Source organism: Haloimpatiens massiliensis (assembly GCF_900184255.1).
Taxonomy (GTDB): Bacteria; Bacillota; Clostridia; order Clostridiales; family Clostridiaceae; genus Haloimpatiens; species Haloimpatiens massiliensis.
This window is the reverse complement of the sequence record NZ_LT854634.1, coordinates 1-57,671: the sequence shown is the minus strand read 5'-3', so window position 1 is coordinate 57,671 and position 57,671 is coordinate 1. Positions and strand designations below refer to the sequence as shown.

General features: G+C 29.6%; 49 protein-coding genes, 2 pseudogenes and 1 riboswitch (1 of these 52 running past the window's edge). Of the genes and pseudogenes, 39 read left to right on the top strand and 12 right to left on the bottom strand.

Annotation, left to right across the window (positions count from 1 at the left end):
• Both C1715_RS00365 and C1715_RS00360 read left to right on the top strand, forming a co-directional pair.
• Positions 1–123: the 3' end of a LytR/AlgR family response regulator transcription factor gene (locus tag C1715_RS00365; RefSeq protein ID WP_102398711.1), read on the top strand. Its footprint begins 588 nt before the window's first position; 123 of the gene's 711 nt are visible here — the last part of the coding sequence; the start codon falls outside the window, past its left edge; it ends in the stop codon at positions 121–123.
• Between the two features lie 136 nt (positions 124–259).
• Positions 260–1,684 (top strand): carbon starvation CstA family protein, encoded by a 1,425-nt coding sequence (locus C1715_RS00360; protein WP_102398710.1) that lies wholly within the window; start codon positions 260–262, stop codon positions 1,682–1,684.
• A gap of 224 nt (positions 1,685–1,908) precedes the next feature.
• Here C1715_RS00360 and deoD read toward each other — a convergent pair whose 3' ends face one another.
• Positions 1,909–2,610 carry a purine-nucleoside phosphorylase gene (gene deoD, locus C1715_RS00355; protein ID WP_102398709.1) on the bottom strand — a complete coding sequence of 234 codons (702 nt, stop codon included), beginning with the start codon at positions 2,608–2,610 and terminating at the stop codon, positions 1,909–1,911.
• A 275-nt stretch (positions 2,611–2,885) separates the two neighbouring features.
• Between deoD and C1715_RS00350 the strand changes: the two genes are divergently transcribed.
• The gene (locus tag C1715_RS00350; protein ID WP_102398708.1) at positions 2,886–3,533 is read left to right on the top strand and encodes a HutD family protein; all 648 of its coding nucleotides are present in this window, start codon (positions 2,886–2,888) and stop codon (positions 3,531–3,533) included.
• A gap of 73 nt (positions 3,534–3,606) precedes the next feature.
• On the opposite strand, the gene iadA is transcribed toward C1715_RS00350, so the two are convergent.
• From iadA to C1715_RS00335, 3 genes are all read right to left on the bottom strand, one after another.
• Positions 3,607–4,776, bottom strand: a complete 1,170-nt coding sequence (gene iadA, locus C1715_RS00345; RefSeq protein ID WP_102398707.1) for a beta-aspartyl-peptidase — start codon at positions 4,774–4,776, stop codon at positions 3,607–3,609.
• A 31-nt stretch (positions 4,777–4,807) separates the two neighbouring features.
• Positions 4,808–6,244, bottom strand: a complete 1,437-nt coding sequence (nhaC, locus tag C1715_RS00340) for a Na+/H+ antiporter NhaC (protein WP_102398706.1) — start codon at positions 6,242–6,244, stop codon at positions 4,808–4,810.
• Positions 6,245–6,475: 231 nt separating this feature from the next.
• Positions 6,476–8,509 carry a sigma-54 interaction domain-containing protein gene (locus C1715_RS00335; protein ID WP_180963942.1) on the bottom strand — a complete coding sequence of 678 codons (2,034 nt, stop codon included), beginning with the start codon at positions 8,507–8,509 and terminating at the stop codon, positions 6,476–6,478.
• A 322-nt stretch (positions 8,510–8,831) separates the two neighbouring features.
• Here C1715_RS00335 and rbr point away from each other — a divergent pair, with 322 nt between their 5' ends.
• The 6 genes from rbr (at position 8,832) to C1715_RS00305 (ending at position 19,582) form a co-directional block, all read left to right on the top strand.
• Complete coding sequence (rbr, locus tag C1715_RS00330; protein WP_102398704.1) at positions 8,832–9,419, top strand: rubrerythrin; 588 nt, start codon at positions 8,832–8,834, stop codon at positions 9,417–9,419.
• Positions 9,420–9,635: 216 nt separating this feature from the next.
• A riboswitch (cobalamin riboswitch) is annotated at positions 9,636–9,819 on the top strand.
• 210 nt (positions 9,820–10,029) lie between these two features.
• On the top strand, positions 10,030–11,088 hold the full coding sequence (locus C1715_RS00325) for an ABC transporter substrate-binding protein (protein WP_102398703.1): 1,059 nt from the start codon (positions 10,030–10,032) through the stop codon (positions 11,086–11,088).
• Positions 11,078–12,091, top strand: coding sequence for a FecCD family ABC transporter permease (locus C1715_RS00320; RefSeq protein WP_102398702.1), 1,014 nt, complete (start codon positions 11,078–11,080; stop codon positions 12,089–12,091). The genes C1715_RS00325 and C1715_RS00320 overlap by 11 nt, the downstream gene beginning before the upstream one ends.
• A 30-nt stretch (positions 12,092–12,121) precedes the next feature.
• A complete protein-coding gene (locus C1715_RS00315; protein WP_102398701.1) occupies positions 12,122–12,907 on the top strand; it encodes an ABC transporter ATP-binding protein in 786 nt (261 codons plus the stop codon).
• A 145-nt stretch (positions 12,908–13,052) separates the two neighbouring features.
• Positions 13,053–16,802, top strand: coding sequence for a magnesium chelatase subunit H (bchH, locus tag C1715_RS00310; RefSeq protein ID WP_102398700.1), 3,750 nt, complete (start codon positions 13,053–13,055; stop codon positions 16,800–16,802).
• 158 nt (positions 16,803–16,960) lie between these two features.
• Entirely contained in the window at positions 16,961–19,582 is a 2,622-nt protein-coding gene (locus C1715_RS00305) for a hemoblobin-interacting domain-containing protein (RefSeq protein ID WP_102398699.1), read from the top strand.
• 229 nt (positions 19,583–19,811) lie between these two features.
• Here the strand turns inward: C1715_RS00305 and C1715_RS00300 are convergent, their stop codons facing one another.
• Both C1715_RS00300 and C1715_RS00295 read right to left on the bottom strand, forming a co-directional pair.
• Positions 19,812–20,357 carry a hypothetical protein gene (locus tag C1715_RS00300; protein WP_102398698.1) on the bottom strand — a complete coding sequence of 182 codons (546 nt, stop codon included), beginning with the start codon at positions 20,355–20,357 and terminating at the stop codon, positions 19,812–19,814.
• A 79-nt stretch (positions 20,358–20,436) separates the two neighbouring features.
• On the bottom strand, positions 20,437–21,078 hold the full coding sequence (locus C1715_RS00295; protein ID WP_102398697.1) for a hypothetical protein: 642 nt from the start codon (positions 21,076–21,078) through the stop codon (positions 20,437–20,439).
• A gap of 328 nt (positions 21,079–21,406) precedes the next feature.
• Between C1715_RS00295 and C1715_RS00290 the strand changes: the two genes are divergently transcribed.
• The 7 genes from C1715_RS00290 to C1715_RS00260 all read left to right on the top strand — a co-directional run bounded on the left by C1715_RS00290 (position 21,407) and on the right by C1715_RS00260 (position 29,245).
• Positions 21,407–22,405 (top strand): LacI family DNA-binding transcriptional regulator, encoded by a 999-nt coding sequence (locus C1715_RS00290; RefSeq protein ID WP_102398696.1) that lies wholly within the window; start codon positions 21,407–21,409, stop codon positions 22,403–22,405.
• A 32-nt stretch (positions 22,406–22,437) separates the two neighbouring features.
• Positions 22,438–24,003 (top strand): FAD-dependent oxidoreductase, encoded by a 1,566-nt coding sequence (locus C1715_RS00285; protein ID WP_102398695.1) that lies wholly within the window; start codon positions 22,438–22,440, stop codon positions 24,001–24,003.
• 369 nt (positions 24,004–24,372) lie between these two features.
• Complete coding sequence (locus C1715_RS00280) at positions 24,373–25,239, top strand: N-acetylneuraminate lyase (RefSeq protein ID WP_102398694.1); 867 nt, start codon at positions 24,373–24,375, stop codon at positions 25,237–25,239.
• Positions 25,240–25,408: 169 nt separating this feature from the next.
• The gene (locus C1715_RS00275) at positions 25,409–26,896 is read left to right on the top strand and encodes a sodium:solute symporter family protein (protein WP_102398693.1); all 1,488 of its coding nucleotides are present in this window, start codon (positions 25,409–25,411) and stop codon (positions 26,894–26,896) included.
• 218 nt (positions 26,897–27,114) lie between these two features.
• Positions 27,115–27,567, top strand: coding sequence for a NanQ anomerase/TabA/YiaL family protein (locus tag C1715_RS00270; protein ID WP_102398692.1), 453 nt, complete (start codon positions 27,115–27,117; stop codon positions 27,565–27,567).
• A gap of 49 nt (positions 27,568–27,616) precedes the next feature.
• A complete protein-coding gene (locus tag C1715_RS00265; protein ID WP_207654950.1) occupies positions 27,617–28,312 on the top strand; it encodes an N-acetylmannosamine-6-phosphate 2-epimerase in 696 nt (231 codons plus the stop codon).
• 12 nt (positions 28,313–28,324) lie between these two features.
• Entirely contained in the window at positions 28,325–29,245 is a 921-nt protein-coding gene (locus C1715_RS00260; protein WP_102398690.1) for an ROK family protein, read from the top strand.
• 188 nt (positions 29,246–29,433) lie between these two features.
• On the opposite strand, the gene C1715_RS19600 is transcribed toward C1715_RS00260, so the two are convergent.
• A complete protein-coding gene (locus C1715_RS19600) occupies positions 29,434–30,018 on the bottom strand; it encodes a hypothetical protein (protein WP_207654949.1) in 585 nt (194 codons plus the stop codon).
• Between the two features lie 181 nt (positions 30,019–30,199).
• Here C1715_RS19600 and C1715_RS19935 point away from each other — a divergent pair, with 181 nt between their 5' ends.
• From C1715_RS19935 to C1715_RS00220, 9 genes are all read left to right on the top strand, one after another.
• A complete protein-coding gene (locus tag C1715_RS19935) occupies positions 30,200–30,325 on the top strand; it encodes a hypothetical protein (RefSeq protein WP_278320071.1) in 126 nt (41 codons plus the stop codon).
• An 847-nt stretch (positions 30,326–31,172) separates the two neighbouring features.
• The gene (locus tag C1715_RS00255) at positions 31,173–32,981 is read left to right on the top strand and encodes an ABC transporter ATP-binding protein (protein ID WP_102398689.1); all 1,809 of its coding nucleotides are present in this window, start codon (positions 31,173–31,175) and stop codon (positions 32,979–32,981) included.
• A gap of 13 nt (positions 32,982–32,994) precedes the next feature.
• The gene (locus C1715_RS00250; protein ID WP_102398688.1) at positions 32,995–34,830 is read left to right on the top strand and encodes an ABC transporter ATP-binding protein; all 1,836 of its coding nucleotides are present in this window, start codon (positions 32,995–32,997) and stop codon (positions 34,828–34,830) included.
• Positions 34,831–35,246: 416 nt separating this feature from the next.
• Positions 35,247–35,753: a GNAT family N-acetyltransferase gene (locus tag C1715_RS00245; RefSeq protein ID WP_102398687.1), complete on the top strand. Its 507-nt coding sequence runs from the start codon at positions 35,247–35,249 to the stop codon at positions 35,751–35,753.
• Positions 35,754–35,787: 34 nt separating this feature from the next.
• The gene (locus tag C1715_RS00240; RefSeq protein WP_102398686.1) at positions 35,788–36,261 is read left to right on the top strand and encodes a hypothetical protein; all 474 of its coding nucleotides are present in this window, start codon (positions 35,788–35,790) and stop codon (positions 36,259–36,261) included.
• Positions 36,262–36,618: 357 nt separating this feature from the next.
• Complete coding sequence (locus tag C1715_RS00235) at positions 36,619–37,137, top strand: ECF transporter S component (protein WP_102398685.1); 519 nt, start codon at positions 36,619–36,621, stop codon at positions 37,135–37,137.
• Entirely contained in the window at positions 37,134–37,709 is a 576-nt protein-coding gene (locus C1715_RS00230; protein ID WP_051931474.1) for a class I SAM-dependent methyltransferase, read from the top strand. The genes C1715_RS00235 and C1715_RS00230 overlap by 4 nt, the downstream gene beginning before the upstream one ends.
• 272 nt (positions 37,710–37,981) lie before the next feature.
• Positions 37,982–39,949, top strand: a complete 1,968-nt coding sequence (locus C1715_RS00225) for an ABC-F family ATP-binding cassette domain-containing protein (protein WP_102398684.1) — start codon at positions 37,982–37,984, stop codon at positions 39,947–39,949.
• 30 nt (positions 39,950–39,979) lie between these two features.
• Complete coding sequence (locus C1715_RS00220) at positions 39,980–41,536, top strand: ABC-F family ATP-binding cassette domain-containing protein (RefSeq protein WP_102398683.1); 1,557 nt, start codon at positions 39,980–39,982, stop codon at positions 41,534–41,536.
• A 67-nt stretch (positions 41,537–41,603) separates the two neighbouring features.
• Here C1715_RS00220 and C1715_RS00215 read toward each other — a convergent pair whose 3' ends face one another.
• Positions 41,604–42,224 (bottom strand): hypothetical protein, encoded by a 621-nt coding sequence (locus C1715_RS00215; protein ID WP_102398682.1) that lies wholly within the window; start codon positions 42,222–42,224, stop codon positions 41,604–41,606.
• A 764-nt stretch (positions 42,225–42,988) separates the two neighbouring features.
• On the opposite strand from C1715_RS00215, the gene C1715_RS00210 reads away from it, so the two are divergent.
• Complete coding sequence (locus tag C1715_RS00210; RefSeq protein ID WP_102398681.1) at positions 42,989–43,411, top strand: YjdF family protein; 423 nt, start codon at positions 42,989–42,991, stop codon at positions 43,409–43,411.
• A gap of 167 nt (positions 43,412–43,578) precedes the next feature.
• Here C1715_RS00210 and C1715_RS19210 read toward each other — a convergent pair whose 3' ends face one another.
• Complete coding sequence (locus tag C1715_RS19210; RefSeq protein ID WP_180963941.1) at positions 43,579–43,755, bottom strand: hypothetical protein; 177 nt, start codon at positions 43,753–43,755, stop codon at positions 43,579–43,581.
• A 301-nt stretch (positions 43,756–44,056) separates the two neighbouring features.
• Between C1715_RS19210 and C1715_RS00205 the strand changes: the two genes are divergently transcribed.
• Positions 44,057–44,497, top strand: a complete 441-nt coding sequence (locus C1715_RS00205) for a GNAT family N-acetyltransferase (RefSeq protein ID WP_102398680.1) — start codon at positions 44,057–44,059, stop codon at positions 44,495–44,497.
• On the opposite strand, the gene C1715_RS20245 is transcribed toward C1715_RS00205, so the two are convergent.
• Complete coding sequence (locus C1715_RS20245; protein WP_423240815.1) at positions 44,445–44,627, bottom strand: DUF5694 domain-containing protein; 183 nt, start codon at positions 44,625–44,627, stop codon at positions 44,445–44,447. The two genes, C1715_RS00205 and C1715_RS20245, sit on opposite strands and share 53 nt — an antisense overlap.
• 770 nt (positions 44,628–45,397) lie before the next feature.
• On the opposite strand from C1715_RS20245, the gene C1715_RS00200 reads away from it, so the two are divergent.
• From C1715_RS00200 to C1715_RS00190, 3 genes are all read left to right on the top strand, one after another.
• Positions 45,398–45,949, top strand: coding sequence for a sugar O-acetyltransferase (locus C1715_RS00200; RefSeq protein ID WP_102398679.1), 552 nt, complete (start codon positions 45,398–45,400; stop codon positions 45,947–45,949).
• A 149-nt stretch (positions 45,950–46,098) separates the two neighbouring features.
• Positions 46,099–46,482, top strand: coding sequence for a hypothetical protein (locus tag C1715_RS00195; protein WP_102398678.1), 384 nt, complete (start codon positions 46,099–46,101; stop codon positions 46,480–46,482).
• Between the two features lie 18 nt (positions 46,483–46,500).
• Positions 46,501–47,100 (top strand): GNAT family N-acetyltransferase, encoded by a 600-nt coding sequence (locus C1715_RS00190; protein ID WP_102398677.1) that lies wholly within the window; start codon positions 46,501–46,503, stop codon positions 47,098–47,100.
• Between the two features lie 155 nt (positions 47,101–47,255).
• Here C1715_RS00190 and C1715_RS00185 read toward each other — a convergent pair whose 3' ends face one another.
• Together C1715_RS00185 and C1715_RS00180 are read right to left on the bottom strand one after the other, a co-directional pair.
• Entirely contained in the window at positions 47,256–48,548 is a 1,293-nt protein-coding gene (locus C1715_RS00185; RefSeq protein ID WP_102398676.1) for a dicarboxylate/amino acid:cation symporter, read from the bottom strand.
• A 377-nt stretch (positions 48,549–48,925) separates the two neighbouring features.
• Entirely contained in the window at positions 48,926–49,807 is an 882-nt protein-coding gene (locus tag C1715_RS00180) for an FUSC family protein (protein WP_102398675.1), read from the bottom strand.
• 422 nt (positions 49,808–50,229) lie between these two features.
• Between C1715_RS00180 and C1715_RS00175 the strand changes: the two genes are divergently transcribed.
• The 9 genes and pseudogenes from C1715_RS00175 to C1715_RS00135 all read left to right on the top strand — a co-directional run.
• Positions 50,230–51,306, top strand: coding sequence for a uroporphyrinogen decarboxylase family protein (locus tag C1715_RS00175; protein WP_102398674.1), 1,077 nt, complete (start codon positions 50,230–50,232; stop codon positions 51,304–51,306).
• A gap of 296 nt (positions 51,307–51,602) precedes the next feature.
• Positions 51,603–51,926 (top strand): hypothetical protein, encoded by a 324-nt coding sequence (locus C1715_RS00170; protein ID WP_102398673.1) that lies wholly within the window; start codon positions 51,603–51,605, stop codon positions 51,924–51,926.
• A gap of 1 nt (position 51,927) precedes the next feature.
• On the top strand, positions 51,928–52,971 hold the full coding sequence (locus C1715_RS00165) for a V-type ATPase subunit (RefSeq protein ID WP_102398672.1): 1,044 nt from the start codon (positions 51,928–51,930) through the stop codon (positions 52,969–52,971).
• A gap of 24 nt (positions 52,972–52,995) precedes the next feature.
• A complete protein-coding gene (locus C1715_RS00160; protein ID WP_102398671.1) occupies positions 52,996–54,963 on the top strand; it encodes a V-type ATP synthase subunit I in 1,968 nt (655 codons plus the stop codon).
• 23 nt (positions 54,964–54,986) lie between these two features.
• Positions 54,987–55,412 carry an ATP synthase subunit C gene (locus C1715_RS00155; RefSeq protein WP_102398670.1) on the top strand — a complete coding sequence of 142 codons (426 nt, stop codon included), beginning with the start codon at positions 54,987–54,989 and terminating at the stop codon, positions 55,410–55,412.
• A 105-nt stretch (positions 55,413–55,517) separates the two neighbouring features.
• Positions 55,518–55,826, top strand: a complete 309-nt coding sequence (locus C1715_RS00150) for a V-type ATP synthase subunit F (RefSeq protein ID WP_102398669.1) — start codon at positions 55,518–55,520, stop codon at positions 55,824–55,826.
• 25 nt (positions 55,827–55,851) lie between these two features.
• On the top strand, positions 55,852–56,472 hold the full coding sequence (locus C1715_RS00145; RefSeq protein ID WP_102398668.1) for a V-type ATP synthase subunit E: 621 nt from the start codon (positions 55,852–55,854) through the stop codon (positions 56,470–56,472).
• A gap of 127 nt (positions 56,473–56,599) precedes the next feature.
• A pseudogene (locus C1715_RS20240) lies at positions 56,600–56,754 on the top strand (MerR family DNA-binding transcriptional regulator); the annotation flags it as partial.
• A pseudogene (locus tag C1715_RS00135) lies at positions 56,732–57,598 on the top strand (RNA-guided endonuclease InsQ/TnpB family protein); the annotation flags it as partial. The pseudogenes C1715_RS20240 and C1715_RS00135, both read left to right, overlap by 23 nt.
• Positions 57,599–57,671: the final 73 nt, after the last annotated feature.

Genomic DNA, 57,671 nt, shown 5'->3' with positions numbered 1-57,671 from the left:
AAAGTGGTGGAAATAAATCCTTGGTTTAATAATACATACATGCTTAAATTAGAAGGGTCAAATAAGGAAATACCAGTTAGTAGAAATAACATAAATAGTTTTAAGCACATCATGGGCATATAAATGCACTTTATGTGCTTTTTTTTACATTTCATGCGAAAAGTTTAAACAAATTCTGATAATTTTGTATACTAAAGTTGTAAACGATATTAAAAAATTATTTAAATAGTTTTTAAATATTAAAAAAGGAGGACTAATTATGGTTTCATTCTTCTTATCTATTATAGCTTTAGTAGTAGGATATTTTATTTACAGTAAAGTAGTTGAAAAGGCCTTTGGAGCTGATGAAAATATACAAACTCCAGCTGTAAGGCTAGAAGATGGTGTGGACTTTGTTCCAATGCCTTCATGGAAGATATTTCTTATACAATTTCTTAATATAGCAGGACTTGGTCCTATATTTGGTGCTATTGCCGGTGCATTATGGGGACCAGCAGCATTTTTATGGATTGTGCTTGGATCAATTTTTGCAGGTGGAGTTCACGATTATTTTTCTGGAATGTTATCAGTAAGACATGATGGTGCAAGTATACCAGAAGTAGTAGGACAATATTTAGGAAGTGGCTTTAAGAACTTTATGAGAGTATTTTCAGTAGTAGTACTTGTACTTGTAGGTGTAGTATTTATAATGGGACCTGCAGGACTACTTGCAGGATTAACACCAAAGACGCTTGATAAAACTTTCTGGGTATATGTTATTTTTGCATATTATATAATTGCTACACTAGTACCTGTAGATAAGGTTATAGGAAAAATATATCCTATATTTGGTATAGTACTTTTAATAATGGCTATTGGAGTTAGTGCAGGAATAATACTTAAGGGATATCATATCCCAGAAATTGCTCTTACTAATATGCATCCCAAGGGACTTCCTATTTGGCCGTTAATGTTTATAACTATAGCTTGTGGGGCTATTTCAGGATTCCACTCAACTCAATCACCACTTATGGCTAGATGTATAACTAGTGAAAAGCAAGGAAGACAGATATTTTATGGTGCTATGATAGCAGAAGGAATTGTAGCATTAATATGGGCTGCAGCAGCTATGGCTTTCTTCGGTGGTACAGCTCAATTAGGGAAAGTTATGGCGGAAAATGGTGGAGCACCTTATGTAGTTAATGTAATATCTAATACTTTACTTGGAAAAGTAGGTGGAGTTCTTGCAATACTAGGAGTTGTTGCTTGTCCAGTTACTTCTGGAGACACAGCTTTTAGAAGTGCTAGATTGACAATAGCGGATGTAATTGGATATAAACAAGGACCAATAAAAAATAGATTAGCTATAAGTTTACCATTATTTATTATAGGATTTGTATTGACAAAAATAAACTTTGATGTAGTATGGAGATATTTTGCATGGTCTAATCAAACATTAGCTATGATTGTACTTTGGACTGCAGCAATGTATCTTGCAATGAAAAATAAATTCCACTGGATAGCAACAGTACCTGCAACATTTATGACAGCAGTGTCTATAACTTATATATTAGTTGCACCAGAAGGATTTAAAATGGCTACAAGCATTGCTTATCCAATAGGAATTGCTGTAGCAGTGGCATCATTAGCCATATTCTTAGTAGTAGCAAATAAAAAATCCAAGGAAGCTAATGTACAAGCTTAGAAATTTAAAAAAATAATTATTTAGGGGCGTATTCTAAACGTTCTTCGGGGCTGTTGCATTAAAAAATTTACATACAATATACTGTACTAAAAATTTAAATCTAGTACAATATATCGTAGTATTTATTCTTAGTGCGACAGCCCCTTACAGTAGGCAAACATAAGATACAACATATATGAAGGCCCTGAAAAGCAATAAATACTTTTCAGAGCCTTATTTTATGATTACTCAGCTAAATCTAAAGCTATTTCCATCATTTTTGTGAAGGTCTTTTCACGTTCTTCTGAATTAGTCTCTTCACCAGTAACTATGTTATCGCTTACAGTTAATATAGAAAGAGTGTCTACTCCGTATTTAGCTCCAAGAGTGTAAAGTGCTGCACTTTCCATTTCTATAGCTAATACTCCGTAGTCAGCCCACATTTTAAAAGAGTTTGGAATATCATCGTAGAATAAATCGCTAGTTAATATGTTTCCTACTGTAACAGGTATAGCTTTTTCTTCAGCTATATCATAAGCTTTTTTAAGAAGTTTAAAACTAGCAGCAGGTGCGAAATCCATCCCGTTAAAGCGTCTTCTATTTATGCCTGAAGTTGTACAGGAAGTCATAGCAAGTATAACATCTCTAACTTTAATATTTTCTTGTATTGCACCGCAAGTACCCACTCTTATTAATCTTTTAACTCCGTATCTCTGTATAAGTTCATTTGCATATATGGATATGGAAGGAACCCCCATACCTGTTCCTTGTACAGATATTTTTTTGCCTTTGTATGTACCAGTATATCCATACATTCCACGAACTTCATTGTAGCAAATAACATCTTCCAAATAATTATCTGCAATATATTTAGCTCTTAGTGGGTCACCTGGTAGTAGTATGGTTTCAGCTATTTGTCCTTCTTTTGCACCAATGTGTGTACTCATATATTATCTCCTCCAATTCTTGTATATATTTTTTATAATATCATATTTTATAATAATGTAGTTATATTTTGTGCATTTTTATAAAATAATTATTACATATATAGCTATGAAATGGTAAAATTAAATATATAGTTGCAGTAGCAATATAAAAGTATATAGTAAAAATTGCGAACTGCATATATAAATTCATATTTAATATAATAAAAATCGAAGGGGGGAAAGGCCGTTACAGTATATTTATTAAAATGCTACCTTAAATAAGTAACGGTGGATTTATGGATTATAAGCTGCAATTGATAAAGAAGAAGAATCAAAAGACTTCTACTTGGTCAGGAGGTACTACTACAGAACTTTTTATATATCCAAAAGATGCTTCCTATGCTGATAGAAATTTTAAATGGAGATTAAGTTCTGCTACAGTAGAGCAGGAAGAATCAAACTTTACATATTTATCAGGGGTAAATAGATGGATAATGACCTTAGAGGGTGATATTAAACTTCAGCATAAAGGTCATGGAGAAATGGAACTAAAGCCTTTTGAACCTTATAATTTTAGTGGTCAATGGGAAACTAAAAGTTTTGGTAAGGTAAGGGATTTCAATCTTATGTTAAAAGAAGACTGCAGTGGGGAAATTAGTAGCATTAATATTGAAAAGGATATGTCTAGAGAGATTTATATGCATAGACAGGAGATTAAAAATAATAGTTTTTCTAAAGTAAGTTATGCATTATATTGTGTAAAAGGACAAATTTTAATTAGAACTTTTCATGATGAAGTTAAACTGAATGAAGGAGATATAATCATTATAAATTGTAACTTAGATGTGGAGGAACGTGAGCAAAGTCCACAACTTTATATAGATGTCCATAATAATGGTGAAGAAGAGGCGGTTGTAGCTGCTGCTATAGTTTACCAAATATAAGTAGTAAAAATACAGTAGTTTTAATTTTTATCAAGATCTAAATTAAAACTACTGTGTTTTTATTATTCATAGACTAAAATTCGTAGGTTCCCTTAACTAATAATTCTCTATTTTTCATCATTAAATTTCCTTTTGCAATGACTGTATTTATGTTTAAGTCATGGTCTAAAAGAAGTATGTCTGCATCACTTTTTTCCATAATAGAACCCTTTTTTGGATAAAGCTTTAATTTTTTAGCTACATTAGTTGTAAAGAATTTTAAAGCTATACTTACATCAAAATCTTCTTTTAAAATTAAATCTTTGAATTCTTTGTACATAGTGTCTAGAGAAGACATTCCAAATTTTAATATTTTACCTGTTGGATCATATTCGGAAGTACTGCCATTGCCGTCAGTACTTATGGTTACATTTTCTAAAGGTACGTCATTTAAAATGCATTTAAGAATTGCATTTGAAGCTTTTAAAGAACCCTTAAGCTCATTATCTTCTGTTCCAGCAGTTATATCTATAAGACCTCCTAATTTCGCAAATTCCATAGCATCATTAAATAGATATCCATTCCTGTTTACGTGGGTTGGACAGAAATGATTTATAGGTATATCTGTGTCTTTTAATATGTCCATTACCATCTTTAAGGTTTTCGTATCATCTCCCATATGCATAACTACTATTCCAGCTTTTTGTGCAAGCATACCTGAAACCCGCACTTCGGACACTAATCTTATTAATTCTTCTTTAGTTATATGCGAGGACCTATGATCTGAGAAAGCTATTTTAAGACCTATAACATTGTCTATAAACATAATATCTTTTTTTATGCTATTTGTTATGGTTGGTCCATTTATTTCATAGGAACCAGTGCATATATATGATGTTATTCCTTCGAACTCTAGAGCTTTTGATTTAGCATAAAGGGACTCTATGTGACGAGTAGTTCCGTCTGTACCTAATAATCCAACTACTGTAGTAGTTCCAGCTTCTATTATTTTTGAAAGAACTACTTCTGGAGTCCTACTATGAAAACCACCTTCACCACCGCCACCAATAATATGAACATGTTGATCTATAAATCCAGGTACTGCTATTTTATTTCTTCCATCTATAACTTGTAAATCCACAGAATTAGAAGTTATAGATATGTTAGGAGCAATCTTTTCTATTACGCCGTTACATATTAAAATATCATTTACTCCAATGTATTCAGGAGAATATACTTTTACATTTTTGATTATCGAAATCAATAGTCTCACCTTCCTAAGATGTTAATTTTGTTTAAGCATTTACAGAAGTGTTTTCACTATCCTTTATTTTAGCAATACCGAAACCAGTAAAACCATATAATAGAGCAAAAACAAATCCTAAATAGCACAGGAATGCCCAAGGTGCATATTTAATTACCTCTACTCCCAATGTGCTAGACATATAAACGCCTGCCATGGACCAAGGGACTAAAGGAACTATTACTGTTCCTGAATCTTCTAAGGTCCTTGAGAGATTTTTGGCTGCTAGTCCTCTTTGTTTATAAGCATCTCTGAATAATTCCCCAGGAATTAAAATTGATAAATAAGAACTACCAGTAACGATAGCCATTATTATACAAGATAATACTGTAGATGTAATCAATCCGCCAGTGGTTTTTACAGATTTCAGTATTTTGTTTAGTATAATATCTAGGCAGCCAGCTTTGCTTATAGTTCCTGCAAAGGCAAAGGAACAAAAAGCTATTAATACTGTGCCCATCATTGAATTCATACCACCGCGGTTTAAAAGTTTAATTATTTCTGGAATTACATTTTTTGAATCGAAGCCAGCCTTAGCTACCATTGATACATCAAAACCATTAACTATTGATACAAAAGAATCTTTAAGAGAAAATCCTTGATAAAATATACCAAGAAGGGATGCAATTAAAGAAGATGTTATCATTATAGGTATAGTTGGCTTTTGAGCTATAGAGCCATATAAAATTATTATGACTGGTACTAATAATAAAATATTCCAATTAAACATGCTGCCTAAAGTACTTAACATTAAGTTTACTTTTTCTGGACTTACGTAATTTCCAGTAGAAGAGTTTAGCCCCAATATGGTATAAATTATTAAGGAAATTACAAAAGCAGGTACAGTAGTGTAAAGCATATGCTTTATATGGTCATAAAGTTCACTGCCTGCAGCTATTGGTGCTAAGTTTGTGGTATCGGATAAAGGAGAAAGCTTATCACCAAAATAGGCGCCTGCAACTATAGCACCGGCAGTAACAGGTAATGGAACGCCCAAAGCAGTTGCGATACCTATTACAGCAACACCTATGGTTCCTACAGAGCCCCAAGAAGTTCCGGTAAATACGGATATTATAGCGGTTACTATGAATGCAGTAACTATTATATATTTAGGACTTATGATTTTTATACCATAATAGATCATCATAGGTATGGTACCAGAAAACATCCAAGTACCTATTAATATACCTACGGTAATTAGAATTAGGGTAGCAGGCATAGATTTAGCAATTTTATCTACCATGCCTTCTAGCATTTCATCCCAAGTAACTCCAGCTTTTTTAGCTATGAATGCACCATAGACGGTAGCTAGTATTAGGAGTGGTTCTGCCTTTAAGTGAAGATAACCGTAACCGAATCCTAGCAAAAGAAGCATCACAAGAATGGGTGATATAGCTTCGAAAAATGAAAGCTGCTTTTTTGTGTTCATAAAAATAACCCCCTTATAAATTTGTATTGTAGCTATTGAAAGCAATTAGCATGCCAAATATAAAAAAATATAGTGAGGTTATGACTGAGACGCGTATATATACAAGTACAGCCTATTATATTAAACAAAGTTGTTTGTACGAAAGTTTGAAAATTCACAAAATAATACGGGATAAAACAACCCATTAAAATAACCCATTACCCATTTGAAAGCAGTAGTATCTTAAAAAAATTAACACCCATTTTTAAGTTTATTCAAAAGTAAATTAGCTTTTTTAGTGAGCGTACATCCCCTTACACCCTTATGAATTTCAACTAAATCCATAGATTTTAGAACATTTAATTTAGTTCTTATTTTAGATTCTGTAAGATGGATATTTTCATATACTGCTATTTGAGATAGTCCCCTTCTACCTATGAAATTATTTTTTTCTATGGTTTCTAGTATCCAAATGGAATCATTATCTAGGAGTGAATTTTCAATATTGGTATTTAAAATATTATTGTTTCTTACTTCATCATAAATATAGTTAGGTAGGTCAGAAATTTCTATTTTCGCCTTTGGATCTTTTATGTTTACAAGGTATTCTACTATATTTACTAGTTCACGTATGTTGCCAGGCCAGGAATATTTAATTAAAAAATCTAAGGAATCTTTAGTGAAAAATTCTTTAAGCTCCAAACTATTTTTTTTAGTGAATTTCCTAAGATAGTGTTGAAGTAAACATGTAATATCCTCTTTTCTTTCTTTTAGACTAGGTAAAAATAATGGCAAGACGCTTAGCCTATAAAATAGATCCTGTCTGAAAGTACCTTTTTTAACTTCTTTTATTAAATTTTTATTAGTTGCAGCTATGACTCTTATGTCTATAGGAATGATTTCATTTCCACCTACTCTCCTTATTTGTCTTTCTTGAAGAATTCTTAATAATTTAACTTGAAATTGTAAGGATATTTCTCCTATTTCGTCTAAAAATATAGTTCCTCCATGAGCCTGTTCAAACAAACCTGGTTTTCCGCCACGTTTAGCACCAGTGAAAGCTCCATCTTCATAACCAAATAACTCACTTTCTAGTAGACTATCCGAAAGTGAAGAAAAGTTCACAGGAACAAACTGAGCATTTCTTCTTGGAGAAAAATTATGTATGGCTTGTGCAAAAAGTTCCTTGCCAGTACCACTTTCTCCTTGTATTAATACGGTTGAATTGCTTAAGGCTAATTTTTTTGCAAGGTTAATGGTATTTTTTAATGCCATACTATTGCCTATTATATTTTCAAAATTATAAAAGGCATTATGCTCAGAAAGTCTCATTTTCCGTCTTAATTCATGTTCTATTTTTTGTATTTTGCTAGCTTCTTCAGTTGTTAGCATATATCCCACTGTGTTATCTACAGTTTTTATAGGAGAGATAGTAATTACAATGTTTTTATTATTTAGTTCTATTATTTCATTTTGTATTTCAGAAACTTTCCAATTAGTAAAATTAGGAATGACATCAGATATTTTTTTATAAAGTATGTGACATATATCCTTACCTGCTAAAGAACAGAAAACTTTGTTGGTAATGGATACAGTACCATCTTCATTTATATAAAGTATTCCGTCACTAGAGTTATCCACTATAGTTTTGAACATATTTTTTAGCTCTATAGCTTTGTTTGCGGCCACATAATAGTTTTGGGTAAGTTTTATTATTTCTCTAGTAAACTGAGGAGATATAAAACTACCTTTTTTATCCATGAGATTGAAATATTGAAGTATTTCAATAAGTGTACTTATGTCAACATTTCTTGAGCCTAAGTCAATTATTTTTTTTACACATTTAGGAGCAAATCTACCTTCACCAAAAGTAACACAAGTATCTAATTTTTTATAATTTTTTTTCTCGGGATAGTAAGGATGAAAATTAATATGTTCAATGCCCATATCATGCAATTGTTCTATGGATTCTGTGCAGGTAGCTTTTGAATCATTTACCAGAAGTAAATGACTATTTTTTTTTATTCCCAAAAGTTTTTTTATGTGTTTGTAATTTATTATTCTTCTAGCTACTATGTACTGAACTTTAAGAGGAATATAAGGTAATATTTTATCCTTTATGGAAGGACTAGTAATTAACACTAGTGAATTTTTAAAATCTACATTTATACCTTCCTCCAAACTACATCTAGATATATCAACTGTATCACCAATTAATTCTCTTAATTGTTTCCATATACATGTGCTGGTTTCTATTCCTTCACTTATTACTATTAATCTTGGCATATTCATCCACCCTTTTGTAATTTTGTATTTCATAAGATATGTAATATATGTTAATGATATAATAAATGTATTAATTAATCTATAGTTAAAATATTGTGAATGTGATTAAAGAAAGAGTATTGATATAATGGAAAGCTTATGATAAATTTCTAATATTATTAAATATTTAGTAGTAAATAATAATTTTTATGTTATAATTAATATATTAGATAGTATGCTTATTAATAAAGTCATATAGATAATTATAAAATTTTCAAATTATGTTAATTAATACTTGAAGTATTTGTAAAGTGGTTAAAATAATTTATAGGAGGGTTTAAACATGAAATCATTAAAAGGGACTAAAACAGCTGAAAATTTGCTTAAGGCATTTGCAGGAGAATCACAGGCAAGAAACAGATATACTTATTATTCAAGTACAGCTAAAAAGCAGGGATATGTGCAAATAGCTAACATATTTTTAGAAACCGCAGAAAATGAAAAAGAACATGCAAAGAGATTTTATAAATTCTTACTTAATGATTTACAGAGAGAAGGAATCGAAATTAATGCAGCTTATCCTGTAGCTTTATATGGAGATACTAAAGCTAATTTAAAGGCAGCCGCTGCTGGAGAAAATGAAGAATGGTCAGAACTATATCCTGAATTTGCTAGAGTAGCAAGAGAAGAAGGATTTGAAGAGATATCAGTAGCTTTTGAAAGAATTGCTGAAGTAGAAAAACATCATGAAGCTAGATATAATAAATTAGTGGAAAATATAGAAAAAGACATGGTATTTAAGAAAGATAAGGTACAACTTTGGAAATGTAATAACTGTGGATACATATTTGAAGGAGAAGAGGCCCCAGAAGTGTGTCCTGCATGTGTTCATCCAAAAGCTTACTTTGAAGTGCTTTGCGAAAATTACTAGAATATTACATAAAATTTCCCAATCTATGTTTTGGATTGGGAAATTTTTATGTAATAATTAATTCACTAATTTCTAAAAACAAAACATTACTTGCAAAAATATCTTAATAATAGTATAATGACGTTGTAATGTTGAATAATAGATGGATATTAGTTTAATATTATGAATAGATGTATAAATTAGTAAACAATATTTTGAAAGAATTTTAAAGTAAAATTGAATAAATACTTTTAAGGTGTTTCTTTAAAAGAAATGAAAAGGGAAAGTGGTGAAAGTCCACTACAGCCCCCGCTACTGTAAAGAGGATGAAACCTTGTAACTCACTGAAGCAAATGCTTTGGGAAGAGAAGGGAGTAGGATGATTCTAAGTCAGGAGACCTGCCTTATAAAGTTATGTTTTAATCTTTCGGAGGGAGAGATTGCTTAAAGTTCACTGTGTGAATGATGTTGTTTTTTACGCCTTCCATGAAGGCGTTTTTTATGCTTATATAACACATCTATAAAACAAGCCTCCTAAAAGAGGCTTGTTTTTATTTATATCAATAGATAATTGGATTATAAGGGTAGAGAATTTATGAAAGGGAAAAAATAAAAAAAGGGGAGATTAAAAATGAAAAGGAGACAAGTGTTAGCACTAGCTATGGCCATATCTATGGCATTGAGTGGATGTGGTACAAAGACAAAAGGAAAAATGGATACTAAGAACAAATCCGCTATGTCTCAAGGCATGAAGGAAGAAATGAAAGAAAAAGGTTCAAAATCTATGGCAAAATTAACTATGTCTCAAGGGAAAGGCTATCCAGTTACTATAAAGGATATGATGGGAAATGAAGTTACATTAAAGGAAAAACCTAAGAAAATAGCAGCAATATCAGGTACATTCTTAGGACTTTTATATGCGGTAGGCGGAGAAACTATTTGTACTGCTGATTTATCTGGAGGAAGTATAATACCAAAGGGTGTAGAAAATCTTCCTAAAATAGGGAAGGTTTACAACCCAGATGTGGAAAAATTAATATCTCTTAAACCAGATTTAGTAATTGCTCAATTTGGACTTCAAAATAAGTTAGTACCAGCTTTAAAACAGAGTAATATACCAGTGTTAGCTTTAAATATGAAAACATATGATGATGTAATAGAAAATTTAAAAGTTGTAGGAAGAATAGTTGGAAATGAAAATAAAGCTGAAGAGATTATAGCTAAGATGGATAAAGATAAAAAGGCTATAGAGGATAAACTTCCAGAAAAACCTAAAAAAGCAGTTATTCTGTATGCTACTTCTAAAGATGTATCAGTAAAACTTGAAAATAGTATAGCTGGTAATGTGGCTAAAATACTAAAACTAGACAATATAGCTGCAGGCAAAAAAGGAGAAGGAATGGGTGGAGAATCTATTCCATTTAGTATAGAAGAAATTGTAAAACAAGATCCAGATGTTATATTGGTAACCAGTATGGTAAAATCTGATAAAACAGCAAAAGAGGTAATAGAAAAGCAACTTGGAAAAGATCCTGTATGGAAGAATTTAAAAGCTGTTAAGAATAATAAAATAGTATACTTACCACAAAGATACTTCCTTTATAATGCAGGAGATAAATTTGTAGATGCAATAGAATTTATGGCTAAAGGCGTATATCCAGAAATATACGGTGAATTGAATGACAAGTAATATAAAAAATCGTAAGAAAAACAATAGAAATTTTTATAAAATAGCTGTGATAATATTATTTATCATATTAGCTATAAGTGCATTTTTTATAAGTAATGTGTATGGTAGCATGGAAATATCTATAAAAGATATACTTAACATATTAAAACATCCCAGTAATTTAACTCCAGAGGGCCTTGTTATATGGAATGTTAGAATTCCTAGAACTATTGTAGGAGCATTGGTTGGAATTAACTTGGCCCTCTCTGGGGCAATGCTACAGGGGGTAATGAGAAACCCTCTAGCGGACCCTGGAATAATAGGCATATCTTCAGGAGCTGGTCTTGCGGGTATGCTTATATTAATAATTTTTCCTCAATATCAATATTTAGTACCTCCAGTTGCTTTTGTAGGTGCTATGGTGGCAGCTATAATGATATATATACTTGCTTGGAAAGGCGGAATACAACCTATGAGAGTTGTATTAGCTGGAGTAGCAGTTTCAGCTATATTAGGTGCAGGCATATCTGCACTTATGGTGTTTTTTAGTGACAGGGTTCATGGAGCTATCATGTTTATGAATGGAGGATTATCTGCAAGAAGTTGGCCACAAGTATATACTATCCTACCTTATACTATAGTAGGTTTAATACTTGCTATGATAATGGCTGAAAGACTTAATATATTAGTATTGGGTGATGATACTGCAAGAGGATTGGGCCTCAATGTAGAGTTAGTTAGATTAGAAATAACAGCTATAGCAGCTATGCTGGCAGCTAGTGCAGTATCTGTAGTTGGACTTTTAGGATTTGTAGGGCTTATAATACCTCATACAACTAGGCTTATAATTGGAAGTGACTATAAATATTTACTTCCAGGGGCAGCATTTTTGGGAGCGGCCATAGTTGTGTTTTGTGACACTTTTGGAAGGACTATTTTTGCACCTGTGGAAATACCTGTAGGTATAATAATGGCACTTTTAGGAGCACCATTCTTTTTATATTTACTGAGAAGACAGGCATAGAAAGATAAAATATTATTGCAGGGTGATAAAATGGATATTTTAACTGTAGAAAACATCAGTATTAATTATGGTGAAAAACAAGTATTAAAAGGAATAAATTTAAATATAGAAAAAGGCAAAATAATATCCATAATAGGGCCTAATGGATGTGGAAAAACTACATTGCTTAGGGTTATGAGTAGAAATTTAAAGCCAAAGACAGGAAGGGTTTTATTAAATGGAGAGGATATATATAAATTAAAGGCCAAAACTTTAGCAAAAAATATGGCTATTTTATCTCAGAATAACGGATGTCCTGAGGATATTTGCATAAGAGATTTGGTGTCATATGGAAGACATGCCCATAAAAAAATTTTCTCAGGCTTTACAGAAGAAGATGAAAGAATAATAGATTGGGCAATAAAAAGAACAGGACTTAATAATATGCAAGATAGAAAAGTAGCTACATTATCAGGAGGAGAAAGACAAAGAGCTTGGATAGCTATGTCTATAGCTCAAAAACCAAAGGTTCTTCTTTTAGATGAGCCTACTACTTATTTAGATATAAGTCATCAATTAGAACTTTTAGATCTTATTAAAAGTTTAAATGAAGAGGAGAAAATAACAATAGTTATGGTACTTCATGATATAAATGAGGCGGCTAAATATTCTCATGAACTTATTGTTATTAAAAATGGGGAATTGCATTGCAAGGGAACTCCTTATAGCATTATAAATGATGAAATGCTTAAACAGGTATTTAGAGTAGAAGCAGATATAAATAAAGATAAGAATACTAAAAAGCCAGTTATATATCCAAGAAGGGTATTTAGTTAGTAAAATAATATAAAATAACTATGTACTTTGTTCTAATTAGAAAAATAAGCAGCTACAGGAAATCATATATCTGTAGCTGATTTTTACTTTAATTAAGAAGTAATTAGTGTTATTTGATAAATTTATATAGGAGGAGGGGATAAATTTGAAAGTTACAGTGGTTTCTGTTTCCACTAGTGTTTTCACAGAACTTATAAAGGCTAGTAAATATATTAATGAAAATTATAATAATATACTAAACTTAAATTTATATTACGTATCAAGAGATGTGAAAGAAGATAGATTAAAAAACATGATGGCAGATATACAAGATGCGGACATGGCTATAATAGATTTAATGGGTGCACCAGATAAAAATGTTAAGGCTACTTATGATTCCTTAGAAAATTCAAAAGGGCAAGTGGTTATTATAGGTAGACAGGGAAAAGAATATTTAAAGTTGGGAAGTTTAACTTCAAAGGATATGAGTATGAAGAAAAAGAAAGGTGAAAATAAAAAGCCTGATGTAAAAGCTATGAATAAAATGATAGGCATGGCAGAGAAAATGGGAAAAATGATGCCAGTTGGAAAACTAAATCATATGAAGAATTATATCTATATAGGTAGATATTGGAATAATGCTGGATTTGAAGATATGAAGAACTTATTATATTTAATACTAAGGGATTATGGGAGCTGTAAAGAAATTCCTAAGCCTTTAGAACCAGTAAAAAGAGAAGATATAAGTATATGTCATCCAGAAACTATGGAATTCTTTAGTAGATATAAAGATTATGTAGAAAAATATGGTTTTAATGAGGAAAGGCCAACTATTGCTTTAATATTTTATGGTCACAGCTATCCTAGTAAAACGTCTAATTGCGTTGGAGAAATAGCTAGTAGAATAAAAAAGTTTGCCAATGTGGTGCCTATAGCTTTTTCTAGTGTTTTAAACGCAGATAGTAATAAGATTAGAAATATGTTGGAAAATGCTTGTGGTAAAAAAGTAGATTTAATATTAAATTTTATGTCCTTTAGATTAGGAGCAGGTCCTATGGGCGGAGATGCTAAGAAGGCTATAGATACTCTTGAAAAAATAGAGGCACCTATGTTTCATCCATTTTTTATGACTAAAAAAACAGCTGAAGAGTGGAGAGAAAGTGCTCAAGGAATAAATTCATCTGAATTCTTAATTTCTGTAATGCTACCTGAATTAGATGGGGCCATAGAAACGTATCCAGTGGGAGCCATGAAATGTAATGGAATAAATGATGAATTTAATATAGAATTAAATGAACTCAGTATTATAGAAGAAAGAGTGGAAAAACTTATAGGTAAAATAAAGGGATGGCTTAAGCTTAGAGAAAAGCCTAATAAATATAAAAAAGTAGCTATAGTCTGTTACAATTATCCACCAGGAGAAGATAATTTATTTGGGGGAGCTTTTTTGGATACCTTTAAATCTATAGAGAAAATATTAAAGGTCTTAAAAAATGAAGGATATGATACAAAAAACTTAAATAGTGAAGAGTTGATGAATAGATTTTGTGGAAAAATAGTTAATTCAGGAAGATGGACTTCGGAAGAAAACATTGACAACATGATAAAATACAACTGTGAAAAATATAAAAAACACATTAAAGAAAGAAATTTTTACTCAGATATGATTAAGCAGTGGGGAGAAGTACCTGGCAATGTTATGAGTGTAGACAATAATTTTTTGATACCAGGAATAGTGAATAATAATGTTTTTATAGGATTGCAGCCTTCTAGAGGAATTCATGAGAATACAGATAAGGTATATCACGATAAATCCATGCTTCCACATCATCAATATATAGGATTTTACAAATGGATTAAAGAAGAATTTAAAGCAGATGTAGTCATACATGTGGGAACTCATGGCACAATAGAGTTTTTAAAAGGAAAAGAATGTGGTATGTCTGGAGAGTGTTTCCCTGATATGCTACTTTATGATATTCCTCATTTATATTTATATTTCATAGGAAATCCAGCAGAATCTGTGATAGCTAAAAGAAGAAGTCATGCAGTAATGGTAAGTTATAGTCCACCAGCTTTTATGGAAGGGGAACTTTATGAAGAATATTTATGGCTTCAAAAATCCATTGAGGAATACCACGAATGTGAAAGATTAGATCCAAAAAGATGTAGCGAAGTGTTAGACAATATTGAAGAAAAGGCTAAAGAGATGAATATGAATTTTCAAGATTTACAAGATTTGGAGAGGGAACTTTATAGAATGAATCGTTCCTTAGTTCCTAAAGGATTACATGTATTTGGTGAAGGATATAGTGAAGAGGAAGCTTTTAAATACATTAAGTTTATTCTTAGATATGATAGGGGCGATATAAAGTGTATAAGAAGGATTGTATGTGAGAATAAGGGATTAAATTACGATAAAATAGTGGAAGATAATGCTACAGAAATTTTAGCTTCACTGGATAATGAAGTACAGTGGATTATGGACAATTTTAAGAGACACGGTGATTTAAGCTTTATAAATAGTAGTAAAAAGAATTATAAAAAGTCTTTTATAGAGGATATGGAAAGATCTATAGAGTATGGGAAAAAGTTTAGTTTAAATATAATGGAAAATCTTGAGATGAGGGGTTTAGTTAAGGCATTACAGGGAAAATATTTAAAAGCATCCTTATCAGGAGATATAATTAGAAATCCTAGCATACTACCTTCAGGGTACAATTTATATCAATTTGATCCAACACTAGTGCCTACGGAAACAGCTTATAAAAGAGGGGCTAACATAGCTAAAAACACTATAGAATTATATTACAAGGAAAATGGAAAATATCCATCTAGTACTGCGGTAATACTTTGGGGACTTGAAACTTCTAGGACGGGAGGAGAAACTATAGGTCAAATACTTTATTATTTAGGGGTTAAACTTGTTAAAACTGGAAGTTCTTTTGAAAGTGCCTATGAAATAATACCTACTCAACAATTGGGAAGACCAAGAATAGATGTGGTAATAAATATGTGTGGATTCTTTAGAGATATGTTTCCTAATTTACTTAAGGATTTAAACTGTATATTTGCAGATATATATAATTTAGATGAAACTTTTGAACAGAATTATTTTAAAAAGAATTCACAGGTCATATATGAGGAGCTTATAAAAAATGGAACCAGTGAGGAAACTGCAAGAGAACTTTCTATATGTAGAATATTCGGACCTAAAGAGGCAGAGTATGGTACAGGAGTCACTAAGTTATTAGAAACAAAGGCTTGGGAGGAAGAAGAGGATATAGGTAAAAACTTCATAGATAGTTTGAAATATGTATACAGTAATAATTTTAGAGGAAAGGAAATAGATGGACTATACATGAGCAACTTAAGAACTGTAGATGTGGTATCACAAGTAAGAAGTAATCATGAATATGAAGTAACTGATTTAGATCACTATTATGAATTTTTTGGTGGCCTTTCTAAATCTGTTGAAATGGCTAAGGGGAAAAAGCCCGCTATGTATATAAGTGATACTACAGGAGAAAGACTAGAAACTGAAACTGTGGATAAATCTATAAATAGAGGTATAAGAACTAGAGTTTTAAATCCCAAATGGATTGATGGAATGTTAGAACATAAATATCATGGAGTTCAAAAGATAGCTGAGCGGTTTGAAAATATATTGGGTCTAGCTGCTACTACTAACAGTGTGGAGCAGTGGATATTTGATGATTTGCATAAAAGGTATATTGAAGATGAGAAACTAAGAGAAAGATTGAAGGAAAATAACTCATATGCATATATGTCCATAGTAGAATGGATGCTGGAGTATAATAAAAGAGGATATTGGCAGGCAAGTAAAGAACAACTTGAAGAGCTTAAAAATGTGTATTTAAATATAGAGGGAGATATAGAAAGTTTTCAAGAGTAGTAAATAAGTTTTAACTTCTACAAAATAGAAATCTAATAAAAGGTTTCTACTTTGTAGAAGTTATTATTTTGTAAGATAATATTGAATAAAAACTATTTTATTTATATAAGTAATTACACTTTATATATATTTATCATAAAATATATAAGGTGATTAAAATGAATAAAATTCTTAAAGATAATTTATGTAACATTATAATAAAATTAAATTCAGAAAAACATTTTAAAATTTATGGATACGAGAATAAATCTATTACTATAGATAAAAGTATGACTATATTGGATGAAGTAAATATACAAAAAAAAATAATTTTAAAAGATATTGTAGTAAATGGAGTATTAAATATAAATTTAATACAGGCAAATTTATATTTAGTAAATGTTAAAGCAGATAGAATAAATATAATTTCTAAATGTGAAACTTCTATAGAAATGGATTATAAAAGTGATGTAAAAGAAATATATATTTGGAATAAACAAAACATGCATATTAAATTTAATTCTACTAATATAAATTTAGAAAATATTTATGTTATGCCTATAAATCAAAAAAGTAAAAATACTCGTATAAGTTTTGAAGGTGAGGCTCAAAATTGCAAAGTAACAATTCTATCTGGTACATCTATTTATTGCAGTAAATCTTTTAAAAATGAATTTATTAAAGTTGATATTAAAGAAGATAATAAAGAATTAAGATTATTGGGAGATTTTTTCAATACTAAATTAAATATACTAAATTGTAAGTGCATAATTGGAGATGAAAACATCATACCTGAGAATTTATTAATAAATTTAATATCAAACTCTAATGATATAATTTTAAAGGGAAATTTAGCAAATGTTGATATTATAGTAAAAAGCACAATGAGCCTAATTGTTAGATGTTTATATTTAAATAGATTATTTATAGAAGAAAAAATAAAAGTGGGATTATATTTTTTTCAAAATACAATAATAAAGTCCTTTGAGACAGAAGGATATGTTGTAATAGATGGAACATTAGAGACAGTAAGAAATGCTATTAAACAAATATTTATAATTAGAAATACTGGGATGTTAGAATTAAATTATAATAATAAAGAATTGAGAGAGTTAAAACCTCTTATGGAATGTATAAATAGAATATTATTGTATTTTATAAAAGAGATAGATCATGATATAACCATAAATGAATTGATGGAAATATGCGGCAATAGAGATATAAATATTTATATAAGCGGTTTGCAAAAAGAAGTTTCAGAGAGCAATGTTTTTAATTTAAATTTAAAAGAACAGAATATAAAATATACTGCGTTAGAACCTGATGCTAACAGAATATATATGCAGGAAGCTGTTATGACTATTGCATTGTGGTGTAAGGAAAAAAATTATATATATAAATGTGTGCCAATTAAAGGTAAGTATCTATATATGAATATAGATTATGAAGATAGCTCTTTATATATGCAAAATTATTATAGTGTATTGAAATATGCTTTTGCTCAAAACTATTTAAATAAAATAGTTCTTGTAGAAAATATAAGTGTAGATAATTTTAATTTGTATATAGAGAATAAAAATTTAAATATAGATTTAAATGGTAAAACATTTTTGTTAAATAATATAAATATATTGGATTCTTGTGTGAAAATAAAAAATGGGATTATAGTGCCTACTGATAAAATAAATAAATGGAACAGTTTAGATGGAAATATTTCTTCTAGATGTTTTGTTAGAATTGAAGGAAAAAGTATAGATACAAAATTTTATTGTGAAAATTTAACTATTCCAAATATTAATATGGATTTTTCGTATCTTCCAGAAGGTTCTACTAATACTATATTGTTTTATATAGGAGATAATTCAGGTCATTCAAAAGTGAAAAAGATTTATTTTAAAGGATGTTCCTTAGAAATAAAAAAACAGAGTATTGGTAATAGAGATAATGGAGAGCCATATATTTTAGATACCTTTGCAGATAATAATATTTTGTATTATAACCATTTTAATGAATCTTATAAATGTATTAAAGTAAATGGATGTAGTAAGCGACATTACGTAAATTTACAGATGTTATCAAACAACTTTTCTAATGTCACAGAAATTAACAATAGTGTATTAACACTAGTTCCTTATAGAAATAGTTTAGGTATAGTTGTGAATGATGTAGAGTTTAAGCCAAATTTAAAAGAAACAGATATAGAAGAAAATATGGAGAGGTTATTGGAGTTAAGTTCTATGACTTTAAATGCATTTGGACAAGGGTCTTGTGCAGATTTTTGGCAAAATGAAGAAGGAAAACTTATAAAGATTGCTATATATATTAATGGACAATGGCAGATAAAAGATATTCCTAAAGTTATTCCAGATAGTGAAAACAATGACATGGAACATGTGATTTGCATGAGTTTTAAAGCTAATATAGTGTGGAGTGCTAATATAACAGAAATTAGAATTATTAATACGGAAGATAGAATTTTACAAAGTTATCAATATAGTGTAGATGAAGATTTAGGTAAGATATATATATACAATGTTATATTAAATGATGAAAAATTGCCTATATATCAGGGGTTACTGGAGCCAGGAAGTAATAAGATTATAATAAAATCAAAATATTTTAATGATATAGAAATTAATCAAATAATAAAACCTATTCAAATAGTTGAAGTAGTTAATGGTATAGGTAAAGCTATTACAAGGATAGAAAATATAGGCTCTAATATTATAAGTGTTAAGTTAATTTTAAATACTGGTGGCTTAAATATAGGTAATCCAGTTGAAATAAATATTGAACCTTAAGAGAAAATTTGAATTATAAAAGGAGCTGTATTTGAAATTTTTTTATTTCAGCTCCTTAGTCACATTCAAATAAATAATAAGTCAGTATGCTAGTCTATTTTGCGTCATACTGTGTCAGCAAAACCCACCGATAGTCCTACTAGTGGCGGAACCTGCTTCCTTGTCTGACACAAAATATACCAGCATCTTTGACTTGTTATTTATTTTCATGTACCTTATTTTCAAAACATTATTCAATTTCTACTTCATAGAATCCGTTAGGAACAGGATTACCATCTTCATTTATTAATTTGAAGTATACATCGATTATTTCGCCATAAGAATAATTAGGATTTTCAGTCCATGCCTGACATTCTTCTAAGTCTAAAGGTTTTATAGCCATTAGAGGATAACTAGTAATATTAGTATCTATGGAATTATACTTATTTAGGGTAAAAGTATATTTACCTTCTTCAGCAAGATAAATTTTAAAAGGTATAAATTTCAAACCATTCTGAAGCTGCGTAAGGAAGATAATTTTTACGAAGTTTGATTTGATATCTGCTATATTAATTTTGAAATCTAAGATATCTTGTAGAAGAAAATTAGTATGAGGAATTATTTTGTATAATTTATTAGAAGGAGTATCTATATAAATTAAATCATATTCGTAGAATTCATTATCATTGAGATAAATTTTTAAATTATTAGCTGTAATATTATCTATTTCTGGATCTAATATAAAAGATATTGAATCTAGCTTAATTTCTTGTATTAATATTTTAGTTGAAATCATTTTATCATCCCCAAATATAATATTCTTATATAAAATATGGGAAAGGACTACCTATAAAAGGTAGCCCTTTTTAATTAACTTATTGCATATCACCGTATACAGAAACTTCGCAGGCACCCTGTAAAGCATTATTGTCAGCATCTTTTAAATTTAATAAAAGTGACACATTTAAGGTTCCACCAGAAATAACTTGTGCAAGATATGGTTTATCTAAAACGCTAGTATCCATTGAAATAGAACTGTTAGCAGCATTAGGTGGATTGTTAAAGGTGTAACTATCTGCAGAGGCTTTACTTAAGGTTGTCCCATCTGCACTGTCAAGTACAAATTTATAGGTTCCAGGTGAGTTGATAGAATAACTTAAAGTTGAATCTCCACTGCTGTCAAAAGTTTGAGCAAAATCTATAAATAATTTATCGGATAAATTTCCGGATTTGTTTATTATTGATACTACATAATTAGTGTAATCTAACTCTTGTCCTGTAGCAAATACAATACCGTAGTTTCCATTAGTATTGTCTGTAGTATCTAAGGTCCAATCAGTAGTTGGTGTAAGAGTTCCAGTGTTATCAGATATTGTGAAATCTGCTTGTACAAGGTCAGTAACAAGTGAGCTATCTGATTGTTGTATTACATGAACTATTAACTTTTCAATCTTTGTTTTGTCACTAGATAATGGAACTACTGAATTTAAAGTTTGTTCATAATACTTTTGAGCCATTATAATCCTTCCTTTTATTATAATATTTTATAGAAGAAGACTTTTAAATTGCTAAGGAAAATTTACTTTAAGCAATTTAAAGCTTCCTATATATAATATGATAATTTATTAAATAGTGTTAAAGATATTTGTATTTAAAACAGTGTATTAGATAATCTGCTTAGAAGTTTTTAGAAATGATAAGTAGTGTATAATTATATATAATATATGGAGTAATTATTGAGCATTAAGATATACATTACAGTTTGTTTGACACTTAAGTTTTTAACATGCTATAATTTGCTTAAAATTAACGAAAATTAAAAATAATACAATGGTGGTAGTTAATATGATAAAACAAGAAGATATAGCCAAAATTTTAAATGTTTCAAGAACTACTGTGGCTAGGGCTTTAAATGGCAGTGAAAATATAAAGCCTGAAACTAAAGAAAAGATTATAGAACTTGCTAAAGAATTGGGATATAAAAAGAATCCAATAAGTAGCTCTTTAGCTAGTAAGAAGAAAAAAAGTGTTTATGCATTTATAATAAAATCAAAAAATAAATATTATACAGAAGAAATAGAAAGAGGACTCAAAAGTGCTGAAAAGGAATTTAAATTTTATGGGTTTAATATAAAGATAATAAAAACAGATATTGAAACCCCAGAAAAGCAGTTAGAGCAGTTGAAAGATGCTGTAAAGGAAGAGGTACAGGGGATAATAATAACTCCTTTGTTAAAAGATAAGGTGAAAGAAGTAAGAAATCAAAATCCTAATATAGTTTTTACCACATTGGATATTAATATAGATCAATCTATATTTCACGTAGGTCCTAATTATTTTAAATCTGGTAGAATTGCAGCGGAAATACTTATAAATACCCTAGAAGAGAAGTCTAAGGTTTTGGTTTTAGATACGGTAGATGATAGAATTTCCTCCAAGCTATATATGAATGGTTTTTTAAGAAGAATGTCAGAAGAAAATAATAATACTATGATAGGACCGGTATATTCAGAGAATTTAATGAATGGTTTACATGATATATTGGAAAAACACATGACAAAAGAAGTAAAATCAATATATGCTACTAGATTTTTAACGGATATAGTGAAATATATAGGTTATAGATATAATATACCCATGAAAATTGTGGGCAATGGTATGTCAGATGATATGAAAAGTTTAATACTAGAAAAAAAGGTACTGGCTACAGTGGTGGAGCAGCCCTATGAAGAGGGATATTTAGCAGGAAAGTTTATGTTTGAAAAACTATATAAAGATGCTAATTTTAAAGAAGCTTCTCATATTATGGAAAGTAAAATAATAGTTAGAGAAAGCCTTTTTTAAAAATATAAAATAAACTAAAGAGGAGGAGAGTTATGAAAATAAAAGAACATATGAAAACCGATGTATTAGTAGTAGGAGCTGGAATTGCAGGCATAAGTTCAGCTATACAAGTGGCTAAAGCAGGAAAAAGTGTTACAGTAGTGAGCAGTGGTAAGTTTTGCTCTGGAGCAAGTTTTTATCCAGGAACTTGGGGACTTGGAATGGTAGTAGCAGAGGATGAAAAGGATAAAGAGGATTTTGTAAATGCCATAATGGAAGTAGGATGCCACATTCCCAATAAAAAAATGGTAAAAATTTTAATAGATAATGCTGAAAAAGACATAAAAGAATTTATGGATTTAGGAATTGAATTTAGAAGACCTATAAGTGGAGAAACTGTAATACCTTGTTTTGATAAAAAGCCAAGAAAATGGTATGGATTTGATTTTAAAACAGCTATTAGAGCCTTTGATAAATTAAAATCATTAGAAAATGTAAGTATTGTTGAGAATACTAGCTTAATTAAAATATTGAAGGATGAAGAAGAGAATTTTTCTTCAGCAATATTTATAAGGGATTCAGAAGAATATGTACAAATTTCTGCTAAAGCACTTATAATAGCCAGTGGAGGGTTTACGAATATATATAAATACAACCTTAGCACAGAAGATATGGCTTTAAATGCACATACCCAGGCATTAGAGGTAGGATGTAAACTCACTAATATGGAATTTATTCAATTCATTCCGGCACATATAGAACCAAATTATAAAACTATATTTAATGAAAGAGTGTTTAATTATATAAAATTAGAAAATTCAAAGGGAGAAGATATCTTTAAGGAGAATTTAGATAAAAATTTAAATGAACAGGCTATATTAAAAGAAAGATCCACTCATGGCCCATTTACATGTAGATTAAATTCCAAATATGTGGATATTACCATGTTTAGGCAATATTTAGAAAGTTGCCAAGGTGTAGGTTTCTATTATCCAAAGGATATGCTTAATATAAAAGATACTCTTATATATAATTATTTTATGTGGCTAAAAGATAAAAATGCTTTAAATGAAAACAAGATAATAATACTTCCTTTTGCCCATGCATCCAACGGTGGTATAGAAATAAATGAAAAAGCCCAAACAGCTATAAAAGGCATATATGCTGCTGGTGAGGTAACTGGAGGGGTACATGGTGCAGATAGAATTGGAGGATTGTCTACAGTTAATGCTATGGTATTTGGCAAAATAGCAGGAAAAGAGGCTATAAAATATATAGAGAAAAAAACTATTAATAAAAAAGTCTATAAAGATATTAATGAAGTATTCTATTTTAGTAATAAGAAAGAATCTACTATAGAGCCAGATTTGGTTATAAATGAAATAAGAGAGATTATGTATAAAAGTGCTAGCATAATAAGAAATAGGAAGTCACTAGAAGATGCAGTGAAAACTATTAATAATATAAAGGATAAATTTAATTTGTACACATACGTATCACAAAATAAGCATTGTAAAAAAGCATTTATAGCTCATAATTATATTAATACGGTAATAGTGGTGCTAAAAGCTATGATAGATAGAAATAAAAGTTTAGGATCTCATTATAGAGAAGATTAAAAATTTAATTTAATAAATTTATGATTTAGTCTATATATATAAGAATAAAGGGTGTTGTGGAAGTTATCTATAAAAGTATAGAATTTTTATAACATGAGAGATATAAAAAAAGTTAAAAAAATAATTTTTATACTTGAAAATGTTCACGAGAACATATATAATATTATTAGAAAATAAAAATATTAAGAATTTTCAAAGGCTTCATGAAAAGGATAACAAAACTTCTGTGCTTTAGAAAATTTAGTTTATAGGCAAAAAAATGTACTATTTGCAAAAAAACAATGATTTTTTTTGCAAATAAATGTTCACGAGAACAAAACACATAAAAGCGCATTATACAATAATTTAAAATTCAGAGGAGGACTTAAGATGAAAGGAATTTTTTCAGCATTATTAGTACCATATGATGAAAACGGAAACATTAAAGAGGAAGGACTTAGACAACTAGTTCGCCACAATATTGATGTATGCGGAATAGATGGTCTTTACGTTGGAGGAAGTACAGGAGAAAACTTCATGCTTTCTACTGAAGAAAAGAAAAGAATATTCCAAATTGTTAAGGATGAGGCTAAGGAGCAGGTTAAATTAATTGCACAAGTAGGATCTATAAACTTAAAGGAAGCAGTTGAACTTGGAAAATTTGCTACAGCTTTAGGATATGATTCACTATCAGCAGTAACTCCTTTTTACTATAAATTTGATTTTAGTGAAATAAAAAATTATTATGATACGATTATAAGCGAAACTGGTAACAATATGATAATATATTCAATACCATTTTTAACAGGAGTTAATATAACACTAAATCAATTTGCAGAGTTATTCGAAAATGAAAAAGTAATTGGAGTTAAATTTACAGCAGCAGATTTTTATTTATTAGAAAGATTGAGAAAAGCTTTCCCAAATAAGTTAATATTCTCTGGATTTGATGAAATGCTTTTACCAGCAGTGGTTTCAGGGGTAGATGGAGCTATAGGAAGTACATTTAATATAAATGGTAAAAGAGCAAAAGAAATTTTTGAATTGGCTAAAAACGGTAAAGTGGAAAAGGCTTATGAAGTACAGCATGTTACTAATGACTTGATTGAAGGAATATTAAGTAATGGTTTATATCAAACTATTAAGGAGATTTTAAAAGATAAGGGTGTAGATGCAGGATATTGTAGACAACCTATGAAAAAATTAAGTGAAGAAGGAATTAAGTTTGCAAAAGAATTATCTGCAAAGTATCTATAATTAGAATTTGTGATATATAGATGAAAAATAGAAGTTTAAGTTTTACATTAAATTTAAATTGATACATTATCAGCTATGTACAGAGTGAAGAAGATTATATAATATTTTATCAAGTTATATAATCTTCTCTAATAAAACAATTAAATTAAATAAAATGGAGGGGTTATTTATGAAGGCATCATTTGAAATGTTGGATTATATAGTTTTAGTTGCATACCTTTTGTTTGTACTGTATGTAGGTATAAGAGTAGCTAAGAAAGAAATGAAAGGCAAAGAATATTTTAAAGGTGATGGAACAATTCCATGGTGGGTTGCAGCCGTTAGTTTATTTGCAACAATGCTAAGTCCAATTTCTTATTTAGCTTTAGCTGGACGTTCATTTAAAGCAGATTGGTCAGCTTGGGTGGCTCAGCTTGGTATATTCATAGCGGTGCCATTAACTATAAAATATTTCTTACCAGTTTATAAGAAACTTGATTTAGATACAGCATATGAATACTTAGAAAGAAGATTTAATAAAAGTTTAAGATTAGTAGGAAGTATAATGTTTATAATTTACCAAGTAGGTAGAATGTCTATAATCATGTATTTACCAGCATTGGCATTATCAATAGTTACAAAAGTAGATATAAATATATTAATAGTTCTTATGGGAGTTATAGCAATAGTATATTCATACGTAGGCGGAATTAAGTCAGTATTATGGACAGATTTTATACAAGGTGTTGTTTTATCATTAGGTGCTGTATTTGTAGTAATTTATATGGCATTTACAATTAAAGGTGGTTTAGGTGAAGTAGTTAGAGTTGGTGTGGCAGATGCTAAGTTCTTACATTTATCACAAATGCTTAACTTAAATATATTTAAAGAAGGATTCTTTATAGTACTTATAGGAGCAGGTTTGTCAACACTTTCATCTTATGTATCAAGCCAAGATATGGTTCAAAGATATACAACAACTACTGATCTTGGAGAAATGAAAAAGATGACATATTTAAATGGTGCTTTATCTATAGGTATAGCAACTGTATTTTTCTTCATAGGAACAGGATTATATGTATTTTATAAGCAAAACCCAGCATTATTAATATCAAAAGCAGAAGACCAAGTTTTTGCAAATTACATAGTTAGTCAATTACCAGCAGGTATATCAGGATTATTATTAGCGGGAGTATTTGCAGCAGGACAATCAACTTTATCTACAGGTCTAAATAGTGTGGCTACAAGCTGGACTTTAGATATACATAAGTTGATAAAAGGTGACGTTGACAATGATGAGGCAACTAGGCTTGCTAAAATTCTTTCTTTAGTAGTTGGAATAGTATCAATAGTAGTTTCTATAGTTTTAGCTCACTCTGATTTAAAATCTGCATATAGCTGGTTCAATGGATTTATGGGACTAGTTCTTGGAGTTGTAGGAGGTCTTTTTGGACTTGGAATATTTACAAAGAAAGCTAACTCTAAGGGAGCTATGACGGGATTTATAGTAGCTGCAGTGTTAAGTGTGGCAGCAAAATACTTTACAACAGTTACATTCTGGATGTATTCAGTTATAAGTATAGTTTCATGTATGATATTTGGATACATATTTAGTTTAATATTTAAGGATGATAAAAAGAAAGATTTGGATAGCTTAACTATATATGGTGATAAATAATAAATATAAATCGAAGTAAGCAGTTTAAATTAATTTGCCAGTAAAGCATAGTACTTAAATGGACATGTTTTCTGGCTAATTTCAAATATAAGGTGATTTTGTATTTAATTTAATGTAAAAGTAGTTTATTAAAAAGACACTTTAGCATTTTAATTATAAAAATTTAAGAATAGTGAGTATGTTAAAAGAGTTCAATTTGTACAGGGGGATGATACAATATGATAATTGATAAAATTAAAAATATAGAACTTTATGGTGATGTTGAAAGCAATATAGGTAAGGCTTTGAAATTTATGAAAGAACATGATTTTTCAAAGGATGAAAAAGGTGTTCATAAAGTGGATGGGGATGAGCTTTATTATGTAGTTGCAGAATATCAAACTAAAGATTTAGAAAAAGGCTTTTGGGAGTCTCATAAGAAATATATTGATGTACACTATATGTTAAATGGAGAGGAAAAATTGCTATATTCTAATTTTGAAAATATGGAAATAGAGAAGGATTATAATGAAAATGATGATGCTTATATTTTAAAAGGTGACATTGAAGGAGAATTAACTATAAAAGAGGGGACTTTTGTATTATGTTATCCAGAAGATGTGCATATGACAGGTATAAAAGTAAAAGATTCTAAGGATATAAGAAAAATTATATTTAAGATAGCTATTTAGTGAGATAATTTCATGACTTTGTAAGTGTTATATTTAGGAGATGATTATAATGAAAGAAGATTTAATCAATAAAATAAAGGGTGGTTTGATAGTATCTTGTCAAGCTTTAGAGGATGAACCACTCCATAGTTCTTTTATAATGTCCAAAATGGCTCTTGCGGCTAAAATTGGAGGTGCAGTGGGCATAAGGGCAAACACAGTAGAGGACATAAAGGCTATAAAGTGTGAAGTGGATTTACCTATAATAGGAATAATTAAGAGAACCTATGGAGAATGTTCTGTTTATATAACTCCTACTATGAAAGAAGTAGATGAATTATGTAAAGAGGGAGTACACATAATTGCTATAGATGCTACTAAAAGAGAAAGACCAGATGGAAAGAAACTTTGTGAATTTGTAAAAGAAATAAAAAATAAATATCCAAATCAATTATTGATGGCAGATATATCTGATTTAGAAGAAGCAAGATTAGCAGAAGCATGTGGTTTTGATTTTGTAGGAACTACTATGCATGGATATACTGAGTATACTAAAGGAATGGATATACAAGATAATGATTTTGAATTTTTAATGCAGGTTTTAGACAATGTAAAAATACCTGTAATTTCAGAGGGGAAAGTAGATACACCAGAAAAAGCAAAAAAATGCTTAAAGAGGGGAGCTTTAGCAGTGGTTACAGGAGGAGCTATTACTCGTCCACAATTGATAACTAAAAAGTTTGTTGATGAGATTAATAATAAATAGGAGGATGAAACAGTGAAATACTTAGCTGTGGATATAGGTGGAACTGGAATAAAATACGGAGTAGTAGAAGAGAATGGTGATATACTGGATGTCTATAGTACAGATACAGAGGCTTGCAGGGGAGCAGATTGCCTAATAGAAAAAGTAAAGAATGTAATAAGATTTCTACTAAAAGAACACGGCGAAGACATAGGCGGTATAGGCATAAGTACTGCAGGACAAGTGGATAGGGTAGCTGGAAAAATTATATTTGCAACGGATGCAATACCTGGTTGGACAGGGGTAAAGCTAAGAGAAATTATAGAAAAGGAATTTTCATATCCTTGTTATGTGGATAATGATGTAAACTGCGCAGCCTTAGGAGAAATGTGGGCAGGAGCCGCTAGGAATAAGAAAAACTTCTTATGTCTTACATTAGGTACAGGCATAGGTGGAGCTATAGTGTTAAATGGAGATGTGTTTACAGGAAGTAGCTATTCAGCAGGGGAATTTGGACATATGAATTTATATCCTAATGGTGTGGAATGCAATTGTGGCCATAGGGGTTGTTATGAAAGATATGCATCTACATCTGGTTTAGTAAAATTTGCACAAGAAAAGGCAGGAACAAAAGAAAAATTAAATGGAAAAATAATATTTGAAAGAGCCAATAATGGGGAAAAAATATATAAAGACATAGTTAATCAATGGACCTATAATGTTGCATTGGGACTAAAAAATCTTGTACACATATTTAATCCTTCCCTTATTATAATAGGTGGAGGGGTATCGGCTCAGGGAAATTTAATTACAGATCTAATAAAAGATCATCTGGATAATATGATAATGCCTTCATTTAATAAAAACTTAATGTTAAAGGTTGCTAGCTGTGGTAACAAGGCTGGAATGCTGGGGGCAGTATACGGATTAAAAAATAACGGCTGTAAAAGATAATTATTATATTAAATAAAAATGATATAAGTTAGAAACTACATATAATAAAAAGGATGAATAGCAGTACATTTTTATATTCATCCTTTTTTATTTCATGGTTACATAATTAAATTTTCAACCCTATTATGAAAGAACAAATCAATAGTAGCTAAATGCATATAAAATCAATATTAATTTATATCATTTTATCAAATTAAAGGTAAAAGTTCAGTGTTAGAAATAGATGTAAAATTAGAGCTATAATCCGATAATCTTCCACTGTAAACTAGTTTTAAATGTTTGGAAGTTCTAAAGTCAGAAGGAGTAATTAATTCACATTTTTTATTAAATATTTTAACATTACTTTTTTCTAAGACAGTTGCTGCAAATTGAGAACAAAAATAAGCATTTTCTCTTTTAAATGGTATATTAAAAGCAACAGCAAATAAACCTATAAAATTATATTTGTATTTATTCTTATTATTATGAAATGTATTTATAATTTCCTTCATCTTTTCGTATTGTAACTTGTCCACCCGCAGAGTATATACTGCACAATTTACATTGGTAAATATAGAATAAAGTCCTTCATATCTATTTTCAACTATGAAGCCACCTATTAGTGGGTTTTGTGGAAATATCCTTCCAAAACTATATATTTGATTTAATTCAATGTCAAAGCCTATAGAAACATGGGTATAAGGTTCATTAGTGTATCTTTGTATAACTTTCGATAGCAATGTGCCCGTATTAGTTAAAAGTATTACTACTTCAGTTTTTTTAGTTTTGCACATAGTTTTTTCTCCCTTTTACATTATGGAATAGTAAAAATTTTGTCTAAATTAAGGTTTATTTTATAAAAAAGTCAATATTATTTTAACATATTAAATCTTCATTGTGTGTATTATTTTTGCGTATAAAATTCTTAATATTTGGAAATATATATATGAAATATATAAAATAGGAGTGAAAAATATGAGTAAAAGAAAAAATACTAACAAGCAACTTTCAGCAATGGGCATAAAAAGAATGGATAATGATAAAGAAACGCGAAAGAATAAGGGGAGAGATAAAGATGAATTTATGGAGGATGATATATAACCTAGTTACTGGAGAATATATATTTAAATAGTATGTTATGATTATCCCACAATAAGGTACAATGTAGTGGAATTATGAAATTTCTCCTCCATGACTTGCATAAGAGCTCGGAACAATAAATTTAATTTAAGAAATTCTAATTTTTTAGCCATATAAAATTATCTAACGCTCACATTCAGCGTCCTGCCTCAGGTTCGTAAGCCTGACGTCCTTTTAAGGATTACGATAATTTTATCTGTCTAAAAGAAGAATTTCTAAAATTAAATTTAAACAGTTCCTTTGCTTCTTATGCAAGTCATTCCAGAGAAATTTCATAATTCAGGTAATATAATGCTTTTGTGGGATAATCATGTTATTGGATATATGAATAGCTGTATAAAAAAGTACATTAGTATTTTTTAAAGTTTTTTGAAAATATTACTTGCAAATAATATATAAGTAGTTTATACTAAATATTGTGAAAATTAATAAAAAAGAATTTGAAAAAAGGAGGTCGTGAAATGTTAAGTAAAATGAATATATGTTATATTGGCAATTCAGATTTAAGTAAATTAGATACTGTACACGGCCTTTGGAATATAGTGTGATTTTATGCTTATTACCGTTAATATTTCTTTGTGATAAGTTTGTTTGAAATTGTACTGCCATGGGTTAATTGTGACCTATGGCTTTTGTATTCTATAGTAGTATTTTGTTTTAAGATATTAGAGCCGTAGAAAAATTTCTACGGTTTTTTATATATTATGGAGGTGTGCAGTTATGAAAAAATTATTTAGCAAATATTTTAGGAAACCATTAGTTTTTACGTGAGTTATTTTAAAAAATGCAATAGAGAGGGGGACTTTATGTGAAAAATTCTAAACTTTTGTGGAATTTTATGAAAGGAAATAGACTTAAGTATATTGGGGCAATACTCAGTATAGGACTTGCAACATTTTTTTCTACCTTATCACCTTTAGTTATAAGAACTACCATAGACTCTATATTAGGCGGAAAACCTATGGAGCTTTCAGAGGCGGGAGTAAGGTTCGTGAACTTCTTGGGAGGCAAATCTGTGTTAGTTCAAAACCTTTGGATTTGTACAATATTATTGGTAATTATAACTTTAGTAAGGGGAATATTTTTATTTTTAAAAGGAAGGTGGTCAGCTTCAGCTTCAGAAAATATAGCTAAAAATATTAGAGAAACTTTGTATAATCATATTCAACATTTACCTTATGATTATCATGTAAAATGTGAAACTGGAGACTTGATTCAAAGATGCACCTCTGATGTAGATACTATAAGAAGATTTTTAGCTATGCAACTAGTGGACATTGGAAGAGCAGTTTTTATACTAATCTTTTCTATAACCATGATGCTTTCATTAAATGTTAAAATGACCCTTATAGCTATGGCAGCAGTGCCTATAATATTTGCATATTCTTGGATATTCTTTAACGGCATAAAAAAGTTATTCCAAAAAGCAGATGAATCTGAGGCTAAAATGACCACAGCACTTCAAGAAAATTTATCTGGTGTTAGAGTGGTAAGAGCCTTTGGAAGACAAAAATATGAAGTAGATAAATTTAATGCTAGAAGTGAAGAGTTTAGAGATTTAAGTTACAAGATGTATGCTCTTAGAGGAAATTATTGGTCTATTTCAGATTTTTTATGTATGCTTCAAACAGGAGCAGTATTAATTGCCGGAGTTTATTTAACTGCAAGAGGCGAAATGACCTTAGGTACCTTATTTGTTTTTACAACTTATGAAGGAATGTTATTATGGCCAGTTAGGCAGCTTGGTAGGATATTATCTGATGCAGGTAAAATGGTAGTGTCTATAAACCGTATTAGTGAGGTTTTAGGGGAAAAAGAAGAGAAAATAAGTTTAGAGGATTTAAAACCTGAAGTAAAAGGAAATATAGAATTTCAACAGGTGTATTTTGAATATGAAAAGGATGTACCAGTACTAGATGGAGTATCCTTTAAAGTTAAAAAAGGAGAAACAGTAGGTATAATGGGAAGAACAGGCTCCGGAAAGTCATCCTTAGTACATTTATTAGCTAGATTGTACGATTATGATAGAGGTTCTATAAAGATAGATGGAGTGGAACTTAAGAATATTAACAGAAAATGGATAAGAAAGAATATAGGGATAGTTCTTCAGGAACCTTTTCTATTTTCCAAAAGTATAAAGGATAATATAAGTCTTGCTAAAAAGGAAGCAGTAGATAAGGATATATTTGAAGCTGCTGATATTGCAGCTGTACACGATGTAATAATGGGCTTTGACAGAGGATATGAAACTTTAGTAGGAGAAAAAGGAGTAACATTGTCTGGAGGACAAAGGCAGAGAGTTGCTATTGCCAGAACAGTTATAAATAAGAGTCCTATATTAATTTTTGATGATTCCTTAAGTGCAGTGGATACAGAAACAGACAGGGCAATAAGAAAAGCTTTGTCTAAAAGAAGTAAGGGAGTTACTACTTTGATAATTTCTCACCGTGTGTCTACTTTAAAGGAAGCAAATAAAATAATAGTATTGGATAAAGGCAAAATAGTAGATATGGGTAGTCATGAAGAACTTATTAAAAAAGACGGGCTATACAAGCGTATTTGGGAAATACAAAGTTCATCAGAGGGTGAGCATTCAAGTGGCAGCAAGGTAAGTTAAGGGGGTGAATTGTTTGAGTGCATATGTAGAAGAAAATTTCAGCAATAAAAATGAAAAAATTGATTTTGGGCTTTGGAGGAAACTCTTAAAGTATGCAGCTGATTTTAAAAAGCAGCTTATAATTTTAGGATTTGTAATGATAGGGGTAGCGGGTATTGATGTTTTAATACCCTACCTTACTAAATATGCCATAGATAATTTCGTAATAACTGGAAATGTACAAGGACTTTTAAAATTTTCAATAGTTTATATAGTAGTCATAGGAATTCAAGCTATAAATGTAAAGCTTCTAGTAACTTTTTCTGGAGGGGTAGAAACTAAGCTTGCCCACCATATAAGAAAACTTGGATTTAAAAGGTTACAGGAATTATCATTTTCTTACTATGACACTACTCCTGTAGGATGGATGATGTCTAGAATGACGTCAGATATATATAGGTTAAGTGAAATAGTTTCTTGGGGACTTACAGACATGGTATGGGCTTTAGTTATGATGATGGGTTTTGCAGGCGTTATGTTTTATCACAATTGGAAACTTACATTAATAACGTTGTGTGTGGTTCCACCATTGTTTCTAATAGGAATATATTTTGAGAAAAAGATATTGGATGCTTATAGAAAGGTTAGAAAAATAAACTCTCGTATAACAGGGGATTTTAATGAATGTATAACAGGAGCTCAAACTACTAAAACATTAGTTAGAGAAGAAGATAATTTAACAGAGTTTAAATTAGATACAAAAAATATGAGAGATTCAGCAGTCAGGGCTGCGGTGTTTTCTGCTCTTTTCCTTCCTATAGTTTTAACTCTAGGAAGCATTGGAACGGGTTTAGCTCTTTGGTTTGGAGGACAGGATGTACTTTTAAAAACCATAAGCTATGGAACTTTAATGATGTTTATTTCCTACAGCGTTCAGTTTTTTGAACCAGTAAGCCAATTGGCAGCTACTATAGCAGAGCTTCAACATGCTCAAGCTTCTGCAGAGAGAATTTTATCATTGATAGAGACAGAATCAGACATATACGATTCTAAAGAAGTTCAGGAGATTTATGGAGATGAGTACAATCCCAAAATGGAAAATTGGCCAGAGGTTCATGGGAGCATAACCTTTAAAGATGTGTCCTTTGCATATAAAGATGGTCAAAAGGTTTTAGATAACTTTAACTTAGATGTAAAAGCTGGAGAAACTATAGCTTTAGTTGGAGAAACAGGTTCAGGAAAGAGTACTATAGTAAATCTTGCTTGTAGATTTTATGAGCCTACAGCTGGAGAAATTTTAATAGATGGAGTTAATTATAAAGAAAGATCTATTAGTTGGCTTCAAGCTAATTTAGGCTACGTTTTACAAAGTCCACATCTTTTCAGTGGTACCATAAAAGAAAATATAAGATATGGGAGATTAGATGCTACAGATGAGGAAATAATAGAAGCAGCTAAACTAGTAGACGCTCATGATTTTATAATGAAAATGGATAAGGGATATGATACAGAAGTTGGTGAAGGTGGGGGAATGCTATCTACTGGAGAAAAACAACTTATATCCTTTGCTAGAGCTATAGTCGCGAATCCATCTATATTCGTTTTAGATGAAGCTACTTCTTCTATAGATACTGAAACAGAAAGGGTAATACAAAATGCTATAGATAAGGTGTTAGAAGGAAGAACTAGCTTTGTAATAGCTCATAGACTTTCTACTATAGTATCTGCAGATAGAATATTAGTTATAAAAAATGGAAAAATACTAGAACAGGGTAATCATGAAAGTCTTATGAGAAGAAAAGGTTATTATTATAACTTGTACACTAATCAATTTGTACAGGAACAGGAAAATGAAATTTTGAATGCATAGTATTTTATAATATAGTTAAGGTTATGCCATAATTTCTTTCATAGAATTATGGCATAATTTAATTATGCATTTATAACATAAAAAATAATGTAGATTGAGGGATGGAAAAAGATTTATGAGTATTTGAAGATAAAAAGATAAAAATTTATTAATATGATTAACCCACAAAAAGGTACAATGTGATGGAATTATGAAATTTCTCCTCAGTGACTTGTATAAGATCTCGGAACAATAAATTTAAACAGTTCCTTTGCTTCTTATGCAAATCATTCCAGATAAATTTCATAATTCAAGTAATTTAATACTTTTTGTGGGTTAATCATTAATATAGGTTAAATAGGAGGTCACTTGTCAAAAATTCCTTAATAATTAATATTCTTGTTAATCATTAATATAGGTTAAATAGGAGGGAAAATATGAATATACAATTAAAAGAAATAGAAGAATCTTTATTTGATGAAACAGTAAAAATGATAACAGATTTTTTTAATTACCATAGAAAGCTTACAAATGCCCCTAAAGAATTTTGGACAAATGATGAAGAATCATTGGAAACCTTAAAGGAATGGATGGAAGCGGGAAAGGTATTTAATATATTAAATGAAGGTAAAAACATAGGATTTATAAGCGTAAGATTTGGAGGACAAGATGCTGCATGGCTTGAAGATATATTTATTGTAGAACAGTATAGAGGACATGGAATTGGAAAATACGTTATAAAGGAACTGGACAAGATGATGAAAGAAAAAGGGATAATATCTATTTTTGTAAGTGTTATACCCAGAAATACTTCAGCACTACAATTTTATATAGATTGTGGATTTGATCATCTTAATATGATTGAACTTAGGAAGAATTATGATGAAAAATTAAATAAGAATGATAATATTAATGTTTTGGGATTTGATTTAAAGAAATATTAAATAGATAATTAAAAGTTAAATTGGAGGACTTAATATGGCTAAAATAGATTTAAAGAAGGCACAAAATTATTTAGAAAAGTGGCAAGAAATACTTAGGTTAAAGGATTGGGATATAAAACTACATTTAGTAGAAAGTGAATGGAGAAAATCTGGAGATATAAAGATAGACTGTTCCAATAAACAGGCAATAGTAATGTTAAACAATCATAATGCCAAGATGAATAATTATGAAGCTGTATTACTTCATGAACTTTTGCATTTGAAGCTTTGGGGAATGGATCAAATGATTGAGGAATTTTTAATAGGAGTTTTTGGACAAGATGAAAATGATCCTAAATATAATTTTGCATACAATCAATTTATGCTGGTTTTAGAATCTACCACGGAAGATTTGACAAAGGGATTTTTATCTCTAGGGGGAGAAAATAAAGATATAAATTTTGGGTATGCTGAAAGAGAGGTAGCGAAGGAGATAGAAGTTAATAAGAGGCAGTCACGTGAAAAATAAGTAGACAAGTTATAAAATACATGTTATAATTTGTATTAATTAGAAGAATTATAGAGTGAAGTTAAAGTGAACGAATCACTATAACGTTATTTATATAAATCCAAAGCATTAAATAAAATTTAATAATTGAATAAAATTATACGAATATATTATGTTACCACGAAGGTAGAGATTTTTCTCTACCTTTTTATTTTTTTATCCGATGACTACCTGCCGTAACACTCCCACTTCTAACAAAGTGGGAGATAACGGCAGCTACGTCCATGGATAACGATCTCTAACCTTCAGATGGAGTAAAAACTCCATCTGAAGCTAAGAGCTCTGTTTATAGAAATTATATTATCGGGGGGTATAAAAATGAACAGTAAAACTAATAACATGATCAAGGTAGCTATTTTTATAGCAATAGGATTAATTTTACCTTACTTTTTTCATATGGTAGGCATGGCGGGACCTGTGTTTTTACCTATGCATATACCAGTTTTATTATGTGGAATGGTGCTTGGGTGGAAGTATGGAATTGTAGTAGGATTTATAACACCACTTTTAAATTCATTTTTAACAGGAATGCCACCATTATTTCCAACAGGAATTTCTATGGCGTGTGAACTTGCAGCTTATGGATTTTTATCAGGATATTTATATAAGAAAAAAAGATTAAATATAATGTTTGCATTGGTATTATCTATGTTTGGTGGACGACTAATATCTGGTATAATGAATTATATACTACTTACTGCTAAAGGAAATAACTTTGTATTTAAAGCATTCTTAACAGGAGCCTTTGTAAAAGGCTTTATAGGCATAATTATACAATTAATATTAATTCCTGTAGTGGTAAAGGCACTAGAGAAAGGGGAAAAAGTAACTGCATGATGAATGATAAAGAGTTCTTTAACCAAGTAGCATTTAAGTGGGATGATATGTGTCATCATGATGAAAATAAAATAAATCATATAATAGATATAAGTGATGTTAAGAAAGAGTCTAAAATCCTTGATGTGGGTACAGGGACAGGAGTTCTTATAAAATATTTAATGAAGACAAATCCTAAAGAAATTTATGGTGTAGATTTGTCAGAAAATATGATACAGGTTGCCAAAAGTAAATATAAGGATGATAGAGTAAAATTTTATGCAGAAGATGTAGTAGAATTTAATGAAGAAAAAGATTTTGATTATATATTCATTTATTCTGCATATCCACATTTTAAAGATAAGGAAAAACTTTTTAGTCATTTAAGAAAGCTTATGAAGGAAAATGGTAAAATAATAATTTGTCATTCTCAAAGCAAGGAGGATATAAACAGGGTTCATGCTTCCAAGGAGGCTGTAAAAGAACATATACTCCCAAAGGCAGAGATTACCTGTGAAATTATGAAAAATTATTTTAAAATAAACAAGTGCATTGACAATGATGAAATGTATTATATATCTGCCGTAAAATAATTGTATATTGAAGTAATTTAGAGCTAAATATAGATTTATTTTATCTATATTTATTATTGACTGCTATACTGAGTGACTAGTATAGCAGTCCTATTTTTATAATATGGTATTATTTTTTACTGAATTTACAATTAAAATAAGATATAATATATTATGTATGTAAAAAAATATAGTGCACTAATAATAAAAGTTTCTCCTATAATTTTGAAAATTGTAATTTGAGAAGTAAGTACTGGAGATTGTGGATTCACATAGATAGAAAGGAAGATAAAATGAATTTAATAACATTAGAAAATATAAATAAGAGCTATGGTGAGAAGGTACTTTTAAAGCAGGTGTCTCTTGGCATAAATGAGGGAGAAAAAATAGGACTAATAGGGATAAATGGTACAGGAAAGTCTACTCTCCTTAAGATTATAGCAGGGGTAGAAAATTTTGATGAGGGAAACGTAATAAAGAAAAATAAACTTATTATAGAATATTTAAATCAAAGCATGGAATTTCAGGAGGAGCTAACGGTTATACAGCAAATATTTAAGGGTGATTCTCCGGTGATGAAAGTTTTAAGGGAATATGAAGAAATAATGGACAGTATAGAGAAAAATCCTGAGAATTTAAATCTTCAAAGTAAACTTATGGAGATTACAAGTAAGATAGATGCACTTGATGCATGGAGCCTTGAAAGTAATGCTAAGATAATTCTTACAAAGCTTGGAATAAATGATTTTAATGCGAAGGTAGGAAAGCTTTCCGGTGGGCAGAGAAAAAGAATAGTTCTGGCAGGAGCACTTATCAGACCTTGTGACATTTTGATATTAGATGAGCCTACCAACCATTTGGATAATGAAACTATAAAATGGCTTGAAGAATACTTAAATAGCAGGAAGGGTTCTCTTATTATGATAACCCACGATAGATATTTCCTAGACAGGGTAACTAATAGAATATTGGAGCTAAATAGAGGAAATTTGTACAGCTATGAAGGAAATTATAGCTTATATTTAAATGCTAAGGTAGAAAGACAAGAATTAGAAAAGTCTCTAGAGCAAAAGAGACAAAACTTATATAGAAGAGAATTGGCATGGATAAGAAGGGGAGTTAAAGCTAGAGGAACTAAACAAAAGGCTAGAGTGGATAGATTTAAAGAACTAGTAGCAGAAGAAGGATATGTAGATGATGAAAACATGGATATATGTGTTGGCAGCACTAGACTCGGAAAGAAAGTAATAATTGCAGAGGAAATAAATAAGAGTTTTGGAGACAAAAAAATTATAAAAGACTTTAATTTTATATTGAGTGGAGAAGATAGAGTAGGTATAATAGGAAACAATGGACTTGGTAAGTCTACTCTTTTAAATATTTTATCAGGAAATATAAAAGCTGATAAAGGCATAATAGATGTGGGGGAAACAGTGCAAATAGGATATTTTTCTCAAGAATACACTCACATGGATGAAAATATGAGGGCCATAGAATATATAAGAGAAGCAGGAGAATTTATAAAAACGGCAGATGGACATTCTATAAGTGCCTCTCAAATGATGGAAAGATTTTTGTTTTCAGGAGATATACAATATGCTCCTATAGGTAAGTTATCTGGGGGAGAAAAGAGAAGACTTCAACTTTTAAGGGTTTTAATGTATGCACCTAATGTATTGTTTTTAGATGAGCCTACCAATGATTTAGATATAGATACATTGAATATTTTAGAAAATTATATTGAAAACTTTGAAGGAGCAGTGGTTACAGTTTCCCACGATAGATACTTCTTAGATAAAATTGCAAATAAAATACTTGCTTTTAGAGGAAATGGTGAGGTTTTAGAGCATACAGGAAATTATTCAGACTACGTGGATTTTTTAGAAAAAACGCAGCAAAATTCATGTGTAGAAGATGGTACACAGCAGAAACTACCTAAAGATAAACAAAATGGAGAAAAATATAAGAAAAATGAAAAAGAAAAGAGTGAAAATAATGATTTAAAAAATAGCACTAAGCCTTCTAAAATAAAATTCTCCTATAAAGAGCAAAGAGAATATGAAAAAATAGATGAAGTTATAGAAGGAGTAGAAAAAAATCTTTCAGAGATTGAAGAAAAAATAAATTCAACTGCTAGTGATTATACACTACTTCAGGAGTTATTAGCTAAGAATGAAGAGCTTGAAAGTGAACTTTTAGAGCTAATGGAAAGATGGGAGTATTTAAATGAAATAGCGGAGAAGATTAAAAATCAGAGCTAGAAAAACAAAATACGGAAGAGGAGAAAAGAGATGAGTATTTTAACAGTAAAAAACGTAAATCATGGCTTTGGAGCTAGAGCCATATTTGAAGATGTGTCTTTTAGACTTTTAAAGGGAGAGCATGTAGGTTTAATAGGAGCTAATGGAGAAGGAAAATCTACCTTTATGAATATAATAACTGGAAAGATAGCACCAGATGAGGGGACTGTAGAGTGGTCAAATAGAATTAGAGTTGGATATATGGATCAGCATGCAGTGCTTCAAAAGGGCAATACCATAAGAGATATACTTAGACAAAGCTTTCAATATCTTTTTGATCTAGAGAAGGAAATGATGGATATAACAGAAAAGATGGCTGATGCCTCAGAGGATGAGCTTACAAAGCTTTTGGAGGATATGGGGACTATTCAAGATCTTTTGGATAACAATGGATTTTATGTTATAGATGCTAAAATAGAAGAAGTAGCAGGGGGGCTTGGACTTAGAGATGTGGGGCTGGATAAAGATGTAGCTGAGCTAAGTGGTGGACAGAGAACAAAGGTACTTTTGGCAAAACTTCTTTTAGAAAATCCAGACATACTTCTTTTGGACGAGCCTACTAACTATTTGGATGAGCAGCATATAGAGTGGCTTAAGAGATATCTTCAAAATTATGAAAATGCATTCATACTTATATCTCATGATATACCGTTTTTGAATAGCGTTATAAATTTAATTTATCATGTGGATAATAAAAAGTTAGAAAGATATGTGGGAGACTACAATACCTTTATGGCACAAAGAGAAGCAAAGATAAAGCAAATGGAAGCGGCTTATGAAAGACAGCAGCAGGAAATAAAAGGTCTTAAGAACTTTATAGCTAGAAATAAGGCTAGAGTTGCTACCACGAATATGGCAAAATCAAGACAGAAGAAACTTGATAAAATGGATATCATAGAACTTCCAAAGGAAAAGGTAAAGCCTGAATTTAATTTTAAACAAGGAAGAACTTCTGGAAAAATGATTTTTGAAACTAAGGATTTAGTAATAGGATATGGAGAACCTCTTTCAAAGCCTTTAAATATAAGCATGGAGAGAGGTCAGAAAATAGCCCTTGTGGGAGCTAATGGTATCGGTAAAACCACTCTTCTTAGAAGTTTAATGGGAAAAATTAAACCACTTTCAGGGGAAATAGAACTAGGAGATTATCAGTTAATAGGGTACTTTGAGCAAGAAGAAAAAGAAGGAAATTATAATACCTGCATAGAAGAGGTTTGGCATGAATTCCCAGGATTTACTCAGTATGAGGTAAGAGTAGCTTTAGCAAAATGCGGACTTACTACAGAGCATATAGAAAGTCAAATAGTAGTTTTATCTGGAGGCGAAAAAGCTAAGGTAAGACTATGTAAGCTTATAAATAAGGAAACAAATATATTGATACTGGACGAGCCTACCAATCATTTGGATGTAGAAGCTAAAGATGAACTTAAAAGAGCTTTAAAAGGATACAAAGGCTCTATACTTATGGTTTGCCATGAACCTGAATTTTATAGGGATGTGGTTACAGAGGTCTGGAATTGTGAAGAATGGACAACAAAGATTGTGTAAGACAAGTTGAATAATGGTTAATATAAAGAGAGATAGAAGAGATTCTATCTCTCTTTATTATGAAAATCTAATAACCGTAAGCGGTAATTACATGTGCCTGACAATCACCCCGTATACAAACAATTAAATATTGTTCTATTGTATTAAGGCGATTATGACAAGTATATTTACTTAAGGTTAATGGAGTTTTTAAATTAGTAGAATTTTCTAAGGAAGTATAAGGCTTTTTTAATATAAGTTTATTATAACTTTTAACTTGCATTTGCAATTTTAAATTTACACCAGGTATTGGGTCTGATGTAGTACCAAAATTTATTGGGTCACTAGCGGTAACATTACAAGTAAAGTGGTATCCAGGATTAGCGAAGATTGAATAAGGAGAAACAGTTGCGTCAGCTAAATAGTGACCAGAAGAATTAAATTTTCCATTACAACCATAAGAGATAAATAATACTATTTCAGCTATAGTATCATTTTTTGCATTTGTAAAATTAAATCTGAAAGGTCCATATCTTTTTAAAACAAACCCTTCCATATCTGACCAACTTGCATTTGGAGGTAAGATAGATACAGAAGTTGAATTAAAAGTTATATTTGAATTTTGTGTTTTAATATTATAGTCATATTTTATCATTCCTGATTCGGAAAAATTACAAGTGTTATATTTGTGATTTTCCTCTATATTCAATTTGAACTCACTCTCCATAATAATTAAAATTTAATAGTATTTTTGATTAAAATAATATATTATATAATATGTAATATGATAAAAATAAATTGTTTGTTACAAAAATCTTTTAAATATAATTTAGCTTGGTATGGTGAAGTTAATTAGATTTTATGAAATATTAATTGTGGAAAATGTAGTGAAAATTAGACAACAAAAATTGTATAATAATTTCATAATAAAAATAGTTAGTTTTAAATAAATTAAATCTTTTTATTATATGATTAACCCACAATAAGGTACAATGTAATGGAATTATGAAATTTCTTCTCCATAACTTGCATAAGAGCTCGGAACAATAAATTTAATTTAAGAAATTCTAATCTTTTAGCCATATAAAATTATCTAACGCTCACATTCAGCGTCCTGCCTCAGGTTTGCTAGCCTGGCGTCCTTGCCAGGCTTACGATAATTTTATCTGTCTAAAAGAAGAATTTCTAAAATTAAATTTAAACAGTTCTTTTGCTTCTTATGCAAGTCATTCCAGAGAAATTTCATAATTCAGGTAATGTAATGCTTTTGTGGGATAATCATTATATTAAATATAAAATTAAAAAATATATAGTTTATTGTATTTTGCCAACAATTTTGGTAAATTAGTATGTAGAGATAAAAACACAGTTTCTGTTGGTAGTCAGAACCTATATAAATTTAATATAGCAGTAACCTGCCCTCCTGGGGTTGTCCATTCTCTAGAGATTTTAATTTAACAGGAGGAGATGTTTATGATAACATCAATTAAATTAACAGTTCTTTTTAATGAACCTTTTTGGATAGGTGTATTTGAAGTATATGAGAATGATGGTTATAAAGTATGTAAGGTGACTTTTGGAGCGGAGCCTAAAGATGAAGAGATTCATCAATTTATATTAAAAGAATTTAAAAATTTAAAGTTCAGTAGTATAATAGCCAATTTAAATGAAAAATTAGGCATAAGACGGGAAAAACCCAAAAGGATGCAAAGAAAAATTAGAAAAGAAACTAAAAACGAGGGTATAGGAACTAAGGCTCAAATAGCTTTAAAAAAACAGTTTGAGGAAAATAAGTTAATTAACAAAAAAATTAACAAAGAGCGAAAAAATGAAATGGAAGAAAGAAAGTTTCAATTAAAGCAGACGAAAAAGAAAGAAAAGCATAAAGGACATTAGAATAATAATTGCATAGTATAAAATTAAAGGTTTATTTTTAAAGAATATTTGATATAATATAAATAAGAAGAGGCTTAGTGCTGGTAACACTAAGCCAACCCTAGAACGTTTTTAGTTTTAGGGCTATTGGATTTTATTTAATAATTAAATAAGTAAAGAAAAGAGTTCTACTTCTTGCTGGATGGGGAACTTTTTTCTTTTGTCTTAAATTTAATTTTAAGACTTTTAACACTAATATTCATTTCAAAATCACAAAGTTTCGAAGCTGGTTTTAAGGCTATAAATATCAGTAAAACAATTATTACTGAAAATAAAGTCATAAAAGCAATTAGTATCATATCCAATACCACCCCCTTAAGCTATGATGAGAATCATCAATAGCCCAAGGTGGCTAACGTACAACCACCGTAGCCATCCACTTCTACGGTTACGAAATTTACTTAGTTAGTATAGCATAATTCTAATATAAAGTATAGTGAGATATTGAAGATAAGGGGGTTAAGAGATTTTGGATATTTGGAGAATGTAATGTTGGTTGGACAACAAAAATTGTATAGTAAGTTCACAATGAAAGAGTTAGTTTACAAGCTAGCTCTTTATATTTTATAATAAAAATACAAAATGGTATATATTGGAGGGCAAAATATGAGAATATTAGAAATGACCATTGATAACTATGATGAAGTATTTATGCTATGGACTTCTATAAAAGGGGTAGGAATAAGGAGTATAGATGATTCTAAAGAGGGTATTAGCAAGTTCCTAAAGAAAAATTCAACAACTAATTTTATAGCTGTTGAGAATGATAAAATAATAGGAAGTATTTTATGTGGACATGATGGTAGAAGAGCGTATATTTATCATACTGCTGTGGATAAAAATTATAGAGGAAAAGGTGTTGGAAAACCATTGGTTAATGCAGTTATAGAGTCTTTAAAACAAGAGAAAATAAATAAGGCTGCATTAGTGGTATTTAGTAATAATGAAATAGGAAATGGCTTTTGGAAATATAGTAATACCTTAATGAAATTTCTTAAGACAAGTAGTCTAAAGCTTCTACATAATCTAAATCAAGAGAATCATTAATAAAGTCTCTTAAGAGTTTTAGATGAGCGGCTCCATATAAAACTAACACCCGATCGTTATTATTGCAAATATGTTTTAAATTAGAGAAAATGTGAAGATTTCTTTTATACCATGAAGCAACGAAATCTATTCCTACAGAGTTGCACCCTATTTCAACATCGTTGAAAGGTAAAAATGAAGTTATGTGTTGAAAAAATCTAATTTTTCAAAATAATACAAATCATTAATCACATTTTATATAATTAGCCGATTTCTGTCAATGTGATGCTTGTGTTATTAATTCCATAGAATTATAATTTGCATATTGAGCAAAATAGTAAGGTGATAATATTTTAAATACTTATCTTGGTGGTTTAATACACGAGATATTGAGAGGAGTGAATGTTATGAATGAAAAACATGATAGTTCTTGTGCAAGTCAACAAGAAAAGGAAAAGAAAGCTAATAACTCTAGAACCAAACATAGTAAAAAGACACATAAAAAAGATTAATATTAGTTTTTAACAGTGCACCCCTGAATGTTAGAAAATAGCATTTAGGGGTGCTTTTCTCTTTCTTTAAATAAACTAAAATATAAAAGTAAAGCATTTAGAATATGTACGGCTATAGAAAGTAATGGTAATATATTTATATAAGGTGATCCATAAAAGTAAGGCACATTCAAATAAATAATAAGTCAGTATGCTAGTCTATTTTGCGTCATACTGCGTCAGCAGAACCCACCGATAGTCCTACTAGCGGCGGAACCTGCTTCCTTGTCTGACATAAAATATACCAGCATCTTTGACTTGTTATTTATTTTCATGTACCTAAAATAAAATGTGTCTTTAAAGGATTACGTTTTAATTATGCTTTTGATAAAGTGATTATTAGTATTAGATTTATAGGGGGTAAAAAATCATGAAAAGTGAAAAAGAAAAAATGTTAGCAGGAGATTTATATAATGCTGGTGATGAACAACTGGTTAAGGAAAGAGATTACGCAAGAAGTTTAACTTTTGAGTTTAATCATACAAAACCAAGTGAAAAAGAGATAAGACAGGAAATTATAAAGAAACTGATTAATACAAAAGGTTTATTTCATATCGAAGCACCATTTAATTGTGATTACGGCTATAATATTAAGGTTGGTGAAAATTTTTTCGCTAACTTTGGTTGTACTATACTCGATGTAAATAGGGTTGAAATTGGTGATAATGTACTTTTAGCACCAAATGTTCAAATCTATACTGCTGCTCATCCTGTTGATCCTATTGAGAGACTCAATGGAAAAGAATGTGCAAAACCCATTGTCATAGGAAATAATGTTTGGGTTGGTGGTGGAACAATAATATGCCCAGGAGTTAAAATTGGAGATAATGTAACTATAGGAGCAGGAAGTGTTGTTACTAAAGATATACCTGATAATGTAATTGCTGTAGGAAATCCATGCAAGGTTATTAAAAGTATATAGATATGGTATAAGCATAGATTTTTAAGAAGATAAGGTATATTTTAAATTTGTGGAAAGAGCTTTTACTTTGAATATTTATTTGAGTTTTTGCTTGATGAGACAGCACAGTTTTATTTCATAAAGGATAAATATAATTTGGAGGAAAGTATATGTTATGCAGAGAAGATATTATTAGAATACTTAAAAATATGGATTTACCTTCAAATGAGTATTGGATAACTTCCGGTGCGGCGTTGGTAATTCATGGGGTTAAAGAAGAAACAAATGATATTGATTTAGGAGTTACAACTAATTTGATAGAGCACTTTTTAAATAAAGGTTGTAAATATAGTTTGGCGGAGGATAATTCCAGAATCGTAACAGTAAATGATGATATAGAACTATTGGAAAATTGGTTTGTTGATGAAATAGAATTTATTGATGGGCTGCCAGTAGGTACTTTAGAAAGTATAAAAAAGCAGAAAGCTGAGCTAGGAAGAGAAAAAGATAGTAGAGATATTAAAATCATAGATGAATATATAAAAAAATTATAAATTGAAAAGGGTGAAAGCATGGAAATTAAAAATGAAATTATTATTTTGCGGGATTTTATTAAACAGGATATAGAGGATAGAATCTATTGGGAAACGGTAGAAACTGAATGGCAACTATGGGATGCTCCATGGGAATATGAAGGGGGAGAGGAAATATTTAATCCTGAAAAGTATCGTGAGGAAAAATTTGCATGGATTGAAAAAGATAAGGATAACAGTAGAATACGAAGTGTATTCCAAATTTGTATAAATAACAAAGAAAAATCTCATATTGGCTGGTGCAGTTGGTATTATATTGATGATAGTTATGAATACACAAGAAAACAGGGGAAATGTACAATTGGAATTGATATACCATCACTTTCCGCGAGACATAAAGGCTATGCTACATCTGCATGGGTCCTCTTTATACAATATTTGATATCAAAAGGAATTGAAGATATATATACTCAAACTTGGTCAGGCAATAAGAGATTGATAGGTCTTGCAACAAAGCTGGGATTCGAAGAATGTCATCGTAAAATTGCATTTAGGAAAGTGCGAGGAGAAATGTATGATGGATTGACTTTTAGATTAAACATGAATAAATTTTTTAGATATATAAATTCAGCGAAGTGATTGCTACTTGACATGCGATTCAAGTTGAACAAGAAAAAATATTTAATATGTTATTTTAAGAATGGTTGTATAGAATAGAGGAAGATTCATCTAAAAATGCATATTAAAAAGTAATAAAGCAAGAACTTTATAAAGTTCTTGCTTTATTTGAATAATTATTCACTAAAATTAAGTTGAGTTTCTTCAGTTTTGTAAAAGATTTCTGCATCTAGTTCATTTTCTGATTTAGCAACACATAAGGTAACTATGGCATCTCCAGTTATATTAACAACGGTACGACACATATCGAGGATGCGGTCTACTCCTATTATCATGGCTATTCCTTCTACTGGAAGTCCTATGGATTGAAGTACCATAGAGAGAGTTATCATGCCTACTCCAGGAACTCCTGCAGTACCGATAGATGCTAATGTAGCTGTAAGTACAACAGTGACAAGTTGAGAAAGTGAAATATTAATATTGAAAAGTTGAGCTATGAATATAGTGGCTACACCTTGCATTATGGCAGTACCGTCCATATTAATGGTAGCGCCTAATGGAAGGGTAAAACCTAATATACTTTTGCTAACACCTAGTTTCTTTTCAACAACATCCATGTTTACAGGTAAAGTGGCGTTTGAACTAGACGTGCTAAAGGCTAAGGTCATAACGGACCAAAACTTTTTGAAAAATATTATAGGATTTAATTTTGCAATGAAAGTTAATATACCTGTATAGACTAATGTTAGATGTAAAAATAATGCTAATAGGATAGTTAACATATAAAGGGCTAAATTTATAATGGAGCTTAATCCTAAAGTAGCTATAACCTTTGCTATAAGGCAAAAAACTCCAACAGGTGCTGTTTTCATTATAAATTCTATGATTTTTAGAATACAGTCGTTAAGTGCATCAAAAAAGTTTAAAATAGTTTTGGACTTGTCTTTGTTTATACTTGTAAGAGAAACGCCTAAAAGTATGCTAAATACTATGATTTGCAGCATGTTATCTTCTGTCATAGATTTAAGAGGGTTAGTGGGAATCATATTTACGATTATATCAATGAAAGGTATTGAATTTTGTGCTTTGAAATTTAAATTTGCTATAGATAAAGTGCTATTAGAACCAGGTTTAATAAGAAGAGCCAAGATTAAACCTATAGTTATAGCTATGGCAGTGGTGATAATGTAAATACTTATGGTTTTCACTCCAACACGACCTAGTTTTTTTAGATCTCCAATCTGAGCGACCCCGTTAACTAAAGATACAAATACCATAGGAACTACCAGCATTTTTATAGAATTTATAAACATTTTACCTATTGGTGAGAAAATATATGTTTCTAAAATTTCATAATATTTATATGGTAATATGGATATTTCCTTATTAGAAATAAGGCCTAAAAGTGCTCCTAAAAGCATAAATAATAAAATTTTTGTTGATAAGTTAAGCTTTTTTTTCTTTTGCATGGCATAATATCTCCCTTCTTAAGTACTATTTCATAATAATTTATAGAATATAGTATAACTAAATACTAATACCTAGTCAATAAAATTTTCAGAAAAAAGAATAATTATTTTGTTTTAAATACAAAAATGATATATAAATGGACTTTTACATAATATGTAAAAGCGTGTAACTACATATATAACTATGTAAAGCGAATAAAATGGACTTTCAAACAACGAAAAACATTAAAAATGAAATTTTAGGCATTCTATATTTCAAAAGACAAAGTTGAGTTGTAAAGCTGCTTAATTATGATAAACTACAGCGTAAATAAAAAAGCACCATAGGTGCTTTTTAACTATTTCTAATTTGAATTTTTAGCTTCAAAAGATTAAATTTAATCTTTTACGATATTGATTTTATTTAGTTCTTCTAAAAGAGTTAAAAGTTTATTTACATGATAGTTAAATGTGAGGTCCAAGTTTGTTGATAAACATTTTTTATTACAATTTACTTCTTCCTCAAATAGTTCTTTATATTTAGATGCGTTATCAAAGTCTAATTTACAATTCCTTCTTAATCTATCTATAGTAAATAAATGAATATAAGCATTGTTGCAGATGTTTAATATCTTTTTTATGTTATCCACTTTTATATTATCTATCTTTTGAAGTTTAATTTCATTTAAGTAAGTTTTAAGAGAGTCTTCTAAGTTATCTATTTCCCTTTGAAGCTTAAGTATATTTAAATCAGATGTATTTTTAATCAAGCCTTTAGAAAAGAAAAATATATCATCCATAAGTGTATTGCAGTGAGAATATATTTTATTTAAATAATCTGGCGGTGCAATTAGATAGTTTACTAGTACAGCAATGGCAATACCTATAAAGGTTTCTAAGAGTCTAGTTACACTGTATATAAAAGGATCTTGACCTTTCATATTAGTCATGATAGCTAGAAAAACTATACAAGCAATAGTTATAGAACTTTTTTTATTAAGTACATTACAAAAATAAATAACTGCAATTATGCCAATTCCAGTTAAGATAGAATTTTCTGGACGTATAAGAGCAAAAATAAGACCTATAAGAGCACCTATGGAAGTACCTATCATTCTATTTTTACCTGTTATAAATGAATCAGAAACTGAACTCTGCATACTTATTACAGCAGCAATACACGCATAAAAAGGGTAATGTATGTTCAGTAAATTTAGTGTTATTATACATAAAAAAACAGACAATGCTGTTTTAATTGTACGCATACCTATTCTTGACATGGGTATCTATCCTTTCGTTAAACATATGAAGTGAAATTTATTTATTTGTAGTGTTTGCTTAAATGATATAATGTAAGTATATCAAAAATTATTGTATAAATAAACAAAGTTATAGGTTTTAAATGGAGTTTTTATTTAAACTTAAATTTAGAAAACGTTATCTGAAGTCCAGTTTACATGGGTTACTTATTTTCATACAGGATTTAAATATTAACATGGGTAGCTCAAGAATAAATATTCGAATTTGGAAAATAGACTAGCATACTGACTTGTTATTTATTTGAATGTGCCTAAAATGCTATTAAAAATTGTAATACATAAAATGAAATGTATGGAAATTTTCTATTGGATAAGTATAGGGCAATACCATAAAATAGTTATGAGATTCATTGGGTGAAATAGTAGTAGGGAGTGATTAGCAAATGGAGAGATATATAAAACCAGATCAGATGACACCTAAGGAAAGAACAGATGCTTTTGCTAAAGGACAAGAAATAGATAGAATTCCTTGCATGCCTCAAATGGGGGTAACTATGGCTAATTTAATGGGTATAACTACTCATGAATATTATCATTCTGCAGAGAGAATGGCTGAGTTAGAAGTATTTCTATTTGAAAAAATAAGACCAGATAGTGTTGGCGTAGGAACTACTTTAAGAGGTGTGGCTGAGGCTATGGGAAGTAAAATAGGTTATCCTTCTAATGGAATTTCATATCTAGAGGAACCTATACTTAAAGATATACGGGATGCACATAATTTATCGCCAGCAGATCCATATAAAGATGGAAAATTACCACTTTGTTTGAAGGCATTAAAAATAGTTATTGATAAAATAGGACATTTGGTAGATGTGGGTAGTGACATAGCAGGGCCTTTTAGTGCAGCAGCTGCGGTAGTAGGTACAGAAAATTTATTAAAAGGAATGATAAAGTATCCAGACAAGGTGCACACATTATTAGAGGTAGTCACAGAAACAAATTTAAGAATAGTTGAAGCGTTTGCTCAGTATGGGGTAGGATTATGTATGTCTGATCCAGTGGCATCTACAAGTTTAATAAGCGCAAAGCAATTCAAAGAATTTGCTATGCCTTACCAAAAGAAATGCGTGGACAAGATGAAAGAGCTTACAGGAAAAGGAACTACTATCCACATATGCGGGAAAAGTAGGGAAATATGGGAACCCATTTTGGAAACTGGAATTACTACATTTAGCTTGGATAATGCTGAAGATATGGAAGAGGCTAAAAATGTTATGGGAGATAGAGTTTGTATAGTAGGAAATGTAAAGCCTGTTGATACCATGCGAAATGGAACTATTGAAGATGTAATGATGGAAGCTAAAGAATGCATAAGAAAATCCTATGATAGTAAAATGGGGTATATATTGAGTACAGGATGCCAAATACCTATGGGTACACCTATAGAAAATATACAGGCGCTTATGGATGCTGCTAGGATTTATGGAAGATGCCCTATAGATTATGAGATTTTAAAATAGATACTATTACCTATGTTAAGGCGTTGGGTTATGGTAAGGATGGTAAGGGACTAAAAATTACAATAAAGTGTGTTTTGATTTTAGAATTAAAAGTAAATAAAATTTAGTAATAATTAAAAGGAGAAACAGAATTTAAAGTGGTTAAATTTTGTTTCTCCTTTTAATTATTGTAATATATTACACATAATTAAACATATGTATTTATATTAAATTACATTAATAATTTTCGAATTAAAGCATATATTGACATGTAATCATAAAAGGAATAGAATTTATTAATTATAGGGGGCGATAAAGTGGAATTTACTATAAAAAAAATAATATCTATAGACAAGAACGCTCAGAAATTTAGAGAAAAAATGGACAAAAAAATACATATGGAAAGTAATAAACTAGAAAATATCATCCTAGCCATGAATGAAAAATCAAAAATACAAATACAAAAAAAACAAAGGTACTTAATGGAGTCTATGATAGAAAAAGCTAATGAGGAGGCAAAAATAATTTTAGTTCAAGGTAAGGAGAATTTAGAGGAGATTACAGAAAAATTCTATAAAAAGGAAAATTGTATTTCTGAAGAAATATTTAATGAAATAATAGCCTCACTAGAGGAGGAGTAATATGAGTAGTGTAATAAGGTATTCTGCAATTAATACAAAGATAAGGGCGTTAGAAGGTAAAATGCTAACAGATAAACAGTATATAGAACTTATGGAATGTAAATCTTATAAAGAAGCTATTTTGTATTTGAAAAATGAAACTTTCTATGCTGAAGCCTTTAAGGGATATGATGCAGAAAAAATAAATAGAGGATTTTTAGAGTTTATTTTAAAAAGAAATTGTATAAATGGATTTACAAAGTTAAGCAATTATTTGGTAGGTGATTATAAAAAGTTTCTAAAAATCTTTCTTATGAGGTTTGAAATTGAAGATTTAAAAGTAATTATAAGAGGAAAATACATAGGAAAAAGATCAGAGAAAATAAAAGAGCACTTAATATACAAAGGACGTTTGAACTATGTGGATTATGAAAAAATCATAGACTCTAAGAGTGTAGAAGAGGTGGTTCAAAGACTTAAAGATACTCCGTATTATAATTATTTATCTCCAGTTGTATCATATGTAAAGGGTGAGGGGCTATTCAGAATAGAAATGGCATTGGATTTTGTTTATTTTAGTTCCATAAGAAAATTTGTAGACAAAATTCCTAAGGAGGATAGAAGAGAAATTAAAAAAATAATAGGTATAGAAGCGGATCTTTTAAATCTACAGTGGATATTTAGAGGAAAAATATACTACAATCTTCCTCCAGAGATTCTTTTTAACTATACTATTTATGATGGATACAAGCTTAAATCATCAGATATAAAAGAGCTTTGCTATGTAAAAGATGAAGAACAATTCTATGAGGTTTTAAATAAATTTAAATACAAAAATATTTTTATAAAGGGGGAGAATGAATATTTAATGGAAAAGGAAATAATAGCCTACCTTAAAGGTGTTTTTCAAAAAAGCAAGAGAGAGAACAAATTAAATATAGGTTTTATGTTGGCATATATAAAACTTATGATAATAGAAGTTAGGAATATTATATCTATAGTTGAAAATAAAAGATATAATATTCAAAATGAGGAAGCATTAAAATATGTAAGTATTACTTATTAGCAGTAATACAAGGAGGGATTATGTTTGGCAATAGAAAAAATGATCATGTTAAATATAGTAGGTCCTAAATCCTATTTAAATGAAGTTGCTAAGAGAGTTGTATTATTAGGGTCTATACATCCCGTAAATGCTATAGAGGAAATAGATACAACGGATTTTACGTTTCCTACAACGGAAGATAATATAAAAGCTTTGGAAGACGTATGTTATATAAGACCATATAGCGAAGAAGATGATTATGGTAATTTAAGAAAAAAAATAAAAGGTTTTGAAAAAATATATGAGGGTGTAGAAAAGGCATCTTTAAAAAAGGAAGAATTATTGTATTCTATGGATGATATAGAATCACTTGCTTGTGAGTTAGAAGAAAAAATAAGTCCCAAGTATAATGTATTAAAAGAATTGAGGAGTAAAAAAATACAGCTGCAACAAAAAATAGAACATTTTAAATATATTAAAAATTTGGATATAGATATTAAAGAACTTTACGAACTTGACAATTTTGATTTTAAAATAATAAAAATTCAAAATGAAAATATACCGAAACTTAAATATAATTATGAAAATATACCTTCAATAGTTTTAAAAATATACTCTCATTTAGAGTATTGTGCGTATATGGTTTTTACTCCAAAATCGCTATATATAGAATCGGAAAGGATATTTAAGGCGTTAAGTGGTGAAATAATAGAAGTAACAGGAGAACTTAGGGGGACTCCAAGTGAAATTTTAAAAGGTTTAGAAGAAAAGCTTAAGACAATAGATGAAAACATATCTATTGAGGGACATGAAGTTAAGGAGATTTTGAAACAAAATAATAAGAAACTTTTAATATTACAGAAAAGTTTTGAATTAGAGATGAAGGGAAGAAAAATTAAAAGTCATACAGGGGTAACAGAAGAATTTTTTTATTTATGCGGATGGATGCCTCTAAGTTCTTTAAAGAATTTTAAAAATACATTAAAGGATTTAGAAAATAAATTAATAGTAATAAAAAAGAATTCAAATGAAATAAATCCTAATCTGATACCACCTACAAAGCTTAAAAATAATAAAATTACAAAACCTTTTGAATCAATGGTAAATATGTATGGGATACCGTCTTATAAAGAAATAGATCCTACAGGATTCTTAGCTGTAACATATATGATAATGTTTGGAATAATGTTTGGTGATTTAGGGCAGGGATTAATATTTGTAATGGCAGGAATTTTATTAAAGTATAAAAAGTCTAAAGTTAATTTTGGAGGAGTTTTAACTAGAATAGGTATAAGTTCTTGTATATTTGGAACTTTATATGGAAGTTTTTTTGGATTTGAAAATGTGATACCAGCAATATTAGGAAGGCCTATGGAAAATATAAATAAGGTATTAACATATGCTATAGGGTTTGGATGTGTATTGTTACTAGGAGGGTATGTATTTAATTTTATAAATTGTTATAAAAGAAAGGATATAAAAGAAGGAATATTTGGAAGCAATGGTTTAGCAGGCCTTGTATTTTATATATGCTTTATAGGATTTATATTTACAAAGTTTACAAAGTCTAAAATCCAAATGCCAGTTATAGTTTGGATAATAATATTTATAACATTAATAGCTGTTATATTGTTTAAGGAACCTTTGTCAAACTTAGTTGTAGGTAAAAAGCCTTTATATAGTGAGAGTAAGGGAGATTACTATATAGAAAGTGGCTTTGGAATATTAGAAGTGTTTTTAAGTATGTTGTCAAATACTCTATCCTTTATAAGAGTTGGAGCATTTGCTATAAATCATGCGGGATTATTTTTAGCTTTTTCAGCCATAGCATCTATGATGAATAATGGATTTGGGAGCATTTTAATGTATGTTCTAGGCAATTTGGTAATAATTGGACTTGAGGGGCTTATAGTATTTATACAAGGATTAAGACTAGAGTACTATGAACTTTTTAGTAAATATTATGAAGGAGGAGGAATTAGTTATTCTCCAGTTAATATAAATTTACTTTAAATATTAGAAAGGGGACATAATAAATGTATATTTTATTAGTAATAACATTTTTAGTTGTAATAGGAACTATAACTTATGGAGTAGTAGAAAATTTAAAGGGAAATTTAGAGGGTAAAAAAAAGGTGAAAAAAGCTTTAAAAATAAATTTAGGTGCTTTTATTCCCGTAATGAGTGGATCTATAGTCTTTATGATACCTAATATAGTACAAGCAGCAGGACAAAGTACAGCTAATTCCTCAACAGGTATGGGATATATAGCAGCCGCCCTATGTACTGGACTCGCAACTATAGGAGCAGGTTATGCGGTAGGAGCTGTTGGCTCTTCAGCACTAGGAGCAGTTTCAGAGGATTCTAAAATTTTAGGTAAAACTCTTATATTTGTAGGACTTGCTGAAGGGATTGCTATATATGGACTTATAATTTCTATAATGATATTAATGAAATTATAATATAATTTTTTAACTATGTATAATTTTTAATTGAGGCTCTGAGTATTGTATATGGCATTATAGGAATGTTTTTGTAAATATTAAAACTGTGGAGTTGATTGTATAATGAAGGCTTATTTGATAAGTGATAATAGGGATACTTATAAGGGATTAAACATAGCTGGTATAAATGGGGTTGTGGCTCATAGCAAGGAAGAAGTGCTAAATATTTTATCAACACTTCTTCAAGATAGAACTATTGGAATTATTATTTTTACAGAAAAAATAGTGGATATGATACCTGAAAAAATAGACACTTTAAAAATTTCTAAGGGACTTCCTCTAATAGTTGAAATACCTGATAGACATGGAAGTACTAGAGAAAAGAATATAATACTAAAATATGTAAAAGAGTCTATAGGCATTAATTTATAGTTATTTTAGAGAGAGGGTGCTTATTTTGACCAGTATAGATGATAAAATAAAACTTTTTACAAAACTTACTTATGATAAAATTCAGGCAGAAAAGGGAATAGAATTAGAAAAAATACAAAATATGAAAGAAAAAATGATAAGTGATGAAAAAGAAAAAATAAAAAAAATAGAAGATTTAGAAATGAAAGAGGCTTTAAAAAAGGCAGAATTGAAAGCTAATGAAATAATTGCTAAAGCTAAATCTCAAAATCATCAAGAAATCTTAAATTTAAAAGAAGATTTAATTGGAAAAGTCTATAAAGATGTGATGAATAAATTAATAAAATTTACTGATAAAGAAGAGTACAAAGATTTATTGATTAAAATAATTAAGGTAACCTTTGAGGAATGTGAAGAAGGGGAGTATAGGATGTATTTAACTACAAAGGATTACAATAAATATCATAAAGATATAGAAGGGCTGTTAAAGGAATTTAAGAATATTAAAGTAACTGTAGAAAAGACTAGAGAAGATATAATAGGGGGAATAGTTATAGAGGATTCTAAGAATAAAATGAGAATAGATAATAGCCTTGGTGTTAGGCTAAAAGATAACATTTGGGACATGGGTTTAAAGGTTACAGAGAATATTAATTTTAAAGAATAGAAAGGAGATATCTTTAGCTATTTAAAATATAGATAAAAGTAATTAAATATAGTAAAATGTACTTATGAAAAGGAAGTGAGTACATTCGAAAAATAATAACTATAAACCAAATGAATTTGCAGAATTAATTAATGTATCAGTTAGAACATTACAAAGATGGGATAACGAAGGAATATTAAAAGCATTTAGAACACCAACAAATAGAAGATAGTATACTTATGAACAATACGAAGAAAATATAAGAAAAAGATAAAGGAAGATGAAGAAGTTGAAAAAAGCATACAAAATAGAAATTAAACCAACAGAAGAACAGATAACTAAAATTCATAAAACTATTGGTGTAAGTAGGTTCATATACAATTTTTATATTGCTCATAATAAAGAAGTTTATGAAAAAGAGAAAAAATTTATTAGTGGTATGGATTTTTCTAAATGGCTTAATAACAAATATATTCCTAATCATCCTGACAAAGCTTGGATTAAAGAAGTGTCTTCCAAAGCTACTAAACAAGCCATTATGAATGGAGAAAAAGCATTTAAGAAATTCTTTAAAGGGGAAAGCGGCTTTCCTAAATTTAAGAAAAAGAAAAACCAAGATGTTAAAGCTTACTTTCCAAAGAATAATAAAACAGATTGGACTATTGAAAGACATAGAGTTAAAGTACCAACTTTAGGTTGGATTAGATTAAAAGAATTTGGATACATTCCAGTTAACTCTATAGTTAAAAGTGGTACAGTAAGTCAAAAAGCAGATAGATATTTTGTTTCAATTTTAGTTGAAGAAGCTATTAATTTAGACAATAAACCTTATTCAGAAGGAATAGGCGTAGACCTTGGACTAAAGAATTTTGCAATTTGTAATAATGGTTTATCTAAAAAGAATATTAACAAAACTAAAACAGTTAAAAAAGAAGAAAAGAAACTAAAACGTGAGCAAAGAAAACTTTCAAGGAAATATGAAAGTTTAAAATTAAGAAATAAAAAAGAGAAAGGAGAAGCTACTCGTCAAAATATCCAAAAACAAATAGTCAAGGTACAAAAACTTCATCAAAGACTTACAAATATAAGAACTGATTATATAAATAAAACAGTAAATGAGTTAATAAAACAAAAACCAAGTTTTATCCGATGACTACCTGCCGTAATACTCCCACTTCTAACAAAGTGGGAGATAACGGCAGCTACGTCCCTGGATAACG

What these genes read in the sequence shown, in the direction of transcription:
- C1715_RS00360 (WP_102398710.1), top strand. Translation starts at nt 260, where the DNA reads ATGGTTTCATTCTTCTTATCTATTATAGCTTTAGTAGTAGGATATTTT.
- deoD (WP_102398709.1), bottom strand. Translation starts at nt 2,610, where the DNA reads ATGAGTACACACATTGGTGCAAAAGAAGGACAAATAGCTGAAACCATA.
- C1715_RS00350 (WP_102398708.1), top strand. Translation starts at nt 2,886, where the DNA reads ATGGATTATAAGCTGCAATTGATAAAGAAGAAGAATCAAAAGACTTCT.
- nhaC (WP_102398706.1), bottom strand. Translation starts at nt 6,244, where the DNA reads ATGAACACAAAAAAGCAGCTTTCATTTTTCGAAGCTATATCACCCATT.
- C1715_RS00335 (WP_180963942.1), bottom strand. Translation starts at nt 8,509, where the DNA reads ATGCCAAGATTAATAGTAATAAGTGAAGGAATAGAAACCAGCACATGT.
- rbr (WP_102398704.1), top strand. Translation starts at nt 8,832, where the DNA reads ATGAAATCATTAAAAGGGACTAAAACAGCTGAAAATTTGCTTAAGGCA.
- C1715_RS00325 (WP_102398703.1), top strand. Translation starts at nt 10,030, where the DNA reads ATGAAAAGGAGACAAGTGTTAGCACTAGCTATGGCCATATCTATGGCA.
- C1715_RS00320 (WP_102398702.1), top strand. Translation starts at nt 11,078, where the DNA reads ATGACAAGTAATATAAAAAATCGTAAGAAAAACAATAGAAATTTTTAT.
- C1715_RS00315 (WP_102398701.1), top strand. Translation starts at nt 12,122, where the DNA reads ATGGATATTTTAACTGTAGAAAACATCAGTATTAATTATGGTGAAAAA.
- C1715_RS00305 (WP_102398699.1), top strand. Translation starts at nt 16,961, where the DNA reads ATGAATAAAATTCTTAAAGATAATTTATGTAACATTATAATAAAATTA.
- C1715_RS00300 (WP_102398698.1), bottom strand. Translation starts at nt 20,357, where the DNA reads ATGATTTCAACTAAAATATTAATACAAGAAATTAAGCTAGATTCAATA.
- C1715_RS00295 (WP_102398697.1), bottom strand. Translation starts at nt 21,078, where the DNA reads ATGGCTCAAAAGTATTATGAACAAACTTTAAATTCAGTAGTTCCATTA.
- C1715_RS00290 (WP_102398696.1), top strand. Translation starts at nt 21,407, where the DNA reads ATGATAAAACAAGAAGATATAGCCAAAATTTTAAATGTTTCAAGAACT.
- C1715_RS00285 (WP_102398695.1), top strand. Translation starts at nt 22,438, where the DNA reads ATGAAAATAAAAGAACATATGAAAACCGATGTATTAGTAGTAGGAGCT.
- C1715_RS00280 (WP_102398694.1), top strand. Translation starts at nt 24,373, where the DNA reads ATGAAAGGAATTTTTTCAGCATTATTAGTACCATATGATGAAAACGGA.
- C1715_RS00275 (WP_102398693.1), top strand. Translation starts at nt 25,409, where the DNA reads ATGAAGGCATCATTTGAAATGTTGGATTATATAGTTTTAGTTGCATAC.
- C1715_RS00270 (WP_102398692.1), top strand. Translation starts at nt 27,115, where the DNA reads ATGATAATTGATAAAATTAAAAATATAGAACTTTATGGTGATGTTGAA.
- C1715_RS00265 (WP_207654950.1), top strand. Translation starts at nt 27,617, where the DNA reads ATGAAAGAAGATTTAATCAATAAAATAAAGGGTGGTTTGATAGTATCT.
- C1715_RS19600 (WP_207654949.1), bottom strand. Translation starts at nt 30,018, where the DNA reads ATGTGCAAAACTAAAAAAACTGAAGTAGTAATACTTTTAACTAATACG.
- C1715_RS19935 (WP_278320071.1), top strand. Translation starts at nt 30,200, where the DNA reads ATGAGTAAAAGAAAAAATACTAACAAGCAACTTTCAGCAATGGGCATA.
- C1715_RS00245 (WP_102398687.1), top strand. Translation starts at nt 35,247, where the DNA reads ATGAATATACAATTAAAAGAAATAGAAGAATCTTTATTTGATGAAACA.
- C1715_RS00240 (WP_102398686.1), top strand. Translation starts at nt 35,788, where the DNA reads ATGGCTAAAATAGATTTAAAGAAGGCACAAAATTATTTAGAAAAGTGG.
- C1715_RS00235 (WP_102398685.1), top strand. Translation starts at nt 36,619, where the DNA reads ATGAACAGTAAAACTAATAACATGATCAAGGTAGCTATTTTTATAGCA.
- C1715_RS00230 (WP_051931474.1), top strand. Translation starts at nt 37,134, where the DNA reads ATGATGAATGATAAAGAGTTCTTTAACCAAGTAGCATTTAAGTGGGAT.
- C1715_RS00225 (WP_102398684.1), top strand. Translation starts at nt 37,982, where the DNA reads ATGAATTTAATAACATTAGAAAATATAAATAAGAGCTATGGTGAGAAG.
- C1715_RS00220 (WP_102398683.1), top strand. Translation starts at nt 39,980, where the DNA reads ATGAGTATTTTAACAGTAAAAAACGTAAATCATGGCTTTGGAGCTAGA.
- C1715_RS00210 (WP_102398681.1), top strand. Translation starts at nt 42,989, where the DNA reads ATGATAACATCAATTAAATTAACAGTTCTTTTTAATGAACCTTTTTGG.
- C1715_RS00205 (WP_102398680.1), top strand. Translation starts at nt 44,057, where the DNA reads ATGAGAATATTAGAAATGACCATTGATAACTATGATGAAGTATTTATG.
- C1715_RS00200 (WP_102398679.1), top strand. Translation starts at nt 45,398, where the DNA reads ATGAAAAGTGAAAAAGAAAAAATGTTAGCAGGAGATTTATATAATGCT.
- C1715_RS00195 (WP_102398678.1), top strand. Translation starts at nt 46,099, where the DNA reads ATGTTATGCAGAGAAGATATTATTAGAATACTTAAAAATATGGATTTA.
- C1715_RS00190 (WP_102398677.1), top strand. Translation starts at nt 46,501, where the DNA reads ATGGAAATTAAAAATGAAATTATTATTTTGCGGGATTTTATTAAACAG.
- C1715_RS00185 (WP_102398676.1), bottom strand. Translation starts at nt 48,548, where the DNA reads ATGCAAAAGAAAAAAAAGCTTAACTTATCAACAAAAATTTTATTATTT.
- C1715_RS00180 (WP_102398675.1), bottom strand. Translation starts at nt 49,807, where the DNA reads ATGTCAAGAATAGGTATGCGTACAATTAAAACAGCATTGTCTGTTTTT.
- C1715_RS00175 (WP_102398674.1), top strand. Translation starts at nt 50,230, where the DNA reads ATGGAGAGATATATAAAACCAGATCAGATGACACCTAAGGAAAGAACA.
- C1715_RS00165 (WP_102398672.1), top strand. Translation starts at nt 51,928, where the DNA reads ATGAGTAGTGTAATAAGGTATTCTGCAATTAATACAAAGATAAGGGCG.
- C1715_RS00155 (WP_102398670.1), top strand. Translation starts at nt 54,987, where the DNA reads ATGTATATTTTATTAGTAATAACATTTTTAGTTGTAATAGGAACTATA.
- C1715_RS00150 (WP_102398669.1), top strand. Translation starts at nt 55,518, where the DNA reads ATGAAGGCTTATTTGATAAGTGATAATAGGGATACTTATAAGGGATTA.